The sequence below is a fragment of the Pseudomonas sp. P108 genome, assembly GCF_032613195.1.
In the GTDB taxonomy this organism is placed as follows: Bacteria; Pseudomonadota; Gammaproteobacteria; order Pseudomonadales; family Pseudomonadaceae; genus Aquipseudomonas.
In genome coordinates this window covers 109,649-160,399 of the sequence record NZ_CP126692.1, presented here as the reverse complement: position 1 = coordinate 160,399, position 50,751 = coordinate 109,649, and the positions used below count along the sequence as shown (strand labels likewise).

At 54.7% G+C, this 50,751-nt stretch carries 83 protein-coding genes (2 of these 83 only partly in view); 17 read left to right on the top strand and 66 right to left on the bottom strand.

The window, feature by feature from the left end; translation table 11 throughout:
* Window positions 1-232, bottom strand: the 5' portion of a protein-coding gene (locus QOM10_RS30515; RefSeq protein WP_316918419.1) for a hypothetical protein. 38 nt of this gene lie to the left of the window's left edge; only the first 232 of its 270 coding nucleotides appear in the window; it begins with the start codon at window positions 230-232; its stop codon lies off the left edge, out of view.
* Between the two features lie 115 nt (window positions 233-347).
* Here QOM10_RS30515 and QOM10_RS30510 point away from each other — a divergent pair, with 115 nt between their 5' ends.
* The 12 genes from QOM10_RS30510 (at window position 348) to QOM10_RS30455 (ending at window position 7,831) form a co-directional block, all read left to right on the top strand.
* The gene (locus tag QOM10_RS30510; RefSeq protein ID WP_057451243.1) at window positions 348-656 is read left to right on the top strand and encodes a hypothetical protein; all 309 of its coding nucleotides are present in this window, start codon (window positions 348-350) and stop codon (window positions 654-656) included.
* A gap of 138 nt (window positions 657-794) precedes the next feature.
* A complete protein-coding gene (locus tag QOM10_RS30505; RefSeq protein WP_316918418.1) occupies window positions 795-1,280 on the top strand; it encodes a hypothetical protein in 486 nt (161 codons plus the stop codon).
* Window positions 1,277-1,564, top strand: a complete 288-nt coding sequence (locus QOM10_RS30500; RefSeq protein ID WP_234821193.1) for an adhesin biosynthesis transcription regulatory family protein — start codon at window positions 1,277-1,279, stop codon at window positions 1,562-1,564. The genes QOM10_RS30505 and QOM10_RS30500 overlap by 4 nt, the downstream gene beginning before the upstream one ends.
* Window positions 1,565-1,814: 250 nt before the next feature.
* The gene (locus QOM10_RS30495; protein WP_316918417.1) at window positions 1,815-3,779 is read left to right on the top strand and encodes a hypothetical protein; all 1,965 of its coding nucleotides are present in this window, start codon (window positions 1,815-1,817) and stop codon (window positions 3,777-3,779) included.
* 89 nt (window positions 3,780-3,868) lie between these two features.
* Window positions 3,869-4,054: a hypothetical protein gene (locus QOM10_RS30490; protein WP_057451247.1), complete on the top strand. Its 186-nt coding sequence runs from the start codon at window positions 3,869-3,871 to the stop codon at window positions 4,052-4,054.
* A gap of 398 nt (window positions 4,055-4,452) precedes the next feature.
* Window positions 4,453-4,656, top strand: a complete 204-nt coding sequence (locus QOM10_RS30485; protein WP_057451248.1) for a hypothetical protein — start codon at window positions 4,453-4,455, stop codon at window positions 4,654-4,656.
* Window positions 4,653-5,219, top strand: a complete 567-nt coding sequence (locus tag QOM10_RS30480) for a hypothetical protein (protein ID WP_316918416.1) — start codon at window positions 4,653-4,655, stop codon at window positions 5,217-5,219. The genes QOM10_RS30485 and QOM10_RS30480 overlap by 4 nt, the downstream gene beginning before the upstream one ends.
* A 49-nt stretch (window positions 5,220-5,268) precedes the next feature.
* The gene (locus tag QOM10_RS30475) at window positions 5,269-5,901 is read left to right on the top strand and encodes a hypothetical protein (protein WP_234821194.1); all 633 of its coding nucleotides are present in this window, start codon (window positions 5,269-5,271) and stop codon (window positions 5,899-5,901) included.
* A gap of 17 nt (window positions 5,902-5,918) precedes the next feature.
* Entirely contained in the window at window positions 5,919-6,290 is a 372-nt protein-coding gene (locus QOM10_RS30470; protein WP_205420308.1) for a hypothetical protein, read from the top strand.
* A 383-nt stretch (window positions 6,291-6,673) separates the two neighbouring features.
* Window positions 6,674-6,994 (top strand): hypothetical protein, encoded by a 321-nt coding sequence (locus tag QOM10_RS30465; protein WP_316918415.1) that lies wholly within the window; start codon window positions 6,674-6,676, stop codon window positions 6,992-6,994.
* Between the two features lie 154 nt (window positions 6,995-7,148).
* A complete protein-coding gene (locus QOM10_RS30460; RefSeq protein ID WP_316918414.1) occupies window positions 7,149-7,379 on the top strand; it encodes a hypothetical protein in 231 nt (76 codons plus the stop codon).
* A gap of 116 nt (window positions 7,380-7,495) precedes the next feature.
* Window positions 7,496-7,831 carry a hypothetical protein gene (locus QOM10_RS30455; RefSeq protein WP_316918413.1) on the top strand — a complete coding sequence of 112 codons (336 nt, stop codon included), beginning with the start codon at window positions 7,496-7,498 and terminating at the stop codon, window positions 7,829-7,831.
* 14 nt (window positions 7,832-7,845) lie between these two features.
* Here the strand turns inward: QOM10_RS30455 and QOM10_RS30450 are convergent, their stop codons facing one another.
* The 15 genes from QOM10_RS30450 to QOM10_RS30380 all read right to left on the bottom strand — a co-directional run bounded on the left by QOM10_RS30450 (window position 7,846) and on the right by QOM10_RS30380 (window position 16,589).
* Window positions 7,846-8,112: a hypothetical protein gene (locus QOM10_RS30450; RefSeq protein ID WP_316918412.1), complete on the bottom strand. Its 267-nt coding sequence runs from the start codon at window positions 8,110-8,112 to the stop codon at window positions 7,846-7,848.
* 24 nt (window positions 8,113-8,136) lie between these two features.
* Window positions 8,137-8,436 carry a hypothetical protein gene (locus tag QOM10_RS30445; protein ID WP_316918411.1) on the bottom strand — a complete coding sequence of 100 codons (300 nt, stop codon included), beginning with the start codon at window positions 8,434-8,436 and terminating at the stop codon, window positions 8,137-8,139.
* Between the two features lie 64 nt (window positions 8,437-8,500).
* Complete coding sequence (locus QOM10_RS30440; RefSeq protein ID WP_316918410.1) at window positions 8,501-9,076, bottom strand: hypothetical protein; 576 nt, start codon at window positions 9,074-9,076, stop codon at window positions 8,501-8,503.
* A 434-nt stretch (window positions 9,077-9,510) separates the two neighbouring features.
* Window positions 9,511-9,771, bottom strand: coding sequence for a hypothetical protein (locus tag QOM10_RS30435; protein WP_316918409.1), 261 nt, complete (start codon window positions 9,769-9,771; stop codon window positions 9,511-9,513).
* Window positions 9,772-9,824: 53 nt separating this feature from the next.
* On the bottom strand, window positions 9,825-10,271 hold the full coding sequence (locus QOM10_RS30430; RefSeq protein WP_316918553.1) for a GTP pyrophosphokinase: 447 nt from the start codon (window positions 10,269-10,271) through the stop codon (window positions 9,825-9,827).
* Between the two features lie 2 nt (window positions 10,272-10,273).
* The gene (locus QOM10_RS30425; RefSeq protein ID WP_057451255.1) at window positions 10,274-10,600 is read right to left on the bottom strand and encodes a hypothetical protein; all 327 of its coding nucleotides are present in this window, start codon (window positions 10,598-10,600) and stop codon (window positions 10,274-10,276) included.
* A 292-nt stretch (window positions 10,601-10,892) separates the two neighbouring features.
* The gene (locus QOM10_RS30420) at window positions 10,893-11,876 is read right to left on the bottom strand and encodes a hypothetical protein (RefSeq protein WP_316918552.1); all 984 of its coding nucleotides are present in this window, start codon (window positions 11,874-11,876) and stop codon (window positions 10,893-10,895) included.
* 146 nt (window positions 11,877-12,022) lie between these two features.
* Complete coding sequence (locus tag QOM10_RS30415) at window positions 12,023-12,349, bottom strand: DUF6388 family protein (RefSeq protein WP_057451256.1); 327 nt, start codon at window positions 12,347-12,349, stop codon at window positions 12,023-12,025.
* A 222-nt stretch (window positions 12,350-12,571) separates the two neighbouring features.
* A complete protein-coding gene (locus QOM10_RS30410) occupies window positions 12,572-12,904 on the bottom strand; it encodes a hypothetical protein (protein WP_316918551.1) in 333 nt (110 codons plus the stop codon).
* A 140-nt stretch (window positions 12,905-13,044) separates the two neighbouring features.
* A complete protein-coding gene (locus QOM10_RS30405; RefSeq protein ID WP_316918550.1) occupies window positions 13,045-13,404 on the bottom strand; it encodes a PapB/FocB family fimbrial expression transcriptional regulator in 360 nt (119 codons plus the stop codon).
* Between the two features lie 40 nt (window positions 13,405-13,444).
* On the bottom strand, window positions 13,445-14,632 hold the full coding sequence (locus QOM10_RS30400) for a hypothetical protein (RefSeq protein WP_316918549.1): 1,188 nt from the start codon (window positions 14,630-14,632) through the stop codon (window positions 13,445-13,447).
* 143 nt (window positions 14,633-14,775) lie between these two features.
* The gene (locus QOM10_RS30395) at window positions 14,776-15,036 is read right to left on the bottom strand and encodes a hypothetical protein (RefSeq protein ID WP_234831343.1); all 261 of its coding nucleotides are present in this window, start codon (window positions 15,034-15,036) and stop codon (window positions 14,776-14,778) included.
* 154 nt (window positions 15,037-15,190) lie between these two features.
* Entirely contained in the window at window positions 15,191-15,811 is a 621-nt protein-coding gene (locus QOM10_RS30390) for a hypothetical protein (protein ID WP_316918548.1), read from the bottom strand.
* Between the two features lie 74 nt (window positions 15,812-15,885).
* Complete coding sequence (locus QOM10_RS30385) at window positions 15,886-16,359, bottom strand: hypothetical protein (RefSeq protein WP_316918547.1); 474 nt, start codon at window positions 16,357-16,359, stop codon at window positions 15,886-15,888.
* Window positions 16,356-16,589, bottom strand: a complete 234-nt coding sequence (locus tag QOM10_RS30380) for a hypothetical protein (protein ID WP_057451261.1) — start codon at window positions 16,587-16,589, stop codon at window positions 16,356-16,358. Before QOM10_RS30380 ends, QOM10_RS30385 begins: the two co-directional genes overlap by 4 nt.
* A gap of 665 nt (window positions 16,590-17,254) precedes the next feature.
* On the opposite strand from QOM10_RS30380, the gene QOM10_RS30375 reads away from it, so the two are divergent.
* From QOM10_RS30375 to QOM10_RS30360, 4 genes are all read left to right on the top strand, one after another.
* Complete coding sequence (locus tag QOM10_RS30375; RefSeq protein ID WP_316918546.1) at window positions 17,255-17,632, top strand: hypothetical protein; 378 nt, start codon at window positions 17,255-17,257, stop codon at window positions 17,630-17,632.
* Entirely contained in the window at window positions 17,629-17,826 is a 198-nt protein-coding gene (locus QOM10_RS30370; protein ID WP_057451264.1) for a hypothetical protein, read from the top strand. The genes QOM10_RS30375 and QOM10_RS30370 overlap by 4 nt, the downstream gene beginning before the upstream one ends.
* Before the next feature lie 274 nt (window positions 17,827-18,100).
* The gene (locus QOM10_RS30365; protein WP_082534433.1) at window positions 18,101-18,295 is read left to right on the top strand and encodes a hypothetical protein; all 195 of its coding nucleotides are present in this window, start codon (window positions 18,101-18,103) and stop codon (window positions 18,293-18,295) included.
* A 54-nt stretch (window positions 18,296-18,349) separates the two neighbouring features.
* Complete coding sequence (locus QOM10_RS30360; RefSeq protein ID WP_316918545.1) at window positions 18,350-18,568, top strand: hypothetical protein; 219 nt, start codon at window positions 18,350-18,352, stop codon at window positions 18,566-18,568.
* Window positions 18,569-18,733: 165 nt separating this feature from the next.
* On the opposite strand, the gene QOM10_RS30355 is transcribed toward QOM10_RS30360, so the two are convergent.
* The 16 genes from QOM10_RS30355 to QOM10_RS30280 all read right to left on the bottom strand — a co-directional run bounded on the left by QOM10_RS30355 (window position 18,734) and on the right by QOM10_RS30280 (window position 29,071).
* Entirely contained in the window at window positions 18,734-19,000 is a 267-nt protein-coding gene (locus QOM10_RS30355) for a hypothetical protein (protein ID WP_057451266.1), read from the bottom strand.
* Complete coding sequence (locus tag QOM10_RS30350) at window positions 18,987-19,295, bottom strand: hypothetical protein (RefSeq protein ID WP_057451267.1); 309 nt, start codon at window positions 19,293-19,295, stop codon at window positions 18,987-18,989. Before QOM10_RS30350 ends, QOM10_RS30355 begins: the two co-directional genes overlap by 14 nt.
* 314 nt (window positions 19,296-19,609) lie before the next feature.
* On the bottom strand, window positions 19,610-19,978 hold the full coding sequence (gene mvaT / locus QOM10_RS30345) for a histone-like nucleoid-structuring protein MvaT (protein WP_057451268.1): 369 nt from the start codon (window positions 19,976-19,978) through the stop codon (window positions 19,610-19,612).
* Window positions 19,979-20,316: 338 nt separating this feature from the next.
* The gene (locus QOM10_RS30340) at window positions 20,317-20,739 is read right to left on the bottom strand and encodes a hypothetical protein (RefSeq protein ID WP_316918544.1); all 423 of its coding nucleotides are present in this window, start codon (window positions 20,737-20,739) and stop codon (window positions 20,317-20,319) included.
* A 120-nt stretch (window positions 20,740-20,859) separates the two neighbouring features.
* On the bottom strand, window positions 20,860-21,222 hold the full coding sequence (locus tag QOM10_RS30335) for a hypothetical protein (protein ID WP_101165567.1): 363 nt from the start codon (window positions 21,220-21,222) through the stop codon (window positions 20,860-20,862).
* Between the two features lie 47 nt (window positions 21,223-21,269).
* Window positions 21,270-21,830 (bottom strand): hypothetical protein, encoded by a 561-nt coding sequence (locus QOM10_RS30330; RefSeq protein ID WP_316918543.1) that lies wholly within the window; start codon window positions 21,828-21,830, stop codon window positions 21,270-21,272.
* A gap of 152 nt (window positions 21,831-21,982) precedes the next feature.
* Complete coding sequence (locus QOM10_RS30325) at window positions 21,983-22,588, bottom strand: hypothetical protein (protein ID WP_316918542.1); 606 nt, start codon at window positions 22,586-22,588, stop codon at window positions 21,983-21,985.
* A complete protein-coding gene (locus QOM10_RS30320; RefSeq protein ID WP_316918541.1) occupies window positions 22,581-23,222 on the bottom strand; it encodes a hypothetical protein in 642 nt (213 codons plus the stop codon). The genes QOM10_RS30325 and QOM10_RS30320 overlap by 8 nt, the downstream gene beginning before the upstream one ends.
* Before the next feature lie 16 nt (window positions 23,223-23,238).
* Window positions 23,239-23,598, bottom strand: a complete 360-nt coding sequence (locus QOM10_RS30315) for a hypothetical protein (protein WP_316918540.1) — start codon at window positions 23,596-23,598, stop codon at window positions 23,239-23,241.
* 920 nt (window positions 23,599-24,518) lie between these two features.
* Complete coding sequence (locus tag QOM10_RS30310; protein ID WP_316918539.1) at window positions 24,519-25,001, bottom strand: phage protein NinX family protein; 483 nt, start codon at window positions 24,999-25,001, stop codon at window positions 24,519-24,521.
* Between the two features lie 165 nt (window positions 25,002-25,166).
* Window positions 25,167-25,403, bottom strand: coding sequence for a hypothetical protein (locus tag QOM10_RS30305; RefSeq protein WP_316918538.1), 237 nt, complete (start codon window positions 25,401-25,403; stop codon window positions 25,167-25,169).
* A 47-nt stretch (window positions 25,404-25,450) separates the two neighbouring features.
* Window positions 25,451-25,684 (bottom strand): hypothetical protein, encoded by a 234-nt coding sequence (locus QOM10_RS30300; RefSeq protein WP_101165576.1) that lies wholly within the window; start codon window positions 25,682-25,684, stop codon window positions 25,451-25,453.
* Window positions 25,685-26,215: 531 nt separating this feature from the next.
* Entirely contained in the window at window positions 26,216-27,784 is a 1,569-nt protein-coding gene (locus QOM10_RS30295; protein ID WP_316918537.1) for a hypothetical protein, read from the bottom strand.
* 287 nt (window positions 27,785-28,071) lie between these two features.
* Window positions 28,072-28,446 (bottom strand): hypothetical protein, encoded by a 375-nt coding sequence (locus tag QOM10_RS30290; RefSeq protein ID WP_316918536.1) that lies wholly within the window; start codon window positions 28,444-28,446, stop codon window positions 28,072-28,074.
* 112 nt (window positions 28,447-28,558) lie between these two features.
* On the bottom strand, window positions 28,559-28,819 hold the full coding sequence (locus QOM10_RS30285; RefSeq protein ID WP_316918535.1) for a hypothetical protein: 261 nt from the start codon (window positions 28,817-28,819) through the stop codon (window positions 28,559-28,561).
* Between the two features lie 3 nt (window positions 28,820-28,822).
* Complete coding sequence (locus QOM10_RS30280; protein ID WP_101165594.1) at window positions 28,823-29,071, bottom strand: hypothetical protein; 249 nt, start codon at window positions 29,069-29,071, stop codon at window positions 28,823-28,825.
* 98 nt (window positions 29,072-29,169) lie between these two features.
* Here QOM10_RS30280 and QOM10_RS30275 point away from each other — a divergent pair, with 98 nt between their 5' ends.
* The gene (locus tag QOM10_RS30275; protein WP_057451284.1) at window positions 29,170-29,595 is read left to right on the top strand and encodes a hypothetical protein; all 426 of its coding nucleotides are present in this window, start codon (window positions 29,170-29,172) and stop codon (window positions 29,593-29,595) included.
* 64 nt (window positions 29,596-29,659) lie between these two features.
* Here the strand turns inward: QOM10_RS30275 and QOM10_RS30270 are convergent, their stop codons facing one another.
* From QOM10_RS30270 to QOM10_RS30105, 34 genes are all read right to left on the bottom strand, one after another.
* Window positions 29,660-29,980: a hypothetical protein gene (locus QOM10_RS30270; RefSeq protein ID WP_101165596.1), complete on the bottom strand. Its 321-nt coding sequence runs from the start codon at window positions 29,978-29,980 to the stop codon at window positions 29,660-29,662.
* A 115-nt stretch (window positions 29,981-30,095) separates the two neighbouring features.
* Complete coding sequence (locus QOM10_RS30265) at window positions 30,096-30,275, bottom strand: hypothetical protein (protein WP_101165597.1); 180 nt, start codon at window positions 30,273-30,275, stop codon at window positions 30,096-30,098.
* A 76-nt stretch (window positions 30,276-30,351) separates the two neighbouring features.
* Window positions 30,352-30,699, bottom strand: a complete 348-nt coding sequence (locus QOM10_RS30260) for a hypothetical protein (protein ID WP_316918534.1) — start codon at window positions 30,697-30,699, stop codon at window positions 30,352-30,354.
* 258 nt (window positions 30,700-30,957) lie between these two features.
* Window positions 30,958-31,329, bottom strand: coding sequence for a hypothetical protein (locus QOM10_RS30255; RefSeq protein ID WP_116892976.1), 372 nt, complete (start codon window positions 31,327-31,329; stop codon window positions 30,958-30,960).
* Between the two features lie 752 nt (window positions 31,330-32,081).
* Complete coding sequence (locus QOM10_RS30250; protein ID WP_316918533.1) at window positions 32,082-32,387, bottom strand: hypothetical protein; 306 nt, start codon at window positions 32,385-32,387, stop codon at window positions 32,082-32,084.
* Window positions 32,388-32,410: 23 nt separating this feature from the next.
* Window positions 32,411-32,656, bottom strand: coding sequence for a hypothetical protein (locus tag QOM10_RS30245; protein ID WP_156395677.1), 246 nt, complete (start codon window positions 32,654-32,656; stop codon window positions 32,411-32,413).
* A gap of 13 nt (window positions 32,657-32,669) precedes the next feature.
* The gene (locus QOM10_RS30240; RefSeq protein WP_316918532.1) at window positions 32,670-33,389 is read right to left on the bottom strand and encodes a hypothetical protein; all 720 of its coding nucleotides are present in this window, start codon (window positions 33,387-33,389) and stop codon (window positions 32,670-32,672) included.
* A 752-nt stretch (window positions 33,390-34,141) separates the two neighbouring features.
* Window positions 34,142-34,327 carry a hypothetical protein gene (locus QOM10_RS30235; RefSeq protein ID WP_316918531.1) on the bottom strand — a complete coding sequence of 62 codons (186 nt, stop codon included), beginning with the start codon at window positions 34,325-34,327 and terminating at the stop codon, window positions 34,142-34,144.
* On the bottom strand, window positions 34,324-34,653 hold the full coding sequence (locus tag QOM10_RS30230) for a hypothetical protein (protein ID WP_316918530.1): 330 nt from the start codon (window positions 34,651-34,653) through the stop codon (window positions 34,324-34,326). The genes QOM10_RS30235 and QOM10_RS30230 overlap by 4 nt, the downstream gene beginning before the upstream one ends.
* A 240-nt stretch (window positions 34,654-34,893) precedes the next feature.
* Window positions 34,894-35,214, bottom strand: a complete 321-nt coding sequence (locus QOM10_RS30225) for a hypothetical protein (protein ID WP_316918529.1) — start codon at window positions 35,212-35,214, stop codon at window positions 34,894-34,896.
* A gap of 80 nt (window positions 35,215-35,294) precedes the next feature.
* Window positions 35,295-35,789, bottom strand: coding sequence for an N-acetyltransferase (locus QOM10_RS30220; RefSeq protein ID WP_316918528.1), 495 nt, complete (start codon window positions 35,787-35,789; stop codon window positions 35,295-35,297).
* The gene (locus QOM10_RS30215) at window positions 35,786-36,034 is read right to left on the bottom strand and encodes a hypothetical protein (protein WP_316918527.1); all 249 of its coding nucleotides are present in this window, start codon (window positions 36,032-36,034) and stop codon (window positions 35,786-35,788) included. Before QOM10_RS30215 ends, QOM10_RS30220 begins: the two co-directional genes overlap by 4 nt.
* Window positions 36,035-36,079: 45 nt before the next feature.
* The gene (locus tag QOM10_RS30210; RefSeq protein WP_316918526.1) at window positions 36,080-38,236 is read right to left on the bottom strand and encodes a hypothetical protein; all 2,157 of its coding nucleotides are present in this window, start codon (window positions 38,234-38,236) and stop codon (window positions 36,080-36,082) included.
* Between the two features lie 55 nt (window positions 38,237-38,291).
* Complete coding sequence (locus QOM10_RS30205) at window positions 38,292-38,642, bottom strand: hypothetical protein (RefSeq protein ID WP_316918525.1); 351 nt, start codon at window positions 38,640-38,642, stop codon at window positions 38,292-38,294.
* 113 nt (window positions 38,643-38,755) lie between these two features.
* Entirely contained in the window at window positions 38,756-39,232 is a 477-nt protein-coding gene (locus QOM10_RS30200) for a hypothetical protein (RefSeq protein ID WP_316918524.1), read from the bottom strand.
* Window positions 39,233-39,545: 313 nt separating this feature from the next.
* Window positions 39,546-39,929, bottom strand: coding sequence for a hypothetical protein (locus tag QOM10_RS30195; protein ID WP_316918523.1), 384 nt, complete (start codon window positions 39,927-39,929; stop codon window positions 39,546-39,548).
* A 13-nt stretch (window positions 39,930-39,942) separates the two neighbouring features.
* Complete coding sequence (locus QOM10_RS30190) at window positions 39,943-40,392, bottom strand: hypothetical protein (protein ID WP_101165620.1); 450 nt, start codon at window positions 40,390-40,392, stop codon at window positions 39,943-39,945.
* Window positions 40,393-40,490: 98 nt separating this feature from the next.
* Window positions 40,491-40,718, bottom strand: coding sequence for a hypothetical protein (locus QOM10_RS30185; protein WP_101165621.1), 228 nt, complete (start codon window positions 40,716-40,718; stop codon window positions 40,491-40,493).
* Window positions 40,719-40,784: 66 nt separating this feature from the next.
* The gene (locus QOM10_RS30180) at window positions 40,785-41,288 is read right to left on the bottom strand and encodes a hypothetical protein (protein WP_316918522.1); all 504 of its coding nucleotides are present in this window, start codon (window positions 41,286-41,288) and stop codon (window positions 40,785-40,787) included.
* Window positions 41,282-42,016, bottom strand: a complete 735-nt coding sequence (locus QOM10_RS30175) for a hypothetical protein (protein WP_101165625.1) — start codon at window positions 42,014-42,016, stop codon at window positions 41,282-41,284. The genes QOM10_RS30180 and QOM10_RS30175 overlap by 7 nt, the downstream gene beginning before the upstream one ends.
* A gap of 8 nt (window positions 42,017-42,024) precedes the next feature.
* On the bottom strand, window positions 42,025-42,612 hold the full coding sequence (locus QOM10_RS30170) for a DUF262 domain-containing protein (RefSeq protein WP_057451301.1): 588 nt from the start codon (window positions 42,610-42,612) through the stop codon (window positions 42,025-42,027).
* A gap of 522 nt (window positions 42,613-43,134) precedes the next feature.
* The gene (locus QOM10_RS30165) at window positions 43,135-43,377 is read right to left on the bottom strand and encodes a hypothetical protein (RefSeq protein ID WP_057451302.1); all 243 of its coding nucleotides are present in this window, start codon (window positions 43,375-43,377) and stop codon (window positions 43,135-43,137) included.
* Between the two features lie 50 nt (window positions 43,378-43,427).
* Window positions 43,428-43,913: a hypothetical protein gene (locus tag QOM10_RS30160; RefSeq protein WP_205885629.1), complete on the bottom strand. Its 486-nt coding sequence runs from the start codon at window positions 43,911-43,913 to the stop codon at window positions 43,428-43,430.
* Between the two features lie 333 nt (window positions 43,914-44,246).
* Window positions 44,247-44,606 carry a hypothetical protein gene (locus QOM10_RS30155; protein WP_057451303.1) on the bottom strand — a complete coding sequence of 120 codons (360 nt, stop codon included), beginning with the start codon at window positions 44,604-44,606 and terminating at the stop codon, window positions 44,247-44,249.
* A gap of 103 nt (window positions 44,607-44,709) precedes the next feature.
* On the bottom strand, window positions 44,710-45,744 hold the full coding sequence (locus tag QOM10_RS30150; protein WP_057451304.1) for a hypothetical protein: 1,035 nt from the start codon (window positions 45,742-45,744) through the stop codon (window positions 44,710-44,712).
* 144 nt (window positions 45,745-45,888) lie between these two features.
* The gene (locus tag QOM10_RS30145; RefSeq protein WP_057451305.1) at window positions 45,889-46,233 is read right to left on the bottom strand and encodes a hypothetical protein; all 345 of its coding nucleotides are present in this window, start codon (window positions 46,231-46,233) and stop codon (window positions 45,889-45,891) included.
* A 15-nt stretch (window positions 46,234-46,248) separates the two neighbouring features.
* On the bottom strand, window positions 46,249-46,443 hold the full coding sequence (locus tag QOM10_RS30140; RefSeq protein WP_057451306.1) for a hypothetical protein: 195 nt from the start codon (window positions 46,441-46,443) through the stop codon (window positions 46,249-46,251).
* Window positions 46,444-46,464: 21 nt separating this feature from the next.
* Window positions 46,465-46,854 (bottom strand): hypothetical protein, encoded by a 390-nt coding sequence (locus QOM10_RS30135; RefSeq protein ID WP_316918521.1) that lies wholly within the window; start codon window positions 46,852-46,854, stop codon window positions 46,465-46,467.
* A gap of 331 nt (window positions 46,855-47,185) precedes the next feature.
* Window positions 47,186-47,875 (bottom strand): hypothetical protein, encoded by a 690-nt coding sequence (locus tag QOM10_RS30130; protein WP_316918520.1) that lies wholly within the window; start codon window positions 47,873-47,875, stop codon window positions 47,186-47,188.
* 216 nt (window positions 47,876-48,091) lie between these two features.
* Window positions 48,092-48,352, bottom strand: a complete 261-nt coding sequence (locus QOM10_RS30125; RefSeq protein ID WP_316918519.1) for a hypothetical protein — start codon at window positions 48,350-48,352, stop codon at window positions 48,092-48,094.
* Between the two features lie 12 nt (window positions 48,353-48,364).
* On the bottom strand, window positions 48,365-48,655 hold the full coding sequence (locus QOM10_RS30120) for a hypothetical protein (RefSeq protein ID WP_101165636.1): 291 nt from the start codon (window positions 48,653-48,655) through the stop codon (window positions 48,365-48,367).
* Window positions 48,640-48,957, bottom strand: a complete 318-nt coding sequence (locus tag QOM10_RS30115) for a hypothetical protein (RefSeq protein ID WP_101165638.1) — start codon at window positions 48,955-48,957, stop codon at window positions 48,640-48,642. The genes QOM10_RS30120 and QOM10_RS30115 overlap by 16 nt, the downstream gene beginning before the upstream one ends.
* On the bottom strand, window positions 48,948-49,289 hold the full coding sequence (locus QOM10_RS30110; protein WP_316918518.1) for a hypothetical protein: 342 nt from the start codon (window positions 49,287-49,289) through the stop codon (window positions 48,948-48,950). The genes QOM10_RS30115 and QOM10_RS30110 overlap by 10 nt, the downstream gene beginning before the upstream one ends.
* A gap of 53 nt (window positions 49,290-49,342) precedes the next feature.
* On the bottom strand, window positions 49,343-50,751 hold the 3' portion of the coding sequence (locus QOM10_RS30105) for a phosphoadenosine phosphosulfate reductase family protein (protein ID WP_316918517.1). It continues 784 nt past the right edge of the window; 1,409 of the gene's 2,193 nt are visible here — the last part of the coding sequence; the start codon falls outside the window, past its right edge; its stop codon occupies window positions 49,343-49,345.

Genomic DNA, 50,751 nt, shown 5'->3' with positions numbered 1-50,751 from the left:
GGTCTGAGGCAACCAACTCAGCAACTTCTGGTGCAAGGGTGCGCAGCACCTCCCAAGCGTGGGCGATGGCCTTACTGGACTGGTCGAAATACAGGATCGAGACCAGCTGTGCGACGGCCTGGGTTAGGCGCTCATCGTCCAGTGGATGTATTTCTGCCTTGGGCACGTATTCGACACCATCAATCATGACTACAGGCATGAAGTGTTCTTCTAGATTGGGAGCGTCAATCATACCTTTTGCTGGCGCTTGGAGCGCAGGCGCAAACAAACTGCATGGGGTTCGGTTGAGCGCGAATGCGTTTACCGCCACGGTGGTCAAAGTAGGAGACTGATCGCAAGGACAAACCGTGCTTACCAACAGCAACCATCTATCAGCACAACAGGATCTAGACCAGCGTCTAAACCTCGCCCTGGCCAAGCTTCAATTACCTTACGAGGACATTGTGGAACTAGCTGGCGAAATGCTTCGCACGGGGATTCCCATGCTCAAATTGGTATGCAGCCGCCCTGAGTCCGTATACCGGCTCGCTGACGCTGTTCACGCAATCCCAAAAAGCATGAGTGAATCTTCTGTAGACCAGCTTCGGTTACGGGTCGCGGAAGCTATGGTGGCCATCGACGAATTGAACGACGCCGATGTGCAAGCTCACCTGTGACCACACAGGCTGTTCCCCCGGCGCCCCTTAATGCCCAAAGTGGGGTTTGACGAGTTCGCTGGAAATCGAAGACTTCGCTTGAGCGGTATGCGGTTTTCCCTACACTGAGCGCATTACGTTCCCATCATGGATTGCCCAATGGTTCCTGTTGAACTTCTTAAAGCCGCTATCGATCAGCTCCCTAAATGGAACCTCAAGGTCACATCCAGCCTCACCTGGGTCAACTGGCGACAAGGCTTCCAAATCAAGATGGGCTGGTATGACGGAGCTTCGCTGCTCTGCTACCTCGACTTCAAAGATAATCAAACCGCCCGAGATAGCGTTCTTCGCCGCGTTTTCGAGATTCACGCCGACGCCGGCCAGAAACCTCGCCTTGTGAATGGTCACGGCTGGTCGCGGTATGAGTACGAACTGCGCACCACCAAGTTCATCAGCGTGAACGAGGTGGCGGAAATCGCGCAAAGCATGGGATACGAATTCACCGTTCTCTACGTGCAGGAGTGCATCGGTGCTCGGCCTGTTTTTGAGACGATGGAAATACCCCTGATCCCTGGAGAAATGGGCAAGGAATGGGTTGGTGGTGGCTTCATCCCATACTCGTGCCCTATGGGTATGAATCTGTGATTGAGTTGCCGCCCGGCGAAGTGCCCGAAGAGCATTTTGAATTGCTTTTGGGGGACACCTCGATCCACAGTAAAACCGTCATAGCCGCTTTGCATGACCATCTGGTTATGGGTATTCCTACACCGGAAGCCTATGTGCGTAGAGGCGCAAACAAGGGGCTATTCCACCTCAATCTCAGGCGGCTGCGTGCCAAGAGCGGGGTTGCTCGTAGTCTGTCCCGGTTTTATCCGAGCGCCGCCGAAAGCCCGAAGGCCGTGGACACCAACATAGTGAACGAACTATGAGCCGCACCCTTGAGTTGACCCCTATTGTCGAAGCAGCAGTCCTGGCCGAAAGGCACTGATGCGCATGCCGACAAACGTTGGACGTGCTTCATTGCACGGTTGCATGGCAAGAGAGCAATCCTGATCAGCGCTCGCCAATTCCTCGCGAATCCCCGGCTTTGGCCGTGAGGAATTTTTGGCTGCTGCGATGACACATAAATTACTGGGGCAGTCTGCACTGACCACCCACCGTTTAAGAACTGGAGCTGTTATGTCGAAGGGTTTTGAGCCAGTCGTTATCCCTATCGTCGAAGTGGAGCGTGTCATCACTGAATTCCAAAAAGCCGATTTGGGCCAGTGGTACTGGTACGGCGAGGAAGGTGATGAGCCTGTGCTCATGTGCGTAATGGATCGAGGCACCAATTACTTGAAGCTGCATGCGCCAGAAGGACGTAGTTATCACACTGCGCGCGTGCATCGAGATAAATTCGACAAGGAATTGCGATTCGAGCCAAACGCAGATCAGATTATCCAGCAGATGATCGCTAAGCATCAGCAGGCTCTTATCGACAACATGGCCGAAATCCAGAGCCTCACCGAAAGCCTCGGCATTGCTCCCCAGTTGGCTCAGCACACCAGTACCGAAGCAGATGGCAAAGCTTTGGCTGTTCTTTCTGGACAGGTGGATGTGGCTGCCTTCGAAAAGGCCCTGATCCTGGCGAAGAAGGAAACGCTGCCGGCGCTGTTCAAGAAGACCGAGAAAATTTCCGAGGAACTGGCCCGGTGGATGTGCGCCACCTCAATGCCTATGAAGGCCAAGCTCGGCCCCATGAAAGAGTCGGTCGAAAAGATCGAGGATCGGATTTTCAGCATCAAACTCTATTCGGGCCTGCTGGAAACGATCTTCACCTTGTCCGAAGGCCAGCCAGCAGCGCGGGATGAAAAGCTCCGCATTATGCAGCGTCGCCTCTACTGCGATGAAGAATGCCTTCTGGACTATGAGTCCGGTGGCATGGAATTCGACGGTATGGGCGCCTTCGACAAGTGGCTAGCGAAGCCTGTTAATCGCAATCGCATTCTGCCCTTCCCCCGCTGCATGGTGTCCATGCGTGTACGTCGCACTGAGAAGGATCGATCTGGTCAAGGACTGAGCGCATTTGTGGAAATAACGGAGCGTGATGCTGACAAGTTCACCTACCTCATCATACGCAATGGGGAGAACTTGTATCGGGTTTGCACTGATCAGGATTTCGGCGAGCACATGTTCCCGGAGCGCACTGTCTACGATCCTTCCGAGCCGATGATGATGAAGTTGTGGGGGCAGCGCGAAGTTAAGGCATTTATGCCAAAGCGCGAATACGACACCGTTGTTGCGGAGCAAGAGCGAGTTCACAAGCTGAAAGTGCAATGGGAGAAAGACAACCCCCAAGAGCAGTGGGAAGCTGCGAACCCGAAGCGAAGCTGGTGGGGCTCAAACCCTCACCGCTACAGTGGAAGCTTTGACAAAAGTGATTGGTATCCTTTTGATGATTCAAGTACCTTTTTCGATCTGGGTATGGAGAAAATTCAGAGCGAGATTAAGGAATACAACCGAATCGCTCTCGTTGTTCAGGGCCTTTTTGACCGTACCGAGACTCTGCTGCCACACCTTCCGGTTCAAATGTGGAACCCGGTTTCTTTTGCTGCGTCAGTCGAGTTGATCTACGACAACTCGATGGTGCTGCACTGGGGCGAGGCTCCCGATATCGCCGCCTACATCGAAAAGTGCAATGCGCAAGCGACAGCCGATTCTGTGTTCTTCGGTCAAGATTACGAGTGGACAGTGCGCGAGGCTGAACGCGAGAACGAGAGAACTAGAAATGCGTGGCGCATTCCCGAAGACAGAAAGTATTACTACAAAACCCTCCGCCCTCATGGTGACCCCGGCCCAGGTCGTCTCGCCATCCCTGCTGCTTGGGCGCCTCGAAGTAAAACAGCAACCTTCGGCTGGTTGAAAGAGTCTCGCACCCAAGACTATATGCTGAGGGCAACGATCAAATTGCCGCTCGACAAGCTGTTCAACGTGAGCGCTTACAAGCTCGGGGATTTCCGCCAGTTCTTCATCGATCCAAGAACACGGGCCAAGTACCTGGAGTGGGCGCCAATGCTGCTCAGCGCCGAGGAATACCACCTTGGGAAATTGGAAGCGAAACAGCCTGTCCACGAAGCGCCACCGAAACCACGGTTCAGGCGGTAATTGCTTGGCTGCTTGATCACGGTAGGGGCGTCTGGATCTGGCGCCCCTTTTTTTGCACAGCCGAAATGCGGAGCGGGAGAATAGGGGTCATGAGCATTGAAGTAGGTCAGACCTGGCGCGAGGTTGATCCGCGCTTTGAACGTCGCGTGACGGTTGTGGGGTTCTGTGAGGAATCTGGCAAGGTCAAGATTGAGTGCGCTGGCAAGGTCACGAAAGCCAAGCGCGAGCGCTTCAATGGAAAGCGCGGTGGCTACGAGTTGGTCACAGCCAGTTGATAGCAGGGCGCTTCAAATCCTAGCCTTGGTCTTGACGACTTTTACCCACCCCAAAGTGACACAAGGCTTCCTCGGGCACTCTGATCGCATCAATATGAGACTGAGGCGATTCCTTATGAAACACTCTTGCGCTCTGCTGCTTGCCGCAGCTTCAACCATTGCTGTGCTCACCGGTTGCGCCGGGCAGGTAGTCCAGCTTCCTGATCCAGTAACCACCAGCGTACAGCCTATCCGCTATGAGCCTGTGTACATCGTTCCCAACTGCCAGAATGTAGGCGGCAAGCCCTACTGCCAGTGGTTGGAGCCTCGGGGGCACCAACAGATGAATCCTGCACCAGCAGCCGTACAATCACCTCGTGTACCGGGCATTGCCCTCTGATTTCCAAAGGTAGCGCCTCATGAAAGAACGACTCTGGACTGTAGCTCGGTTCCCCAACGGCAGTTGGTCTACAGGCGGGAAGCCGGATTGCACTGATTACGAACTGTGTTCGGTCTACAGCGTGCTCGCTGACAGTGAGAAAGAAGCCAAGAGCAAGGGCCAGTCAATGCACCGTAAGGCAATGCGGCAGAAGGCAAAGGCGCTGCTGGTGCCGGGCAAATGAGCATGCCTATTCAGCAATTTCCCCGATTGGCCCATTTAGAGTGGCCTGGGCTATCCGACCTGAGTATCCCTGCTGATGTACTGGCGGGGACTCAGCGCGGCGTTGAGATATGCTCTTCCGGTCTCAGCGATTTGCCGGCGCCTCTAAACAAGGCATCGTGCTGGATTTACTGCCGTGAGGCATGGCCTCACGCAGATCCTGATTTTGAAGGTTTGGTCTTTGTCACGCTTGCGGTGAAAGCCGATCACCGTTACGCCCAACTACTGCCGAATCACAAGCATACCGAGCATGGGGTTTTCCCAGGTTCAGTGTTCACGACTGATCCTCTGTCGCTTCACTGGCTGGCGCCTAACGCTGACAATGGGGTGGACTTCATCGGCCTCCAATTTGAGGTTCCCTATCACGAAGCGGATGCCTTCTACGACGACCTTCTGCACCAGCTAGGTGAGTTAGGTGCTATACGAGATAGCAAGCCTGGGGTGGCTGACGCATTGCTGGTTGCAACGGGCGATTATGTTGGTGTGCCACCAGGGCCACTCGAAGCTGGTATGGCTCATGAATAACAAACTACCGGGGGCTATCCCGGTCATCATCACACACGGGGATTGAAGCATGGCGCTGATAACCGGTATTGCTATCGATGAAGCCAGCCAGTATGAGCTGACAGAGGGCGGCCAGTTTGGTGAGGACTTCTACGGAAAGCAGGTCATCGAGGCTGCACGTGAGCTGCTGGCTCAGCAGTCTGGCGGTAAAGCTGCTGCACTGCCGCTCGGTGAGTTTTTTGAACGCCCGGATGATATGGGCCAAGGCCGATTGCGCCTGATCCTAGATGGCGACTCTGACGTTTCTCTTGCAGTCATCACCCATGAGGGCGAAATGGCAGACGTGGAGTTCTGCACGCCTTTCAGCGGGGGAGGACGGTCACCTAAAGTCCGCGAAGCTTTGCTGGACTTGTGTCGTGCCATTCAAACTGAGAATGCCTCAAACCCGATCCTCGACTTCCGGGCTGACAGGAAGGTGGCAGCAAGTCTTGCTCCCGCTTTCGCTGTAATCATGAAATCCGCAGATGATGCCCAATGGCTGTTCTGTCCAGGCGAGCTTTATTTCGATCAGGATGTAGCGTGCCAGCGTGCATATGTTCTGGCTGGGGCCGGGGACAGTGAAACCCAGTACAGCGCTGCGAAGATTGATCGCGCAGGGGTCGTGCCCGTGGGGGAGACGCATACCGGAGTACGTGAGGTTTGAGTAGAAAAGAGAAGCCTTTGAGCGACGGTCAGTACCTAGCTACGTGCCGCGATAAATCCGTGCTTGCAGCGATGAGTAACGGCCATTCCTCAGTGTGGCCTCGCGCCAGGGTGGTGATCAAGGGAAGCGACGCCGAGTTCTTCAAGGACGGCAAATCAGTTTGGTCTTGCAACTCTGCTTATGCTGGAGCCCATTTCGACTTGGCCGCTCTACCAACAGGCTGGTTCACTGATCGATTGAATAGAGCGGGCACCGCACACTTCTTCCGCGTTGAAGAAGCTGTGGCAACCAGCCTCTGCGGGAGAGTCCTTGATGCCGATTCGTTGCAGCCGATGAGCGAAGCGCTCAAACAGTGCTCACGGTGCGTCAAAGCCAAAGATCGGGCGTGATTGGGCAACTGCGCTGCATTCGGTTGCGACTACTTGCTGTCGTTAGGCAATCTGGAGCAAATCTTCAGGAGAGCCTGCCTTGAGTGAGCCAATCATCATCCGAGCATTCATCACGCACATCGACTGCCCTCATTGTACGAGCCCAGTCACGGGATTCTTGAATGATCCGCGTGGGGGCACTTTTAATTGCGACGGCTGCGGGCAGACCTTCGAGGTGCCCGCCGATGCCGAAATCGACTTTGGTTGATATCTGCAAGCCAGTGGATACAGAGGGCGATGCCGTTATTCTGAATACCACTCCTGCCGCAATTGCAGCAGGTCTCGGCCTTGCAGCCGAAGCTTATTCACTGGGCAGATAAAAGTGCCAACACCGAACAAGGGAAATGACTTTGAAATTAAACCTCGTCGCGAGTTTCTGCCTCGCATCAGCATTCGCCTTGCCTGCTATCGCCCAGGATGAAGAGCCGCCGAGCCCGGAGAAAACGGCAGCGCACTTCATCGCCGCGTTCTACCGGGTGAAGCCTGAGCAGGTTAATGTAACCCTGATCAAGCGTGAGGCTCTGAGTGCAACAGCCGTTACTCATGTGAAGGGGCTGCCTAACTGCACAATTGACATGGCACCGACGCCGGCAGCCGATCCGAAGTTCGGCTGGCTCATTGGCGGTCTGGGCTGTGATACTTCGTTCAGCAAGGATAACGGCTGAATGGCTGACACTCTTGGCGAGGTGTATGGAATCTTGTGCTTCATGATTGCACTCACCTTGGTTCAATGCTTACGGCTTCGAGTAGCAAAAAACCGCGCATGCGCGGGTAAGTCATGGTCACGGTTTTTCATCGCAAGCTACGCGTGGAGGTCTCGTGATCGAGTCCGATCTAGAGCCAGTTTCTAATATGGCTGCCCGGCAAATGGTTGCAACTGCCGGCCCCCTACGATTGCCAATTCCTAATCACTGTTCTGACCTTTTTGCTACAGGCTGGGCTTTAGCTGACACGCTTGTTGCAAAAGGGATCGACCCATTATCTGTAATCAGTGAAAGCTGGCACCACGAAAAAGTGGCCGGTTTTGATGCGCGGCTTGCCGCCGATTGAGAGCTGCTATGCACTATGGCGGCGGTAATCTGCGCATGTCTCGGCAGCACTGCCTGAATCGGCGGGCGCTTTGGCCGCAGGCGCAACGTTAGATGCTGTGATCTGAGGAAACAGTAGTGAACAAGCTTTTTGCAGGCACTCAGGCAATTGCAGATGCGCTAGTAGCGCATGGTATCCCTGTTGTCGAAGTAGAACCGCACGATGCCGAAGAGCCAGAACATTCTGATCGAATTTGGTTAAAGCGCTTTTCGGATGGGGGAATGTGTGAGGGGGAATACATCTTTGTCGGGGAGTCACGTTACAAGGACTCCGACCGGGTAGACCTGTGGGTTGGTCATAACAGCGCTGATCTTTGCGGTGGTCACCCAACGTACTGGTCAACCCTTATCCCGGTAGGCAATACGAAAGCCATTCAGGGGCTCGTACTCAAACACTGGCCGAAAGGCGAGTAGATCGAGGAAACGAATCAAACCTGGATAGTGCGGCGTGCATTTCGTCTCAGGCGCATGTGTGGCAGCCAGACTCGGTAAAGACCAATTGCATTGGTCAACACAAAGCACATGTGCAAGCAAGCTATGCCGTATGCCTCAACCAGTACCCCATAGCAGGTCAGCGTCAGGCTTGAGACCAAAAACAACCACCAACCCCATGGGGAAAGCCTGACATTGCTTGCGATCAGAGCTGCGCCAGCGATGCCGCAAGCTGTTCCTGTCCACTCCAAGATTTCATTCATAGCGCATTCTCCACGAGCTATGGCTCAAGAGCCATTAGATGAGTTGCCAAGCGATGCCAGAACCTCATCGAGTGCGTCGATGGCGGCGGAGAGCCCATCTTCAAGCTGATCAGCAGCTTCTTCCAGGGCTTCGACTGCTTGCTCCATGGCTTGGCCTTTATCGCCTTGCTGCAAGCTCTCTGGGAGGTTGTCGAAGCTTTCCTGTTCCTCACCCTGGAGTTCTTCAATCTCGTCTTTGAGAGAGTGGGCGTTTTCGAGTTGTGCCTTGAGGGTTTCGATCTGAGCACAAATTTCAGCGATGCGCTTTCTACGTTTGTTGTTCATGCGTGATGCCGTCCATTGTGTGTCAAAGCGCTGCGATTGAAGGCAGCGCTGGGCCTTGTGTGAGTTAGAGCTTTGCAGCGGACAGCAACGCGGATATGCGTGCGACGATCTTCTCGCGACGATTCAGAACATCGGTGCTTTCAAAGATCAATACCTCCAACTCTTTGCCCAGAGCCTCGGCAGTGTAAAGGTCGCTTACCATGAAAGGCAGCGCCATTTCACGGTGCGCAGAGTACCCTTCAATTTTCACACCTACAGCGCTCACTGTGATGGCGCCGTAGGCGTAGGGATCAGGCCGGTAGAACACAACATCATTGATACTGAACCCTCCTGTAAGCCACGCAGGCAGCTCTGACACAGAAGCAAGTCCGTAATCGGTAGGGTTGTCGAATAACTCTCCATTTGCGTTGAGCAGTGAGTCTTCTACGTCAGCAGCCTCGGCGCGGCTCCCCTCACGATACGAATCTTCGACTGCACGGTTTGCAAGGACACTTAAGTGGATCAGCTTTTGGCTGTGCGCATCGAGCACGATGCGGGTCATGCGCTCAGACTTCTCGCCTGCGAACAGGTGGCCCCAGCTTCCAACGATATAGTGAGGGGGAGTGTGTGTGCTGGCTGGTAGGATTGATGCTTGCTGCATGGTGCGTCTCCTGTCAGTAACTGGGCCGAGGCAATCTCGGTTGATGCATCCAGTATCTGCCCGGTTAGCCTGTGTCATTGCAGTCAAGGTGTGTGCGGGGTCGAATCGTCAAACCGGCCCGTGGGTTTCGGGCCGGCACATGGCTTGTTTATCGGTTATTCAGTGGGTCGTTATCCCACTTATCTTGCAGCTTCTTCATCTGCAATTTGTTTCGATATTTTAATGCCCAGGAGATTGCGAATGCGAAAGCGAAACCTCCGGCCAAGACGACAGAGAATGCGATAAGAAGGTTGATAGCGAATGTAGCATTAGTCATTTTTTATACTCTTATTGGTTGACTTCCACTCATTATGCAACATGATTGCAGAGAGGTTCAATAAGAGTCTTTTAGGTTTGACTAAATATATATTCGGGGTATATAAAAATACTGCGCGTTACTTTGATATATCCTGTTTGGCTGGTGCTTCTGGAAGGTCGGCCTCCAGAGCTAGTAGACTTTCGCGCAAGCTTTTGTAGCAAGAAACGCCCAGATAACCAGCGCCGATAATAATAACTGCGTTCACAAGGGAGAGTAGTCCCATTTCTTTATTGGCGAAAATGTACCCTGCTGCGGCCAGTGCGAATGATCCTGTAGCCATGCCCAAGAAGAATATATAAATGACAGTAGCTTCTAAGGTCTTAACGTGGGAATTCATGAGTGTCATCCTAAGTGGAAGTAAATACCAAGATGGGGATTTGTAGCTGGTGGTTATGATGATACAAGCCGCTCGGGTGAGTCCAATCGCATCCAGGCGCGGTGGTACTTCTCTACACGACGTAAATCGTTTTCGGTGACGCTACTCAGCCGTAGCAAATTGAGGTTGTCCTCAATGTCCAGCAGCTTCACCTTTCGAGCCAGTGGATGCACGCGCACCCTGTCAATGAAGGCTTCGTAGCTTTCACCCCGGCGCCGAGTTAGAACCTCAACTGCGGTGACTACCGATTCTGGGAATCCATCCGCCCGAAGATCATCTGCCGTGGTGTCGCTGTCCTCGATTACGTCATGCAGGAGTGCTACGCATTGCCCAATAGGGTCATTCAGCTTTGCCATCAGCCGCAGTGGGTGGAGGATGTAGGGCTTTCCACCTTTATCCACTTTGCCGCCGTAGGCCGTGAGGGCGCGCTTCAAAGCGACCTCGATCATCTGTGCATCCATGGTTACTCCAATATTTCTTGAACTGCACTGTCCTGGGCGGCAATTACAGCGCGACCGGCAGTGGTGATCTGAAAGCCGTAGGTGGCCACGATCAAAAGCTTTTCGTCTTCGAGTCCACGCACTGTACGGGACACTGCTAATGCCGCGCCCTGCGGGGTTCGAAATTCGTAGTTGGGGAACGCGGCATAGGCGAGCGCCGACATGGGGAGCGATCCCCTTGCTGCACGAGTGAGCGCGGTAAGGATTCGCAAGCGCTGTTCCGCTACTGGAGCTACTGGTTTCCCGGCTTGCCTTTCGCTACGGCTGGTTTTCTGTGCGGTATTGTTCATGCGCAAGACTCAAGCATTGAAGGCCCCTTCGTTCGTCGGAGCCGTGGTGACAGCCAATCAAGCTTCTCCTGTAGCGCCGCTGCGTGCAATCCAAGGAGGTGCAGTTGGCGATGTGTCCAGTCTGCGGATGCGAACGCGTGTGTCATCAACCTACGGTAGGAATCGAAGGGAAGTGTTCAACTCCTGTATTAGGTATTCACTTTCCAGTCATTGCTACGGCTGTACAGGGGGGAAGGCTTGGGTCTATGCGGGCGTGAAGTTTCGGTCGAATACATGCACGCCCTATCGAGGGTCATCCCAGGGATCGACGCGTTTTTTCATGCGCTGCCTTGGGTGCCAGTGAGAGGGGTAAAAACGAACCCTTCGCCAATGCGCCACGCTTGGTGGTCATGAATGGCACCATGTAGGGCGTGACGCCTACAGCCAGAGCAGAGCCGAGTGCAATCCCGGCAATCACCCGCGCATTCGTCCATTGGGACGGCAACGCGACGAGCAGCACACATGCGATCAGCGCAGCAGCGAGTGAAAACAACCAAACGCGGTGATCGATCTTCACATGACGCAACTCAATTGGTGCTATTCGCACAGGCTGGGACTTGAAGTTTTGAATCGCCATGATGGTATGCAGATCAGCAACTGGCACCTCACCAAAGTCTGGGTTCCCAAGCGGGGAGGTCGTACCGGGTCTTTGGAAGAATGCGAGTTGCACCTGTTCGGGTTCTGGAAAACTAGCAGGCCAACGCTCTGCCGTCTTCGCCCCATAGGCTCGCAATAGGGGTAGCGTCCAGGTTGGGTTTGGAACAGGTTCTACCCAGCGGCCATCCAGCACCGCCCAAACCCCTGAGAAACCGCCCTTTTTCACATCATAGATTTCGATCCGGCTGGCTTCGGGGTACGTCCATTCGAAGACCCGCGCCGGAATGGATTCAATGCCTTCCTCACGGAAAAAATCCACTCGGTTCTTTCCCTCGCACGGCGCAAAGATGCCCAGCGGCTTCACCCACGCGTAGGTCGCATCATCGACCTTGCCGTCGGCCATCGCGACGAAATCGGTCAGTTTGTCGCGACAACTTTCCAGATCGCTCTCACTGAGGCTTGTGCGGCGCCAGCGCCAACTACAGCCGAGAGTGTTGCTGGTCGGAACTAGAGCGAACTCATACGTCGGCGTGCCATCGTCAACGCGCTCACAGGCCCGGTAGAACGGGAGGATATGGCAGAGGAAGGGCAAAGGCTCATGCGGGCCAAGGGCGCCATCGTGAAGATCACGCGCCAGCATGCTTGCACCATGGTCTGCGACCGCAACATCCATCAGGTATTTGTTTCGGACAACTGCTTGGACGGCTCGGTTTAGGTCGTCCGTGACACCCGTATCGAGTGGTTGTACTCCAGGTTTCAAGCTGGGGAGGGGTGAAGTTTCCATTCCTAATCAGCAATCCTGTTCAGAGTCCGATATTCATCCCAGTCCATGCCAAGTGCCTCAGCCAATTTGCGCTGGTGATCAAGTCGCCACTCTTGGGCTTGCTCTGGCGACGTGGCGACCAATCGAATCACCAACTCTGTTACGTCCAGCCCCTGACGGCGAGCTGCCTCAAAGAAGACTACAGAGCGCTGTTGTTCGCGGTACTCAGAAACGGTCAAGCCGCAGGCCTCGATTACTGCTGGTTTGACTGATTGGATTTCAGCGAGCAGATGGGGATGCTCTGCGAAAAATTTTTCCATTGCAGCGTTGTGCCGCTGTTCAACTGTCATTCAAATTCTCCTTTGACTCGGTGGCCGGTGAGTCCGCTTCCTGTGGTACTGAAAGCTCGACTATATCGGCCATGAAATGCGACAAAGCTGATCCAGCCATTCGCGTGAGTATTGTTGATTGTAAGTCTTGTTGCTGCCCTGTCACGCAGCAAGGTGGGGAGACTTTTGCCTCGCCCACCTCGCTCTCTTTTACGGGATTTGGGGATTTAGTGCGCTCATTTATCAGGCAGCGGCACGTTTGTTCCGCAGGCTGCTCCCACGGCGCTGGCTGCGGATCTGCTTCCCACGTGGCGGGCGTTCGTTTTCGTTCAGGCCTGCCCGCCATTCAGTGAAGGCCACTCCTTTCTTGCGCTCAGCTGGCGCTGGGGCGCGCTTGGCCCCACGGTGATCGACCACCTTTTCACTTTCGACTACCGGGGTATTGCACTGACTGGCGGCAGTAGCTTTAAGGCAGGTCTTGCAGGTAACGCCTTGGGTGTCAGACGTGGTGTTCGAGCTAGTCGCAGCGCGACCGCAGGCAGTTTTCGAAAGGTCGTTCGAGTAGTGCAGAGCCATAATTCTCTCCAATTGGCTGGTGCCTCCCAAGCGGGGGCGGACTGTAGTGGGGTGTTTATGCGCCAAATCCCTTCATGCGAATTGGCGGTGGCTGGCGGCTCGGTTTGCGGAGCCTTTGGTGCCAGCATGTTTCTTGTTTCTTACTTAGCCACACTTGCCACTGGTGTGGTGAGAGGCTTATTTGACCGCACAGCCTCTACGGCCAGGGCCAGATCGCGGGCCAGGACGAGCAACCGTTCCATGCGCTCAGCATCGACGATCAGCATGCCTGTGATCCGTCCCACCCGCTGTATCTCGGCGTTCAGTTTGTCGAGTCGCATCTTGAATTTCTGGGCTGTGACACCGTGTTTTTTGATAGCGGCCTTGGTGTCGAGCCCATTAACAAGATGGTCGCGCAGTGCCTCGACCATTTCCGGGCTATGAGAGCTGTCAGCCAGGAATTCATCAAACACTTCATTGGGCAGGTCGCCTGGGGCGACCTTGAGTAAATCGATCAGCATGTTGCGGTTCCAATCATCGAGGCAGAAGGGTGGGTGACAGTCAGGCTGCCGCCTTCATGTCATCCTCACTTTGAGCATTCAAGTTTACTGGAGGAAGTGCGTCAGCTTTCTCGGCCTCGTCCAGCAGAGCAATGAACTTTTCGAGCTGCAACCGTGTTGCCTCGGAAAGATTGGCGTAAGCCGGATCTTCTTTCAGCAGGCGGTTGACTTTGAACAGTTCCAAGCCGTGCTTGCGAACTGCTTTCTTGACGTGTGCGTCTGACGCATGACGGGCGGTAATTCGTGGCCGGGCGGGAGTTGTGGTGCCCGCTTCTTGTTCTGCTGTATCGCCCGTCTTCGCTGGGTTTTCTTGCCCAGCCGGGGCCTTTGCCTGCATTTCAGCAAGGGCGCGAGCACGTCGGTTCTCAAGTTCCTGCACTACCGCACCATTGCCATGTGCGCGGAGCATGGTAATGGCTTCGGACGCGGCAATCTCTGTGCTCAGAACTGCATCCACCAGTGCCTTCGGCGAGTTCACCAGTCGCAGCAGGCCATCTACATAGCCCGGCTTGATGCCCATGCGCTTGGCGATCACTTTGTCGTCGTGTCCATTACGCGACAAGCGCTTGCAGAGCACACCGAGTTCAAATGGAGCCAACTCCTTGCCTTTGTTGGCGCGGTACATGGTCACGTAGAGGTCATCGAGATTGGTATTACGACCGTCCTGCACCACTACAGGCAGAAGATCAATCTCGGCGCCTTTGGCGATTGCCTTGATGGTGGATTCGAGTCGGCAGTGACCATCGAAAACGTACAAGCCCAACACGCCGTCGATTTCCAACACCAGAGCCGCGAGCGGCTTGTGCTGCATGAAACCTTCTTCAAGGATGGAGTCGGTCAACTCCGCGATGTGCTGATCAAGGTCTGGGCCTGGGAGGCGGACGTTGAAGCCTTTCAAGACCTTCAATTCCTTGACCGGCACTTTCCACAGGTCGGAGCTACCGCCCGCACCCTTGATTTGCGGAATGCCGGTAGCGCTCTCGTCCGACTTGCCTTCGTAGATGGCTTGGATACCCGACATAACCTTTTGAACGCCATCGGAAAGGGCCTTGTCGGCACCTTTCTTCTCGTCCTTGGGCTCATAGGCAGCCTTGATGCCTGCCATGATGGTTTTGACGCTACCCGGATTCAGGGTCAGATCGAAGTTATCGATTGCAAGCTGGATTTGGTTGGTGGCCATGGCAGTCATTGGGGTATCCCTCTGCGGTTGAAGTTGATGTGTGAATAATACCCCCTGGGGGGTATTAAATCCACAAAACAAACCCCATGAGGGTAAACTCGTCAACTCCGGCTTTGGGATTCCAGGGCGGTATCGCGCCCAAGGTATCGCTTCTATCCGACAGCCAAATATTGGCAGCGCAGCGCAAGCTTTTCAGCGTAATCCGCTCCGGTACATGTGCCTTCGAGTTTGAGCACTTGGGACAACTGGACGGGAGAGGTGGCGACCTGACTTACAGCCAAGGCTAGGGAATCACAGAGCTTCACCACGTATTGTGGAACCCGATGCTCTGGGTGACTAAGCATGTCATCAGGTGAACTACCGCGACTGTTCAGTGCTTCTTTGATAATGCTGGTGTAGGGCTCATAACTCATATGCATGTCCTTCGCGTAGGTTTGGATGGTGAGCTTGGTGTCACACCCATCATTTGACTCAAACGCTGGTTGAGTTGCATTGATGGTGCGCCACTTGGATATCACCTAGGTCGGCGTCCTTTCTCTTGGCAGCCGACCCATTTGCTTGCTTGTGTCACCCGGCATTCGTGCCGTAACCGACCGTCTCCGGGTGCAAGGTGTCAGCGCCAATGTAAACAGCATCAGGAGCTTCCGGCCATTCCAGCCGGCATGAATCGAAGCTTCCTTCGTTCCAGGCGCGAAGGAACTCCAATGGGCATTCTGTCTGATATGCGAGAACAAAATCGATGACGGCTTTGCTTGCTTCCTGTCCCTGGCTCAGCAGCGCGATATGAGTCCGCAGGTCTTTGGCGAAATGCAGAAGCTGAGGGCCGCTGAGACCTACATCGGGCCGGATAATGCCTGCCTCTACTATGCATTCGCCGAGTGCCTGCCCCAGCAGCTCGACATGTTCAGCTTCGTTGCCGTCGAGCACCACGCGTGAAGCTGTCCAGCCTGCTTGCCAGACACTTAGGTCATGACCGTTGGCCGGGTCGAGCACGTCAACCTTATAGTGATCGGCGAAGGCTTCATCGCAGTCACCCGATGCGCCCGGAACGCCATTCTTGGAAGCGGCATCGAGCAGGCGTCGAAGGTCTTCGGCTTTGACACTTACGGTAGTCGCAGTATCACGGTGTGCTATCTCATGCAGTCGAGCTGCAACGTCTTTGATGCTGGTCTTATCGGAAGTGGCCATCTTCTTGAATCTCACATTGGGAAGGGAAGGGTAGGGTAAGTGGGTTGAGTCTGTTCAATTGATGCCGGTTTCGATCATCCAACGCCAGGATCTGCCGCAGAGTTTCGCTCACTCGCTACTGCCGCCTTGAAGTTGGCCAGTACCTCGCCGAAGGCCGCTGAATGGCTGAGTACCCAGTCGAACAACTCGTCTTCCTCGCGCCCCTCCAGAACGAGGCGGGCGTGAAGCTTCACAGATTCCTCACGACGCATGCTTAGCCACTGACTGAAAGTGTCCAGATCGCGCACGCCGGCATGGCGCATGAACACATCCAAAGGGCTGCCAGCCATCATTTCAGCTGCGGTCATCATGCCGGCAGCTTTCATCCGCTCAGTGAGCGCTGCGTCGTTGTCGAAGACGGTGCTCAGCGCACGCAACTGCTCCACTTCCCGTGCTAGGGGCTCGGCTGCCTCCAGCTGCTTGCGCAGCAACTCATAGTCGCTGGCAAGAATCACGGGCCTGCCCATCAGCTCGGGGTCGTCAGGCGCGTATTGTTTTGCCTTGATCACGCATTACCCTCGACGATTGCCCGGCCTTTGATTCCGTTGGCCAGGGTGATGGGGTAGCTGTAATGCTCACCCGTTTTTTTGCAACGCCCGCAGTCCGATACTTCCGAGCCGGCGTGCTGAGCAATCGTGCGGGTCATGGCTTCGTGCAGCGACTCGTTCTCGCTGGGGGCTGCAATGAGGGGCGTACCGTTGAAGTTTAGGCGGAACGCCAGCGAGCTTTGTAAGACCATACGTCATACCTGAACTGTTTGGTGGTGCATCCATGATCGCCGGCTGCCGGTGGTGTCATCGCAGCATGCCCGGTGTGTGTGGGAATGCTCGAAACCAAACCTGGGTTCCGGGGCGCTATGGGCGATCCTACCTCGCAGCTTTCTTGGGCTCAGCTCAACCCAATGCAGTTACTACTTGGGACTGTCGGTTGCTGACAAAAATCGGCATTCGAGCAAGGCCTCATCAGTAACTCCAGATTTTCGAAATACAGGCGATGGCCGATGGTAATGAATGCGACTGCCTGTGGAATTCTCATATAATCCGACAGCGGGCTCGATGGGCCGAGGCCGTAGAGAGGTGCGGTGTACGTGCCTATAAAACATCAGGGGTCGTTATGAGTTTCAATGCAGGGAATGTGGAGATAACGCTCACTTACGGCAAGCCGGGTGAGTTGGGCAGAACGTCAGAGCCTCAAAAATATTCAGTCGCGATGCAGCGCATGCATAGCTGTTACTCGTTCACAGTAGTCCCTTTGGAAATAGGGGTCGCTCTACTCAAGGCACCAGGTCTTTCCCGCGCTCGTATCAGGCTGACCGATGGCACTGTGGTAGAGGGTTCCGTGCGTAATGTCCAACACAACTATTTCGAGTTGGTCGAAGACAAGCAGCCAGCGTAGGAAAAAGCCATGTTCTACGAGAGCGTCAAAGCCGCATGGGAGGAACGGAAGGTTCATATTGGGCTGCCTGCTTTTGCATTTCGCGAACCTACAATTACGGGGCGAGGGTGGCTATACGCGTTCAAGGTTTTCTTGCTCAACGGTAAAGAGCGTCAGGCTTTGATTGACATGGCCGAGCACGAAGTAGCTTGCGTGGCTCAGATTTTCGGCGAAGTAGAGGACTGGACACCGGAGCAACGTGAAACGGTTCGACGTTCGTTGCGAAAGTTCGGTTTCCCAGTCTTCCCACCCTCCCAGCGGGAGCTGGAGGCCAGCACTCCACAGCGCCGCCTTTTGATTTGGGAAGGTCGCCAGAGGGCCAAACAGGTTTTGGAAAGAACGTTATGAAAAACAGCTATCAGAAAGACTACTTTGACGAATTTAAAGACCAACTGACAGGTCACGGCTGCTTCATCAGTGTTAATCAGTTCCAGGCGCGTGAGGCATTTGAACGACTAACCCAACTCCAGAAGATCCGCGAAAAGCGTGGCTATTCCAAGCCGAAAGCTTGGCCGGCGAATCGCGCAGCAGCGCGCTCGTAAGGATAAAAACCATGCAACTCGAACTTGTTTTGAGGCTCATCGCTCTCGTATCAATCATCGGTGCCACGGTTGTAAATTACTCGCAGTATGGATTCATGCGATCGCTATTAACCCTGGCGTTGGGCTGTCTACTCTGGGGAGTTTTTTTTTGGTCGATCTCGGCGCGATCAAAGACCTGAATAACGCTCGACTGCATCCTACGGCTTCGGCTTAACCAATCGGGGCAAAATCAGTGAAGAGGCGTGATTGTGCGCCACAACAGAACAGGTGATTTATGAGCAACCCCCTAAAAGAACAACTCGAACAGCAGTTGGCTTCGGCACAGCAGGAACTGGAAAGTTGGGTGCATCAGGGCCTAACGCGGGAAGACGGTAGTTCTGCGCAGGATCGACGGTTTGAAGAGCGAGGTGAAAGTCTTCGCGAGCAGGTAGCTGATTTGTCTAATCAGCTTGATCAGCTGAAAAAATGATGGGAAGGGCGGCTACCGCGCCCATGGGCAGCTTCACCGACACCGGAAATGAGCATGCAAAACAAATCGCTTGCAGAACAGTTGAAGGCCCATTGGGTGAAAGTGAACAGCCCTGAATCCCTTGCCATTGCCAAAGGGGTGCGAGCGTCATCCGGCGTGCCCAAAGTGACCATCCGACCTGCCATGCCACCAAGTGGCCGGGTGATGGTTCTAGAGGAATCATTCGACGTGCCGGCACCTGAAAACAAAGCCGCCGACGACCAACCGAAGTAGCATGGTAATCCCGGCTGCACACTACCGGCCCGCATCTGCTCGTTTGCTCGGTCTCGGTAGCGGCAGCTATTTCGGGATTTCGCATTAATTTCGGAAACAGACAACAGCTGTGGTTCCCGATAATGAAAAAGCCGCCAGCAGGCGGCTCTGTGAAAGCACCATTGTCTATTTTCGCAGCGTGCGGCCAGATGCTGCGAAGGCCTCCAACTCCGCAGTAGGGATGCCTTTGGCCATCGTCCAGAGTGCAGCGATGCGACGTGCCACTTCGTGTTTGGTCTCATCGGTCTGGCAGTAGTTGTACGTACTGGTAGAGAGTGGGTAGTGGTGCTTACCGTCCACCAAACGGACGGTGAACGGTTTGTACCCGCCTTCGACCGTTGCCGTGAGGTTGATCAGTCTGGTGGCATCTTGTGCCTCATCAATGCTTGCCATTCGTTGCTCCTTGAACCCCACCTGGGTTGGGGTGCGCTCGCTTATGCGCAGTGAATACGACGAAGGCCTCGTCAAAGGTCAGTAACCCGAGCGCTACCCGATCCAGCCGCTGACCACACTCTGGACAGTAGTTGAACTCACTGACATAGCCTGGGTGCTCGATCTGTACGCTTTGGCCGCACTCATTGAACTCATCAATCGTTTTGGCAAACTCGATGAGGCGCTTGTTCCAGTCGTTTGCTTTGATCAGCTCATCAGGGATGTACCCTACTGGGTGGTCGCATACAGCCGGCATTGGGGAGTTCCTTTGAGGGCTTCGTGATCTGGTGATGCAGGTTCATCATCACCTCGTACCCGTGGTGTCATCGCAGCAATAGAGCCGGCAGAGCACATCCTAAGACCCCAACATAGGGATTCAGGGACTCACCTCGGCGCAATGCGTGAGAGGGCTTATGGTCGGATTGTATCGAGGGGCAGCCAGCGCCTCACTTCAACTGGATGCAGTTACTCACGCCAGAGCCGCTGCAAGGGACAAATAGAGGGCGCATTGCTGGTTTGCAGTGCGAAAGAAAAAGGGAGCCGAAGCTCCCTTTGTTGACCTGGATACGATTACTTGACCGATGCCCAACTCTCGACGGTTTCAGCGCCGTGTTTGGCTTTCCACTCTTTAAGGGTCTTGTGATTACCGCCCTTGGTCTCGATGATTTCCCCGTTCTCAGGGTTTTTGTAAACCTTGATCTGCCGTGCCTTACGGGTAGCAGGGGAGGCGGCATTGACAGCGCGCTTAGTCGTCGCCTGGGGATCGAGCAGCGCAATAATGTCACGCAGACTTTTGCTGTACTCACCCATCAATTCGCGGAGTTTGTCTTCGAACTCCAACTCTTTCTTGAGCCGATCATCGGTGGACAGGGCGGTCAGACGGGCTTGCAGTTCTTCAACTGCTTGTTGGGTTTGGCGGTATTCGGCAATCAGGGACATGGCATTCTCACGTTAGAAGTTCAGCTGCAAAAAACATGTCAACAGACACGGTGGCAAAAGGCAACTCAATGCGGTGCATTTAGCTAGACTGACGTGCCTTGAGATTGTTGCGATTATCAGAAGCATAGCCTTGATAGTCAGTCTCATAAAGCTTCCGCCACAGTTGGCGTAAGCAATGTTTTATCTCTCTTCCGGTACTGCCGAGTATATGGGTTGGGCGGCAGTGCCCAAACGCGGCGCCATTGGCCTGAACGTGCCAAGCGGAACAGGTTTGCGACTATTTCTCGTCATGACGTGTTCATCTGGGATGAAATGGGCCACGCAGTCATAAAGTTAGATTATTCAGGCTGATCAGATGGAACGGGCTGTGGCCCCAGCAGGTACTCACCATCAGCCAGCCAAGACTGTTCAGAGCCGTTGAATGATTTGAACTTGTTAACCCATCGAGTTGGATCAACCATGACCGGGCGGGGCTCGGATTTGCCTTTCTCGAAGTACCAATACAGGCCTCGTTCGACCGGGATGGATTTGTGTTTGTCCAAGCCGTGGCCACCATCCTCATGGGCAATATTGAATCCGTCCCATGCTCCGCGAACCCAGCTAGCTGCATAGTCACCTTTAGGCAAACGCAACACCGCCTGTTCGACCATATGCTTTTCGTCTGGGTAGCCGTAACGCTCCACCGCGATGCGTTTGATAGAGGCTTCGAAACCATCGCGTTTGTGATCCAGCAGCTCAGCTGGGTATTTGGCCTTTACCACTTCAATCTCCTATGGTGTCTGTGCTCGGGATGCTGCCTATTGTAGGGTGAGCCGCTGTGTGTCCCTGGCGCCTACAGTGTTGGCTTGGGAAACTCCCCACATCCCAACAAAGGAATTTATCTACAACTCGGTGGCGGTAAACGTTAGACGGCCTTTTCCGCCACCGAGGTGGCCATCATTGCAGGCAAGACGGCGAGCGATGATGTTTGCATGTGACTTGGAATCCGCTCGAATGTCGGGATAGCGGATGCCGTTGACTTCATCCCAAGCAGGATACTGGAAGGTGAGAGTCACGGTGTAGGACTTCGCTGGCGCCGGATCAACCTGCTCAGCTGGGGCAAAGCTCGGCGTGGTCACAATCGGCTCACGCAGCCCCATGGCCACCTCTACTTCCTCAAGCGTGCCGAAGAACGGTTCTTCGCTATGGCCATTGATGTAGCTGTAGAACTGGCCATTGGATAGCTGGCCGATTGCTGGATGCATGCCTTTTCTCCAGAGTGAGGTGCCCCAGCGTGCCGGGGACGATTGTGTCAGATAGTCGGATGTTCTTTTGCCGTTACAAGCTCTTGACCTTGCTCCCAGGCGCCAGCGAGCTTCGGGTGAGAGGCGATAATGGCCGGTGCCTTACCCTGTCCGGCATACGCCCCGAGGTACAGCACCTTCTGCATTACCCGCCATACCGGATCGAGCTGAACAATCGAACTCGGCAAGAAGGGTTTTACGCTGGCGATGATCTTTGCGACCAGTTCAGCTTTCGCCATTTCAATACGGATATTCACCATGTCCCGGAATGCCAGATCAGCTGGCGCTGGTGGCATAGGATGCTGCGGAGTGTTCCAGGCCGGCCCAGTACCTTTGTGCTTGCTGAATTCTTCCCAGAGCCATTCGTGGACAGGCCCCGAGTCGCGGGCGAGTTTTCGCAGGCGCTGCTCAGACACTTCGCCGGCGCGGTAGGCTGCACGGTCTTCGGAAAAGCAGTAGTACCAGTCATGGTTTTGCAGGTGAGCATAGAATGCTGCCAGCGGGAAGACGGTTGACTTGGCTTGAGGTTGGACTTTGCTGCGAAGAAGGGTGATGTTTCCGATATTCATCGCTGGGCTCCTGCGCGTTGCGCGCTTTGTTGATGGAGCCATCATCACCCTTGAGCAGTTGTGTCATCGAAGCGACCAATGATTTTGTCGAAGATGCTCGCCTCCGAAAATGGGATCTGCTACTCCCCGAACCTGTTTCTGTTTGGTCGCGCTTACGATCTGGGGCGACTTCCTTCTCGATCCATTCTTCTCTGTCGCTCTCTGCGCTCCAGCCTCATTTTCTTCCCAGCCTTGGGGTCAGCTGAGGCGGTTATGGTGACTGTCGCATCGCGCTTCTGGTTGAAATGAATTCGGTCTTTAAGCAATGCCAGAAGCTCGGGATTAACGTGTGGCCCATCCACGGCATCGCTCAAGGACACGAGACTCATCGCCGCGCCCTTGGGCCAGATGTTTTCTATGAACTCATCCACGGTGCGGCACTGCATGGCCATCTGTGGCGAGGAATACCCCAGTGCGTGGGCGAGCATGTACTTTGCCCCGGTAAGCGTTAGGTCGGCGCCGTGAGCCTGACCAAGTTTTTTGAGCTTTTTTGCTATCCGTCGAAAACGATCAACTGACAGGCCAGTGCTTTGGCTGACCAAGAGGATTTGGTCACTGAGTCTGTCATCCCGAAGCACGTAGTCTTCTTTTGCGACCCAACCACTCATGTTGTTTGCCGCCAGGAACCCCGTAAGGTGTTCACCGAGGTGATGGGCCACATGCCGCGCAGTGATCTGCTTCGGCGGCTCTTGGGGCAAGATTTTTACTGGCTCAACCAAAGTACGCGCTCCTTTTCAGTCCCTGGCCACGCAACTCGCGGCGGAAGTCTTCCCGCCCGCCCAGAAAAATCACTACAAGGCGATCCTCGAAGAGGGATTGCAATTCTAGATCGCTCACTACAGACATGGATTGTGCTGTGAACAGCACTCTGCGTCCGCGAAGCACTCCAAATAATTCGGAATGGTTATCCCAGGCAAAGCGGTTTGGCTCTTCAATCGCCAAATTCCCATCAGGGAGCCGGCAAACATCGAGTTCAGGGCGCTGACCCTGCAAAACCAAATTGATATCAGGTTTGAGAACGATGAGATTTCGGATTTTGCTGAGCAGGTAGGATTTGCCAGATCCTGCTCGCCCTATGACTATGACCCCGTAACCAAGGTGCATCAGGCACAGAATGTAGCGCCCATAGAAGAACGCTCGCGCACGGTGAAGAACGGGATGCGAGCCGGGCTTGAAAGGATCTATACGCTTGGGGCGGCCTAGAACCTCGACCACCCTGGTGCGTTTAAATGCTTGTATCAATGATGCTTTAAGATGATGAAGCAAAATACCACCCTGCAAATCGGATTCAGAAAGCGCTATCTCAAGTCTACTGCCTATGTCTATGCACGCAAACTGTTGCAACGACCCCATTTAACTACAACTGGGTTCAATGCTTGCTGAAAGATTTCCAGCGTGAAAGGCTCTCGCTGGTTGTGTTTATCTTATCCAACTCCGGCGCAACCAACTCGTTCAAGAACGGGTTTGCGATCACGAACAATCGCTGCGTTTCTGCTTGAAGAATGGTCGCTGTTAATTGGCAGGCACCAATGCAATCGCGCTCGGTGGTTGTGACTGCCTCGGTCAATTGTTCCTCGCCGACGTTCTGGCCTGCCATTTCGCGGGCGGAAATTTCGAGCTTCTTTCGAGACTCTTGTACGGCGATAATCTGGAGTTTGAGGTTTGCAACACGCTCATCGGCGTCCTCGATTTTCTCCGCGATTGCCAGCGCGGTGCTGTGTTCAGCCATAACCTTTCGTAACCAGTGTTGGGGTCTGGTGTTCATATAGGGCTCTACTGTTGGTGATGAGTTTTAGATGCTGACGGTGTACTGGTATAGGTCGCGTCTGGCAGTGCAAACGTGATTTCGGTGAGGTCTTCGACAGCAACCGATTTCGGGGCCTTCATATCCCGAAGCTTTCGATCACGGGAGCGAATGATCAAGTTCTTCAAAGGCCACAGTTGCTTCCAGCATTGACTGGCCCTGCCGTGCCTTTCCTGGAGCTGGTCTGTGCGGCACTCTGTGAAACCTTTTTTGAAACCATTGCACCAGTACCAAGCGTTATCGAGCGCAGTGGGTGGTGCATCACCGCATCCGACATGCACCTGTGGTGCCACGAACACATCGTGTTCCGCCCTATCCAGGCCACTTGCCAAGGCTTTGATTAATCCGCGCATGTCGTCCTCGGTTGGATAACTTGATTGAAAGCCAATTCTGCCATTTTCCTGCCTGTGTCATCTGCTGACACCCCATGTTCTCGAATCCTAGTCAGGGAAGCGGGGCGGTAGTGGCAAGGCTTTGTCGATCACCGTTGGGTTGCTGAACTGCATGCCTCTCTTACTTCGACTGCTCTTGCGCGATGTGTAAGCGACCGGCCTCGGTGAGGTCACCGCGACCGTCCAGAAATCCGCGCTTCGCGAGACCGGCAATGGTGCCTGTGCGCCCGCCATGCTCGCTTCGTCCATAGCAGCCATAAAATGCTCCGCGCCCTTCTGCAATGTCGCTGAGTACCCGTTTCATCAGGGGCGACATGGCGCGGGGTTTGGCCGGCGCCCTCATGGCTTGTCTTCCTCATGTTCGGGCATACACCAATCCAGCACAGTAGTCAGCCCGAGCAGTTGGACTTCTTGCTTGCTCAGGTGCATAGGCATTTCAAAGTCTCCATCGGGTTACACAAGGTCGGCAGGTACGCGGAGCATCGGTTTCTTCGTTTTGCCGGCAATGGCTTTGGTGACATAGAACCGCAGGGCAGCAATCAGCATGGTCGGGCCAGTCAGGTAGCCATAGTCGAGTTCGGCGTAAGAGTGGCCATAACGCCGTGTCCACTCAACCGAACCTGAAGTTGGCCGGAACCGACAGTCCTTTGCCATCCACAGTTGATGGAAGGAATGGCCTTCTTCCTCCACGTAGCGCAATTGGATCTTTTCCCGCTCAAGGATGGGGTGGCCGGTAGCTGGGTCGGTCGAAGGGGCGTAGATGCCCTCCGGGCCAAACTGGGACGGGTTATGCCAGAGGTCACCATCTTTCAGGTGGACTGGAACGTCTTCGAGGCCGGCTACCAGCCAATTGATCATGAGGGGGGTGAGGTCTCCAGCAGCGACATTGATCATCTTAACGCCAGCGCTGCGGGCTTTAGCTTTGGGTTGGTTCACGGGATTGGCCTCGGTATCTAGTTGATGAGCCAATCATGAGGGCGGGAGAGTTGTGTCACCGTGGCCCGACGAAGATGCTGAGCCACGATGATGAGATTTCAGTCCAGGGGGGGCGCGATCATTGATATGGCCATCGCTTAAGAGATCGCCCAGGTGCTAGGGCTGTTAAGTCCGCACTGTTTTTTCGAACATGTCGAGCATCCGGGGCATAGCCATAGGGTCGGAGGGTAGGTTCGAGTCTACGTTGCAGGTGATTTTTGTACCATTTGGGGTGGTTCCTTCGCAGCCTTTAAAACCGAAGGACAAAAGATCGAAAGCAGTTTTCACCGCCATTCCGAATTGATCAGGCGAATGGCCTTCGATTTCAACGGTGATCACAGCTTTGTAGTTAGGGCTTTCCATAAATTGCATCCGAAGTTTGTGAATGTTTGTCTTGGAACAGAGTGAGGCTAGTGGCTGATACGCGAGATTACGGCATCCCAGCCCGGCCAGTCACTGGTGCCAAAATTTCCGTTGCCGGTTACGTTTTCCTTCTCCCACTTTTCCAAAGCGAGCTTTTCATCTGGAGTCAATGTGGTGGCTGCCTTGATGATGCGCTCGTACTTGGCGATATGGGATTCGCTGAACCTCGACTCATTTTCCTGCTGCTGCTTCTCTGCGTGGGAAAGCTCAGTCTGGGACATGACAGTCTCCTTTGTTGAGGTGGGCTTCGGTTGGGCCATAACCCGATAAGGATAGCCCACTGATTGAGGTGGTGGCAGCTGGACAGAAATCAGGGGGCAGGTCAGCCCGCCATCTGTATCAGAGCCCCACCGTAAAACTTCAATTCGCGTTGGTGGAAGTTGCCTGCGTCAATGCCGGAGCCGCCAAACTTGCAACGGCAAAAGCCAGTCCGGGAGTTGACTGAGGTGACGGTCATCCAGAAAGGGTGACGTTCACCTTTGGTCACAACCTCATCACCCTGGGCGAACAACAATTCCGAAAGAGCGGCTATCGGGGGTAGGTCAAAGATAGTAGTTGGCAAAGTAGCCATGGCTTTTGATCCGACTGGTTGGGAGTTGGATCAATTTTCGCGTAAAACACACTGTGTCATTTGCAAGCCCTGGATTTCCCAGAACCAAGACTACGAACTGAGGCCAGCCCGACCAGCACGGAAGCGACTCTGTATGTTGGCAGCTTTGCTGCTTTGTGCCCCAACAAAAGCAGCAGTAGAGTCACTTATCAGGCGTAGAGAAAGCCTTGATATTGAGTTTTAGGCGGAGAGAGCGCACATAATGCACAGGGAGCTTGAAACGCTTTGCAATCTCGGTGTCAGATTTCTTTCCTAACATCGGAAATAGCGACTGCGGCGGTTTTATTTTTACATTGAGCGATTGAACGCCTAGAAACTCCCTGACTTGTTTAGCCTTGAACGTAGAGATTCCAAGTTTTTCAGAAGCTTCCTTGTTACCGGCCCAACGCAAAAGTTCGACTACCTTTTTTTGGCTTAGGGTTAATGATGAAATAAGTTCAGGGATTGAACCGCAGTATCTTGAGAAGCAGGGAATGCCGCGTTTGCCTCTTTCCTTAAGTATAATTTTTTCGGTTAATCCGGTTAGCTGGGCCAACTCGTTATCAAACATGGTGCCAAGTCTTTCTATGACGGCATCATCCAGCAACGGATTCGATTTTCTGAAAGCGGTAATACCGAGGTTTCTCCTGATCGTTCGAATCGAGCCAATGCCTAGACCGTGCTGAGCTGCCAGGGTGTGGTCTGGTTTTTTGCCCAAGTCTTCAAACAACTCAAGCGGCGGGGACTTCCTCATGCAAAGCTTTACCATTCCGTGCTGTTTCCGCAGCTCGATAGCATGAGACTTGTCAATGCTTAGGTGATCAGCCAAATGCTTGTCTGAGCACCAAGCCATCAGGCGCATCGTGACTTCATCTAGTGCAGGCAGCAGTTTATTATCATTCAAGCATGACTTGGGCGAGTCGAGGTAAGTCTGGTTTAAATCTTCTCCAGTGAACGCAGGAATGTTTCGGCTATTCCTTGCCTTCCGTATGCTCGTTCGAGATAGGCCAGAGGTTTTAGCCAACTCATTGTCAGAAACCTTCCCCAGATGCGAAATAACGTCGTCAGTGAGCATCGAGTCCAATTTGCAAAAATTCGGAATCCCAAGGTTGGCCCTGATACGTCTGATCGTGCTAACACTCAGAGAATATTTCTCAGCAATAGGCAGGTCTGGCTGCGCCCCAAGGGAAATGAAGAAGGCGGGCGGAAGTGTTTGTGTGACCTTAAGCTCGGTCATTCCCAGTTCGCTTCGAAGCGTTTTCACTGCACTCAAAGAAATACAGAGTCGTTCGGCGACCAAAGCGTCTGGTGCGCATGATATGAGCCATAACCATTCGTTGGGGAGCTTCCCTAAATTTTTCTGAGCGCCAGCTTCTGCCTGCGAATACCGTGATATGCCTCTACGAACTCTGGCGCTTCGAATGGTGCTCTCGCTTCGTCCAGTTGTTCTTGCAAGAACTGCATCTGGCATGTTCCCCAGTTGGCTGAGTATTCTGTCTGGGAGAAAGTCTTTGTCGGACTTGGCGCGCTCAATCCCTCTTGCAGTACGAGCGGTTCGGATGGTGCTCTCGGCTCTACCTGTTTCTCGTGCAAGTCGCCTATCAGGGACAATTCCTAAAAGTGCAATGATTTCTTGCGGTAGCCGTCTAGTCTTTTTTTGTGAGCGCGAACTTGAAGCATCAGCGGGTGCAACATGCCCGCCTAGTTTAAAAGGATCATGTATTTTATCCATGTGTTCACCTTTCATCCTCGGCCCTTCGCTAAGCGCGCTTGTTCTCTAGATGATTTGTTTTTTCATCCAGCATGTGAAGGTAGCTCTGATGCTTGAACGTAGCGAAGGGCCACAGGTATTGCGAGGGGTATTTTGTTTTGCATGGCCATGACTAACAGGATAATGAGCTGCCAATGCTATTAACAAAAGCATGAGGGTGCCACCCAACGCAAAGCAGATTCTCCGCGCAAAAACCGCGCATGCGCGGAAAAGTCTCACCTTGGCCCAGGCCAACCTGGGTCAATATGTTAGGCGGCTTGTTGGTGATCGCGCCAAGCACGGATGTTGGTCTGTACATGTTGCGCTGCCGAGACAATGGCAGCACAGATGCTGGGCTGGCTGCCCAGGCACGCGAGCGCTCTTTCGTTGGTGTACTCGCAATGGAAGATGAACCAGAAGCGCAGCTGGCCAGCTCTGGTGCTGACCGCCATGCCCGTCCAGTCGGAGGGGTACTCAATGAACACGGCAGCGTTGTCCGGCGCCGGCCCGCAGATTTTGCCACTGTCGAGCATGAAAGGCAGCGAAGTGTATGTCAGCTGCTCCATTAAATTGCGTGGGTAGGGCAGGTTATCGAGCACAATTTGAATTGCAGCTTCGGCAATCTGTAGATCGGTCATCGGCATCGGGCGTGTCCTCAACTCGCAATTTGTATGCGCCAATTCTCGGTTCTATTGCAGTGTGTCATCGGGCACAGCCTTGAAATGCTCGCGCCCGAATAAGGGAACCGACACCTGATCAGGTGAGGTGGCCAATGTGGCAGACGTGGAAGAAATCAAAGTCTTCCACTGTTGCAGGCCGCAGTTTCTCGCTGGGCAAAACGCTTATCGAGCCATTGACTGGGTTGTGGCCACCACGGATTACGCTGCCGGCCAGCACGCCGAGCGTCAATGGAGTCTGGGGGATGCGATAGCAAAGGGTGTGCTCACCCAAAACAACATATTTCGTATGAGCATCATCTGAGTTAGAAGCGGAAGCGCTGACTGGGTTAGTAGACATGGATCAGAACTCCAGGACGCCCAGCTCGACAAGATTGGTTTTGATTTCGGCGAGGGCAGCTGTGGCCTGCTCGTCAATATCGGTGGACGCTTTCAGGGCAGCCTTTTCGATGCGTGCGTGATCGATTTCGCCGAGCAGTTCAACCGAGAGGTCGATGATGGAGAGTCCCTGCGTATTGATCAGGCGTGCGGTATGGCTGTGGAGAACGCTTTCTACGTCGTCAGCGGTTACTTGAAATGCAGTGTGGGCCATGATGTTTCTCCAATGGGTTGTTCGATGGTGCCCATTGTCATCTTGGTCAAACGGTGTCATCGCAGGCGCATGGAAGTTCTCATCCCGGATAATCGGAAATGAGTCGCCAGGCTTGTGCAAATGCCACGGGTTCGATTGAAGGGAAGCGAGGCTTTCGCCAGATTGTTGAAAACCATCTTGCGGAGAGAACTATGGAAGCTGATCAGAATGACCCTACAAAACCGTTAAATGCTCTGGGTTCTGTCGGACGTGTAAGCGCGGTTTTACTCGGCGGCGCCTTGCTCACCCTGACCCTGATCTTGGGTGCGGTGGGTTTGCGATCCATTACCAGCGTGCAGCACGCGATTTTACAGGCGGTGCTCAAGGCACCTGAGTCGCCGTATCTGGACAAGCTCATCACGTCATGGTCTGACTTAGCAGTGCCTTTGTCATTCTGTCTGGCAGCGCCTGCTGGCCTATTTCTGATCGCGAGCATCATGGCCTTTAGGGGGGAGTTGACTGTGACTTACAAAAAGCGGGCATAAAGCCCGCGAGTTGAACTGTTAAGCCGGCAGGTTTGCGTGAATAGAACGCGGCGGCGGCTAGTAGTCAGGACAGTTCGGCGAGCCAACCCAGTACGGCGCTCTCCACGTTTACATCGTCTGCGTAGAGTTTCTGGGCCAAGCTTCCTTCGGCAATGTCTTCCAGCAGTTCCGCCCACACTACACCGTCCCAATCGTCACCCGTGTCACTGTGGTGATGGGCGAGCCAACTAGCTGCCTGCTCAGCGTTGTCCAGCAGCGTGCTATAACCGATGGACACAATGGAGCAATCCAGACGTTCCGCATTTTCTTCGCCGTAGCGAAGGATGGAGTGGAACAGCAAGCCAACGTCTTCTTGATCTTGAATGCGGGCGTTTGTGAGGATCATGGTCGCTTCCTGTACGTGGGTTGAGGTGGACATGCTGACCCGTTGTCGGGTGTGTCATTTCTCATTGACCAAAGTCGTCAATACCCACTCTTGGAAGCGAAGCAGAACAGCAGATTCAAGCCCTGTCGCGGTTCATAAAGTCCATAAAGAACTCACCCCACAACCCTGCATTGGATTCCGGGAGTTCCATGGGGAATCGATCAGGGTCAGCGGCATGGTTTGCACGCCACTCGGCAGCAAACGCCTTAATATCCGCCTCAACCTCAGTAACGAATTCATCTAAGTTCAAAGCCATACAACCTCTCCGATGGCGCGGTCTTTCAGCCTCAGTTCTCTGTCTTGGTAAACTCGCCTTACGCGGGAGCCTGATACTAGCTTCGTAGCGCGGCACCCATTTCACCCAGCAGGGGGTGGCCAACCAAAGTCGCCTCAAGGTCTTTTACTGTGGCCTCAACCGGCAAATCACGAATCGTAGCCACCAGAGCCTGCATCAACTCGGAACTCAATTCTACGCCGCTAGCTTTCACCAGCAGTTCAGCGAGATAAGCCTGCTGTGTCTCTGTCATCAGGCCGGGCCTGATCGGCGAGGCGGCAATGGGGAGCGTCCCCACGTCGATACTTCCGTTTTCAATGTTCGCGATTACATTGTTGATCGCTGCATCGAGGCGTTTATCGTCCTGGGCGAATTCGAGAAGTTCCCGAACAGTCTTGCGCTCCATAATCACTGCTCCAGTGTGTAGGCCGGCACCTGCCGTAGGCTGAGGATTGATCATAGCCTGCCGGCCAGCAATCCTCCTAAGCGCCGCTGTCATCACACTTGAGTGGGTGGAGCCTTGGTGGTCATTCCCGAGCCCGGCCTTGGGATATAGGGAAGTCAGTCGTCCTGACTGTTGTGGAAGATGAAAGCTCTCTTGCCATTTTTTCGATGGTCAGCCCCATGCGGGCGAGCCCTGATGCGCATGGGGCCGCCGCTGTTTCTACACCAAGCCTTTGGAAGCGAAGGTCTTAGTTTTCATCAGCCGTTCGCCAGGGAACAAAAACAGCATGAACAGCAAATTGGTGATCAGAAAAACTGCGACGACTGACCAGACGAAAACATCTTTTGCTTGGCTGTCTGAAACCGCAGCTTTCACCATGCCGCTCAAGGTTTTCTCAGCAACCTTTTCGCCAGTGGCAACGGACTGTACGAGCTGTAATGTGGCAGCCATGGCGTCGGTGTTTGTCGTCAAGAACCAACACATTGGTAGTACCAACAACCCTGGTAGCAGCGCTAAAACTACAAAGGTAGCTTTAACTTTTTTGGTCATCGCCGCATAGCAGCTGCCGAGTTCATGCAAATAGGTATTCACGGTAATTCCTTAAATTCAAAGAGGCGGATGTGCCATAGGCATCGTAATTACCGGGGGTATCGGTCTCAACACAACTTGCTGCACTTGCTCTAGGTGATGAGCCGCTTCATGTCGCATGGCGCTGCTTTGAAGGCTTGCACGCTTGCTAGGGCTGCGATTGATCATGGCTACGCCGGATACCGGCGCTTCGCGAGGCCGCAGCCGCTAGACCGGAACTCCAAGCACGCATCAATGCCGTCTTAACTCGCTGCAAGATCGACAGCGAGCATGCGCCTTAACGTTTCACGACAGAAAGGTCTACGCCGCCATCCCACTCAGCCGTGACGCTTGCGCCGCAGCTGCTGCAATTCGTGTCCTGGTAGGGAGTAAGCACGGTCATCTGTGCCTGTCCGCGAGAGTTGCACTCTCCGCATTTGTACGAATACAGGGCAGTTGGCCGGGTGTCTCCAGCCATTGGAATCTCACGATCCCGTCCAAGCGCGTCCCGGCCACAAGAAGGGCACGCGCCGCTCCAACGAAAGCCGTCTTCTTCGGAGTCGTATCGTTCGGTATAGATCGCGTGAGCGCAGTGAAAGCAGTGTTGGATTTCGTCACACTCGTTCACTTTCACATAGGGGATGCGGGCCATCGTCTCACCTCAATCTGGGTTGTGCCGGCGCCGTTGCCCCGGCCTTCACGCAGAGATAGTAGCCCCACTCCTAATGATTGGGGCTCAGGATACGATCAGCGAATGGTGCGTGGATGGATTGCCGTTACGCTTGCTCGCGAAGTCGTGCAAAGGCTGCCAAAAGCTTCGGGCAGACCACGCGCCAAATCGGAGCCTCAACATACCCGGCTGGGGCAGTTTTGCCGGTATCCACAAATTGGCCACTTTCCAGAAAGGCCGAGACTCTTGCTTCTGGAAGATTCCACACGGGGATGCCCATTTCATCATCCGCGATTTCGGCATCCACTAGATTCACCGACAGGGTGCCCCAGGACTCGCCGTTCTCGCACATCAATTGCAGGGCAATCCTCCTGTTGGCGTAAAGCCGGGGGATCATAGTCAGTTCTTCCACTGGGTTTGCTCCTTCGCTTCCAATTACTCTGATTGAGTCCGGGTTTCTGTTTGCAGTATCACTGCCGCACCAGATCGCATACGCGCTACAGTCGTAACCTGCACTTCGATTGCGGAGACTGTTTCTTCCATGCCGATGATTGGGCGCTGGCAGTTATGGCAAGCCTCACCGTTGCTGACTGGCTCAGTTGTGACGGCGCTATCTAAAGCGCAGCAGTAATAGCTCACGCCCTGTGCGGTGAAGAACTGTCCATGGCAGTTGTGGTTCATTTGTGTCCTCCGTTTACTCGTTGCTGGTGCTTGTTGTCTGCTCGATCAACTGCGGAGACTGTTCGCGTAGAGCTTCAAAACCCTTGCGCATTGCCATATCGTTCACGAACGCTTCAAGCTCGATCTTGCCGGCAGTTACATTCCGCTCCATGGTTTCCCGCATCTGTTTCTGGATAAAGCCCATGGAGTTAGGAAGGCCGACGCTCAAAGTCTGGGCCATGCCTAGCACTTCCTTGAGCGCTGCCTTGCTCATCTTTCCTTCTTCTGCGCACTGCGCGAGTCGTTCAACAAGCTCGGTTGCGGTGGCCACATAGCCATCACATTTTTCGCGGACTTCACGCTCGAACGTCTCGGTCATGGTTTCAACCTTTTCGATCCGAGGAATCAGCTGCAACGGAGCTTCTTCGATGGGACGAAACTCGTAAGTAATGGGAACGCCGGCACCACCAACCGAGCTGACAAATGTTGCCCATTGGGCTTCGCTCATTTGGAACTGAATCACTTCGTCATCAGAGTGATACCAGTCGCGGCTCAGGTGTCGATCCTGGATGGCAGTGTGAAGCGTGACCGTCAGAACGCTACGATGGTTGAGGTCGGAACCGAACAGGTGAACACCACCTGGATTTACAGAGGTCTTGGCAACGCTGATTAAGCCGTAGGCAGGGTGGGAGTGGCGTTCACCATCATGTGGCGCTTCCAGGGGGGTTACAACGGGCTTCATGGTCTCGAACATTATTGATCCTGCATGGCGCTGGCGCCCCTGCGCAAGGGACGCGGATTATCCAGTCACGAACATAGGTAGCTCTGAGTAGAGAGCATCACCAATGGCATTCGCGGGCTTTTGTGCTGAGAAAGTATGTCCTCGCCATAGCCGTGTCATTGGAGAGCAGTATAAATCGTGCGCACCCAGATTCGGGTTTGAGGCGGCGAAGGATCTAGAAGCCCACGACCAACCAAAAAAAAACAGCCCCCGAGTTTGAGGCTATGGCCTGATCTTGTTTTGCGGGGACTCAGATGGATGCGAGGGATGAGCTGCACGAACCATGCGGGGATACCGGGCGGGACTCTACTCGCCTGTCCTTGAGCAACAAGGCCGATGATGAGGATGATCGCCTCCATCCTTTAGCCTGGGGCCAGCACCAAAAAGCATCGTAAGGGCCTTCAATCCTGATCCAAACAACCCGATCACATCCCGGTGTACGCATCACATGGGTAGCGTCGTGGGGCGCTTCTGACCAGTTTGCCGTGGGCTTGGGATAACGGCGGTATTCGGTACGCGCAGTAGCATGGCTTGCGAGTGCTCTCAGGTCTACCACGCGTCGTTCTAAGTAGCCGGCAGCCTCCAAGCGCCCGCAGCGGTAAGAAGGCCTTGTAACCTGCGCGTGTGCTACGTCGAACCATCCAGAGTCAGGTAGATCGTCCAGGGCGGCTCGATCTGCATCGGTGAGGGGTTTGGTCTTCACTGTCGTCATAGCAGGCCTTGACTCACTCGGTTTCGCAGAGCGAGCCAACCTCTTTCACATCGTAGAGGTCAAAATTGCCGTCATGCTCGATGTTTAATGAGTGGCAGGCAGCGGCTACATCGGCACCTGTCACGCGGTCGGGAAGCATGTGACGCTCGCGGCACCAATCAGCAACGTCATGGAGCTGTTTTGACGTTAGACGTGTCATGGAGCGCTACCGTTGAGCTGCTGGCGGAGGGCAGCGGAAAATATCGCGAGCGGTTCTTCCTTCTCTAGGGCGACAAACAAATCTTCCACTGAGGTTTGTTCTGGAAGGCCTGCGACTGTCTTCTGCAAGGCTTCACGCTGCCTTTCGTCGATTGTGACACCGGACGCCTGCTCCAAGAATTGCGCCACAAAAGCCCGATCCGGTTTCAACCCAACAGCGCTGTGACCAGCGACTTTAACGAAATCGTTTGCTCTGATTCGCGCCGTTTCACTCCCTGAGTTGTGGTTCTCGAAAACCGCGCTGAGGCGTCCGTCATTTTTGCTCATGTGCTTGCTCCTAAAGAGAGTCGGTGTGGGCGCTCAGACTAGCTGGCTGTAGCTCTTCTCAGCATTGTTTCCCAGCCGCTGGGCGTTGGGCATTCCTCGGCGGTTTGGGTTGACTGCAAGCAAGCGGTGCGAGCCCGAGACCGATCAGTGGCAATCACGGTAGCGACGATCAGCACGAGAATCAGCGCTGTCGCGACCGTGATAGTCCCGAGGCCGAACTTCACTACTTTCCTGGAAATATCAGAGGCCAAGGTCTGCTAACGCCATGCCCTTCATTTCGGCCCATTTGCGGCCTATGACTTCGACCTTGGCCGCGTCCTCATTACTCAGCAACTCCACCGACTCAACAGGATAGTTGAGGGTGGTGATTTTGCCGCTTACTGGCGCTCGCATGTGAACGACACTGCCTTCTTTCAGCGGGCCTGCGGGATACTCCAAGCGTGTACCGACCCAGACCTTCCCTTGATGGGGCTGGCAATCGATCACGATGCCATCGCGCACAAACCATTCGGTGAAGTCCTGGCCACGGTCGGCGAGGGTGATTTTTTGAACAGTTGCCATGATGATGCCTCTAGGGTGTGACTGGATTGATTACCTATCATGCACCCGGTTTTTATGTGTCATCGCCGAGGCGAAGTGTTTTACCGCTTTACGAGCCGGGTATAGGTGAATACTGGCTGCCCAGATTCGGAATCGATACCCTCGGTGGGTTCACTCGCTAGCACGGCGCTGGCCACTCGTTGCGATGCGATGTTCTCTTTTCCTACCACGGCCTCAATGTAGAACTGAGTAATGCCGTGGCGCCCCAAGCCTGCACTCAACTCCTGAATACCGGCCTCAAGAATTTGCTTGGCCCAACCTCGTTGCCGGTACGCTTCGGGCACCGCGTAGCCGATGTTAAAACAAGCGATGCCGTCGATAGGCTCATGATGCACAAACAGCGCGATAGCCTTGACCCGGCCATGCTGAATCCGAGCAAAGGTGTAGCGGGTGACTCCGTTTGGCTGGTCGAGCACCACCCTCACTTCCGAACCTAGGCCCGTAGGATGTGTCGGCATGCCTCGGCGAACCTCTCGTTGAAGGCTCACAAGTGCATCCATAGGGTCAGCAATCTGCTGGGAGGCTACTTGAGTCATTGGCTAACCACGCGCAAGCCGAGCGCGGCGGCGCTGGAAGATGCCAACTCAGGGGTGTCCCAGCAGCCAATCCAGAACTCCTGTTTGTCCGTGGGAGCGACCGCAAAGGGAGGTACATCTGCGCCACATTCATTCTGTTTGTAGATCACTACCTCAACCCCCTGTAACAGGTACTCAGTCATTTCAGCCCGGCACTCTGGGAATGCAGCTTTAACATGTTCACTTTGTGCTGTAGTGAGTTTCATAAAACCTCTCGATATCCCATTCTACGTTGGGCGGGTGCTTGTCTGTTATTCCAGGCCGGGGATCGTGGCAGGCGAACGTCCATCGCGACGGCGATGTAGCAACTCATCCGCCAGCTGCTGTGCGTACTTCTCAACTTCCATGGCCCTTGGGATGTGCAGCCCTCGACTTCGGCGTAACGCTTTGAAGGCCTTAAGGCTGACCGGTACGGTGTAGTAGAGCGAGAGCTGATCCCATGGATTACGGATATCACCGAGTGGGTCAATACGGTCGAGGATTGAGTTGCCCCTGTAGGTGTCTACGCCCAAGTGGCGAAGCTCTGCTGGAATGCCATCCAGTGGCAGGCCTGTCACTGTCATCACATCGAAGACCGACGAAACCTCCAGGCTGATGAACAGCTGAGCTTCTTCTTCTCGGTTCACTGCGCAGCAATAAAAACCATACGTGTAGTCGATCAGGCGAAGCGTGTCCGCCAGCGATTTGCCAGCCCTGGCGCGGCTTCCGACGCGCTGGTTGCGTACAGGCTCGTAACGAATCTTGATCGATCGGTGACTGTTAATCACCTGAACACCACTGCCTTTACCGTTGATCAGCTTGCCCTGACCCAACGCCAGCAACGCATCCTGATGCGCCGGGGTGTCTACGCTGACGCGTTCATGGTTCAGCGCCATCAAATCATCAACGAGTTTGGGGAGATACTTGGCGGCAGCTTTGTAGAACCAATCCTGTACAGCCTCCTTGCGATTCTTGAAATCCTCTTTCACAAGTTGCGCAATGGCCTGCACTTGATTGTGCCGAGCCAAGAAATGGCAGTCTCGTATGACACGCTCAGGTGTGGACAGGGCGGTCGAGGACAGGCCTTGCAGACTCAGGCGAGGCAACTTTTCCTGCTCATAGAACGGCAAGCTGTCTATGTCGCGACGGATAAGTTCGAGTTGGCCATCCCTGCCCAGTGCGAGAAGGGGTGTCTCATGGTTGAGCGCGGTAGACGGCACGTACAGACTGTCGTCTGGGACACTCGCGGCAAAACGTTCTTCCATCCAGAGGTTCGGATTGTAGCGTTCCGCCCATTTAGGCTCGATGGAATGCAGAAACCGGCTATTCAACTCGGAGCTGGTTCGGGTTTCCAGCTTGAGTTCGTATTCAATGGGCACGGGTAGCTGGTCGCAACTGCCGGCCCACTTGTGGGGGAGACGCACCATGGAGCCAGTCGCCAGCTGGGGTTCGGCTACCTTGCGCGTGAAGTAGCGTTCGCGGCACTGGTCGATAAAAAGGGTGAGCCACAGCAAATCCCAATCTTGCAGATCGGACAGGTTGCCGAGCACACGCAGACCTGTGTCAGAAACCATTAAAGCATTGCCGGCGTCCCCTTCGCTTGCTCGCCGTCCATTGTCCCCCCACTTGATGCCCAGCAGGTCGTAGGGAAAGTGGCTGCCTTCGATTCGGTTGAGGTTGTACCTGTCATTGCGAGCCCGCATCCGGGCCTCTTGCAGCGGATGTTCGTAATTACCCTTGTCGGTGAGAACAATGATGCGCCCACCCGCATTGATCACCATCACGAAAAAGCTGTCGCTGATGTTCGGGGCAACGATCACGCACAGTGAAAACCCGACTGGGATGCGCCGAGCATGGGAAATGAGTTCTTCAATTGAGTCGAAGGCGAATACCAAGCGACTGACTTTCGCCTTGGCCACGTCGTCCACTGGCCCATCGCAAATCATCAGCCGTGTGAGGCGTGAAACCCCATGGTAGGCATCGAGCCCGACAAAGCAGCCGCTATCGCGGACAAATTGACGACTTTTCTCATCCAAGGTCTGTGGCGTGAGTTCGCGGTAGTGGGCGAGGGCGCCTTCGCAATAGGCGTAGAAATCGTCGAACAGGGTCACCGAGGCGTTGTCGCTGAATAGGGCGTTCATACGGCCAACAAGATCGACTCGGGCTTTCAGGCGCTCGTTGCCGGCGAGAATGTCAGCCAGCGTAAACGACTCGGCGGCAGCGAATTGCTCGGCCAGCGTCTTTACCACCAGCGCAACGGTCAAGTCATCCTCAACTGCCTGGGCTTGCTGTACCCGCTTGTTGGCCTGATAGAGGTCGAAAGACTCACCGCCCACCGTGAATGAGTAGGAGCTGCTGCTGACGGATTTTCCCGTCAGTTCTTCCCAAAGGGATACAGCCTGGGCGCGAATGCTTTTGTCTGTGCTCACGGCGCGGGTTCCTGTCGCTGGTTACGGCATCGTTTCAAAGTTGGATTGGGGATAGTCAGGCTGCGGGCTCAATTTCTTCCCATTCCCAAAACTCGATGCTGGGCACCTCGTCTTCATCCCCGTCACGGTCACAATAGAAGTCCAGGCTAACGCCTTTGTCGTTTGGCTCAGCAATGACCTCTCCGACCTCACCGCCACGCGTCAAGCCGAATTCTTGCTTGATGGTCAGCGAATCGCCAATTTTAACGTGCTTGGCCCAATCAGGTTTTCCCTGATTGACACCATTGTGTTCTAAGGAAATATCCGACAGTGCCTCGGGCTCCTTCTTACCGCAGTCGGAGCACCAGTTGATTCCAGGGCCTTCCTTGTGCTGGTTTGGATGACGGCAGTTCGTTGTTTCGTTCATCGAAATGTCCATTGCTTAAATAGAGAGCGCGAAACCCACGCCCCGATACCGCCAACCCCCCAATGAAGGGGGAGTGAGCCAAGCGGGCTACCAGTTCAGGGACGATCCCCGTATCAACGGTGGGTATCAGTGCCGTTTTCAATGAGCATCAATTCCGCAGCGATGAGTTCATCTTTCTCATCCTGACCCAAGGCATCCCACTGGTTATATTCATCAGCATTTGCGTTCCAGCGATCCGCAGCGCGTTTCGCAAGGTTGTCGTACAGTGCTACACAAACGGTGCTGTCAGCACGTCGCAAAATTTCGTCCTTTTGCTGCCGCGTTCCTGCTTTTGCCAATTCCACTGGATCTGCGTCACTGGTGACCGTGGCGACCACACCGTATTTTCGACCTTGCATGCGGAAGAACTCGAAAGCTTCAACTTCAGTGGGGCTCAGCGATGCAAAGGGACGGCCATTCAGCTGAAATGCCTTCACAAGATCGGCCATCACAGAATCTGTGATTGAACCCAGCATGGCGACAAGTTCGGTCGCCAAGGCACCTTGATTTGGGGATGACGCGAGGGTGCGATTGCTTTTATCTATGCTCATGCTACGGGTTCCGGTAAATGGTCACTGCATCGTTCAATGACAGGTTTCTTGGCGCAATTACCGCGCCTCTCTACTGACCCGGCCCCGGCAATGCCGAGGCTTGGTGCGCTGGTTTAAGAGTTCAACCACTCATCGTAGGTTTTAATCTCCCAACCCAATTGAGTGGCTTGTTCAACGTAGATTTCGTAACGGTCTCGAAGGGTGCTCATCGCTCAATTTCCTAGTTGGTGGCGCATTGGCGAAACAATCACTGAGGTTACTCAACCCAAGTTGATCAGGAGGTCATCATCGCCCTAGAAAACCTGTGTCATCGTCACTGGGATACTTTTTTTGTGTTCCGAGTCTTCAACGCCGAAAGAAAGATTTCGCGTGGCAGTGATGGTGCGAAAGCCGGGTTGGCCTGAGTCCAACTCTCATAGTCGGCGCAGCTACCCACCTGCAAGCAGCCTGTAGCGTTCATTTCATGCACGTACTGACATTGGTGCAGAACTTCATTACTGGCGTCAGGACGCTCCATCTGAGCGGTATCAGCCAATGTGGTGGCGTGAGTTCGGGTGATTACGTCGCAGTAGCCCGCTGCTACTGAGACTGCGTACTCCTTGAGGTACTTTGCGGGTAGTGGCTGCTCCGGCGCGTCAGGCGCTGCGTATGCGGTGCCTGCTAGGATGCCGAGTATTGCCAAGCAGAAAATCTTCATGTCATTTCCGTGATCAGTTTGCTTGTGCTGTAGGGCAAGGAACCAGCTTGGCTACAACCTTCACTTCTGGTTCGCCGGGGACTGTTGGAACACCTTCGATAGAACTGGTCGATTCTGTGCATTCACCATTCGCCAAAGTAACGACGGTGCCAACCCAAACCTTCCCCTGTTCTACAGCAACGCTTTGTTGAAAATCCTCGTATGTGCCAAATTGCTTTGACCATGCGATCTGTTGCGGAGTCATGTCTTCAGTGCCAGGGTAAACACGTCTGATATACATAACCTCATGCCCATTTTTTGAAAGCACAACTGTTGACTCGGACTTCGTCGCTTGGATCTGAGAGGGTGAGACGTTGATTGCCGAACGCTGCTTATTCTGCTCGTCGATCTGCGCTTGGGTGACGCAACCGGTTAGCGAAAGGATGGCCAAAACTGTCGCGCCTAAAGTTATACGTGCATTCATCGACTTGCTCCTTCAATCAGCGTCGGTCTTTCCGGTGCTTTTACGACCTCGGCCCCGGTTTTTGAGGCCGGGGCTTGGGGTGTACCTGGTGCGATTTCTTACAACGATTCGAGCTGTTGAGGCTGAGCCAAATTGAAGCCTTCCCAAGCGCCGCGCACCCACTCCACTGCATACCGTCCGTTACGGTTGCGCTCAAGAATGGTTTTGAGCATCGCATCGCTAGCGGAATATCCAAACCGCTCAACTGCAACACGCTTAACGCCTGCCTCAAATTCCGGGCGCTTATCATCCAGAGGCTCTGCTGGGTAGATCTGCTCTTCGGTCATGGTTCAATTCCTAGGACGGGTAATGTCATATTTAGAATTCTTCAAAATGATTAACTGAATTGCACATCATCCAGCCACCATTTGTTCTTTCTGCGCTGGCAGCAGCTGTGTATCGGTACACCCTGAACCAGCATTTTGAGACTTGGGAAATGCCTTGTCGTGTTTGCCATCGCAAGAATGGCATAGGCGACGTTTAGTGAGGTCTGCGCTGGCAGGCACCAAAAACCACCTTCCACGAGCCTTCATTTTCCAGTTGTTGTTTTTTGGCTTGTGGCCGCAAAGCGCTACGCCTGTCTGGGGCACCACCCAGTGCAGAACGTGGCCACCATTTGCCCTGGCCAGCACGGGATTGGGGCTATCACCGAAGCCGCTGCTGCGCATGTCCTGCATGCCGAAAATCAGCGGTGAGAGGTTCCCAATAGGGGAGGCCGGTCTCCCATCTGGGAACTGACACTCATAGTGAGCCCCATTGATTGTATAGACGGCATCGTGTCCCCAGTGGATGGACTTACCGCAGAGGCAGCACACACCTTCGTCGATACAGAATTCGATAAACTCGCGACTCAGCATTGATGATCACCATGAGCCGAACATTCCGGTTCAACCCACTCCTGGGGCTCACCGATGATGCGCGTGGCCGTAGCCTTGCACGATGCGATGCTCTTACCGCCACGCGGAAACTCCATCCATTGCTTCCCTCGCAGCCCATACACGTTGTCAATCTCGTAAGTGCCGTCAGCCAGTGCAGTGATCGTCAGCTCATTGCGAGTGCCCTGATTGGCGATAAGAACGGTCTTGCCCGGCGTGAATTCCTGCTGGCGCCGGGCAAGTCGCGGACTGGTTGCCTTTGGCTGGCTTGGACTTGGCAACAATTCCATATGACCAGCAACGCCCAGCGCACCTGTTCGATCCCCATTCTGGCGAGCGAGGATCAACGCGTTGCGAATCTCTGTGGCCAGGGGAGGCGGCACACACGCCAGAACGAAGTCTTTCCAGAACAGGTTGATGTAGCCCTGCCACTCGTCGCCGAGTAAGTCAAAGAAGCCAAAGCCATCGGGATTGATGCCTTGATCCTCTGGCTCTGCATCTACAGGACGCAACCGCTGCGACTGAGCAGCCAGCTGCCCGTGTGGGTAGCCATTCGGCTTGAAGGTGCCTCCCGGCTTGCACACGACCATTCCCGCGTCCGTTCGCCTGACGACCTTTGCCTCGAACAGCCGCTTAATGCCGTCGTAGACGGCCACGGCATCACCGGCATTCAGCGTTGCAATCCACGCTGTCACAGCTAGCTGATCCATATGGAGCCTCAGTTCTTATCGGCTTTGGCTTGTGCTTCGGCCAGCAGCCCACGCACGCGCTCGATTTCCGCCGCACTGTGAGGCGTTCCTCCAGCGTTCAAGTCGAGGTACTGGGTGAGAAGCTGCTCGCGGCTGGTGAAGTCATAGACGGCGACCTTCACATAGAACTTGCGTGGGCTGTAGGCAGTGCTCAGCAACTCTTTGGCTGAGTAGCCGAATGGCTTAACGTTGCCTTTGACGAATTCAGTAATGGCAGTGAAGCGTTGCAGACCGTCAACGCATTGCAGGCCGGGCGGAAGGTCGGTATCTGCTTTGGTAACATCGCTCCAGCTGGGACTGTTGAACTGGATCAGCAAGCCGCTGACCGGGACGACGCCGCGCAGGCAATTTTCGATGTAGTGGGCTTGCTGTTCCGGCGTCCAAACGTGCCCGCGCTGAAAGTCTGGGATCAGCTCCAAGCCACCGTAATCTTCGCCAAGCCCAATCAAGGCGCGTTCCAGGCCATCCCAGCGATAGTCCGCAGACCAGCGTGCAGTGCGCAGGGGCTTAACAAGGGTGTCGAGATGTTGTTCGAACTCGCTGATCTGGCGTGCCATGGTTGAATTCCGTATCCGAGGGACAACAGTGTCCGTTCTTTGAGGTGCCCAGTATGTCCGAGGAACACTCGTGTCACGACCTACTGCTCGTAACACAGCAAATTCCTCGGGGGCCAAACTAGGATCTGAGGCATTCAATGCCGGGACGCGTCGCTGTCCCACTTTCCGGCTTAGCGCGCTATAAGGTCGCATTGGGCTGGCTCAATGCTCACAGTGTTGGACGTTGATCGTGCCGTCAGCGGTAGCAGAAGGGGACAGCCGCTGATCTGAACCGCACCAGCTGATCTTTCTGCCGCTTGGTTGGCCCTGCACGAGGATATCCTGGCAGCATTGCGTCACCGGAGCATGGTGAGCTTCGACAAATTGAAAGGCTTGGCTGTCGAAGCATCACTCTCCTAGCCTAAGCGTCCAGCTTTAGGATTCAACCCAATTCATCCCAGTTGCTCATCGTCGGCTCCCAAAATGGGTGGCGGAAATCCGCGCATGCGCGGACTTATCGAATGAACCTGCGGTGGGTCGGCTTTACCCGTACTCGCGAACTGTTGCGGCAAATGCCTTGAGGCCATCGGCCAGGGTGTCTAGCTGATCAAGCGGAAAAGACTTGGGCACTTCAATGGTGATGGTAGGTGCTTCGCCCACAAGCAGATAGGCATGGGCAATACGCTTGTGCTTGCCTTTGACGTTCATCCCTGCGGTAACAGTTCCCCGGACACTACCGCTAGGCTGTTCGAACAGGTCTGCCTCAATTTTCACTTCGCCGGTCATTCTTCGTCGCTCTGGTTTGACGTTCAGTTGTTTTCAGGCTGGTGGGACTTTCAGTCAGCTAGGCCAGCTACACCGTCCCCGATCCACAAACGGGTTGCCACGCGTTGGATGATTGCAATGTCTTCGTTGCTGGTCGGGACTTTCAGCAACTGGCCAATGAACGCGTCCTGGGCAATCTCTCGGCAAAAGTCTGGGCGGTTATAGCCTGAGCGAAGCAAGTTCGAATATCTCTCTGCACCAAGCAGGCGCTCAACAGCGCTGTCGAACTGATCCTTGGTGATTGGCGTCGATTCCGAGGCTGGGGAGTCGGCAGTCGCGACTTGCTGCCATTGCCCATTGATACCTTTTTTTCGGAATAGCTGGCCGGGCTTCGACAATGCGATCAGTTCGCCGTGGTCGTTCACGCCAGCGTCCCACTCACGCATCATGTCGACGGTAATGCCGATCAGCTTGGCGGCTTCCTTCTGGCTGGGTGCAGCAACCATAACCTCATGGATGCCGTCCAGGTTTGCGCAATAGGCTTTGTTCTTGGCCATGAATGTCACGTTCCCTAAATTCAGTTGTTGTGGTCTCAGCGAAGAAAATTGCCGAAGCCTGTTATGTGAGGTGGCGATTAGTAAACCTTGGTTTTAACCAGCGGACTGGATGGGCTCTTCTGGCGAGTATTGTTGCTTCCATGTCGGCTGAATTGCACCGTGTGACGGATGCCGTCGAACGGGATGTTCAAGTGCCCACCATTCGCTGCACTGCGTATGGGGCCGAACTCCTGGTGACCGCAGCTGGTGTACAAAACGCGCAAACCGCGCTGAGCTGTCACGCCGTAGCTTTTGCGATTCCAACCCATAGCTGCCATCGCTGCCTTTTCCCGATCAAGAGTAATGGAACTTGAGGTACTTGCCTTTGGGCAGCGGAATCCACACCCAACCGGCAAAGTCGTCGCCGGACATGCCCCCATTGCTGTATTGGTCGAGGTAGATATAGCGGAACGCAGTGCCCGGTTCATCCTGTCGATTGCCGGCATGGGAATCGGCAATTTCGAACTCGCAGGTGTAGTCACAGTCATCGATGAATTCGTTGATGTGTTTGAGCTTCCGCGCCCCGACAATCGTTGCGACATACGCCAAGGCTTCCTCGCGTTTTTGTCGCTGCTGGCGGTCATGTTCCAGCGCTGACGCGTTGGCTTCTTCCATGATCCGTGCGTAGTCGGCATCTGTCATTCCCAAGTCCATGGTTCGCTCCTGTTCGAGGTTGTGTGTTCAGGGCCGCTGCGGCTCACGATTACGTCATATCAACGTGAACCATGGCCGCATTGAGCGAAGTGCTGTGAAATGATCAGCCGGCCAGCAGGCTCAGTTGCTCGGTGGGGGCATTGTCGCTGATAACCCACTTGGTGCAAGCCGGTGGAAGGCTGGTAACGGTGTAAAGCCGGTTGTAATCGTTTGGCACCTCGATGTGAATCTCACTGCCCTTGGTGCTGGCGCCCAACTCTTTGACCGCTTGCTGGATTTTGCTTTGCTCCCAGCTTTCCACCGAGACAGCCGTGTCGATAACGACTTTGACGCCTTGGCTCGGAATGAAGGGCGCGCTATTGATCGCCTCCCGATATGCTTTGATACGGGTGCGGTAGCTGCCTGGGGCTTGCAGTTCCGATTCCCATAGGTTGGTCACGTAATTGGCCACGTAGCTGTAAGCCCAGCCGTCACAGCGCCAGCAGCCGTCGTCGCCCTTGACCAGAATGCAGTCGGAATCAGCGTTGATTTTGTGGAAGCGAGGCGACTCCACGGCGAAAGCCTTGGCTTTTGCTGGCGCGTAGCCCAGTGCGGGGTTGCGCATGCCATAAACCGGGGTGCTGCGGTTTTTGAGGATTCGCCAAGCGCCGAGGTGGATGCCGTTGAAGATTACTCCGAGGGCTTCGGAGTCGCCGTAGAGAGAGGCGCCAACGGTCTGACCGTCTTCCAGTGCCTTGGCGAGTGCGGCACCACCGGCAACTGTTTCGAGCTGGGGCTTCACCTTGACGAATTCGTCTTCGCCGATAACAGCAGACCAGCCTTTTGAAACAGAAAGCTCGAACTGAAAGTCATCCAATTCTACAGGGTTCTCCAGTTCCTTGAGCCAGCCGGCGATGTAGCCCTCTGGGGTGATGTTGCGTCCGCCAGTGCCTTGCAGCATGCCACCCTCGCAAGAGGATGCAGACCAGAAGATGATGCGCATGACGGCAGCCAGGTCGCCGATAGCGCGTGCGCCCCAGCGAGGTGTACGTGGGGTCACGTTCTTCTCGTAGGTCTCTTCGTAAAGGACGTAGAAGGTTTTCCCGTCGGCGTTATTGAATGCTGCGACCAGTTTGCCGGTGGTGACGGTAGCGCCCATGTTCTTGCTCCAATCAGAGGGGCGTTGAGCCCCGCGTTTTCGATGGAGTAAGTGTCCATGGGAAATAGGAGTGTCATCGGCATGCTTAGCCAAATAACGAAACTCGTCGGAAGCCAGGATGGGAAGTCGAAACCCGGAATGAGTTTAGGGCTGTCGAACCTCGATATAAGCGAACACCTCGGTTCTCGGATGAGTGTTTGCTTTATCAAAGCGCTGGCCTTCGCGAACAGTGAACCAGTGGTCGGCGACACTGATTATGTAAGTTTTGGTCACGTCCAGAGTAGGCAGAAAACGCTTCAAGGTCACACGGTTTTCCGGTCGTGTCATGGGCGTTATTTGGAACCCCATATCATCACGCAGCATGCACCAAGCTGCTACGACATTCATGCCATTCACGCTATCCCAGCCTCGTCGCTGCGCAATGGACAGGACGGCTTGAAGATCCTCGCCGGTGGCAATGTGAATGGCGTATGGCACACAGTCGCTCATGACTACTTTTCCCGTTTATTCCAGAGCTTCGCCGGTTAGGTCGAAATACTGACTCGACAAGACCGCCATTTCAGTTCGCAGCTCGGCAACGTCTTCGTCACTGAGGTTGTTGCCATAGCCCGCCGCGACAGCCCGGTCACGCAACGTCGCATGCGCGCCTGCAAGGCGGTCAGCCTCGGCTTCCTGTTCCTGAGTCAATAAGTTGGTCATGGCGTTATTCCTTTTGGCCCTTCACCGTGCAACCTGCGAGAACACAATCGTAGACACAGCCAGAACCGCCAGGGCGGCAAGAAACTCGTACTGCGAGACCTTGCGGCGAATTGCTCGAACGCCAACCTGCTCGTGTTCTAACGGGGCCACTCTCCGCACATTTCTCATGTAGAGATAAGCGTGTCCATGGATCATGGCTATCCCAATCGCCACACAAAAGGGCAGAGCCCAAAGCAGTCTTTTATAAAAGTATGCCGTGGCCACCTCATCGCTTGCGTTCGCAGCAGAATCAAGGCCAAAGCCCAAGATTAGACTTGAGAGAAAGACTCCACCGCCTGCTATTGCGCAAGCGATGAATGTCATTACGCTGAACTCGATCAGGGTGACCCTTGGGAAATCGGAAAACTTCATGCAGTACGAGACCTTTTTCGTGTCAGTTCCGGGTGGGCACAAACCCGTCGCCGTTGCAGGTTTTACAAGCTGGTTCATTGCGCCACGGTGCGCGACCGTAGCAGGTAGGGCAACCGTGAAAGGGCGAGCAATCTACCCATGCTCGCAGCACCTGAGCAAGCTGGTACTGGTCGCTGGCTTCCGCCTGCACGCAAGCCTCAAGCGTTGCTCGGTATACGTTGATTTCGGTGATAGGTACTGTCTGCATGGTTTTATTCCCCTAGGCTCGGTTCTGCGAGGCAATTGGCACAACGTCGGAGCTGGTAATTTCGGCGAGAGCTAGTGTTTAGGCTCACGCCTTTCCGGTTGCCGCATTTTCAGTGAAGAACCCTTCGGCCACCAGTTGTGCGTAGGCGACTTTGAGCATTTCCTTGTGACCTTCGATGCTTTCTTCCTCATCCATCTGGTCGTAGCCAGTCAGCACGTCATACCAGTTGAAGAAAGCATCGAAGTTGGAGAACTCCCGGCAGTTTTCATCGGCATCGCGGCGAATTGCCGTTTTCACCCCTTCGAGCGCAGTTTGAGCGTGCCAGCTGCTGATCAGGGGCTCTGCCTCAAAATGCGACTCGTCCTGCTTTGTCGCTGTATGGAACGCTGTGAGGTCTACGAGGCCAGCATCAACAGACTGGTAGGAGTCGGGGACTTCCGCGCCGAAAAAGCTCCACACGATGGCGTACAGGTAACCGATCTGGGGATTCGTGCAGTAGTAAGGCGGGAACGGTACGGCTTGACTGTCCGTCGGCGCCGGCAATGTCACAACCCAGAGCCCATCACCGACGTCCTGAGCGCTGATGCGCAGCTTCAACACTAGCGGCCAGACCTGGGCGATATTCTTCTCGGGCTCAAAATATTGGCCCTTGTACGTCACCCCCGCGTGCTCCCAGTCGTCGAACGGGAAGAACAGGTCTTCACCTTCCGTAGCGCCAAGAGTCAGCGACACGTACAGGTTCAGCAGTTGGCCGTTCAGCTCCATGGTTTTCATTCTGGGGTTCCTTTCTGGGCATCTGTTTGGGATGTGCCCAGTATCAAGGAGCCCTTGCTGTGTCATCGCTGTGCAGCGGGCAATCGAGAAGATCCTCAATCCCCAAGATGGGTGCCCATAATTCCGTGGCGCGTTGGGGCTGACGCACGCAGGGCTGCTGGATGGGAAACCCGCCTATCCCGCGCTCAGCGCCTACCCTGGGTAGCGAGAATTTTGCTATTGAAACTCAACGCCCAACTCATCGCAGCACTGCTCGCATAGCCCGCCACCTTCCTGCTCGCTGTACTGCAACTCACTAACCTCATGCCACCAACCGCACTGGACACACAACTCGGTATCTACTTCCAGTAGGTCAGCTTCGAGTCGAGTTTCGTCAACATCATCGCCCATTTCGAGTTCTTCGACAGCGGCACCGATCTGCTTGCAGGTGCCCCGTAGGTGTTCACCCAATTGCGCAAGCTGTTCGCGGGTAAGCATGGTTGAACCTCGTCAGTCTGGTTTTCGGACAATGATCATTCCGTCATCCAGGCGCATTGCATTTACCGGCGTTGCTTCACTGGGCTGGATGAACTTCATGCGTGGGAGGCCGTAGGGGTGCGTATTCAGCTGGATCGTAGCAAAGCCCCCGCGTTGCAAAAGCTCGGTCGCGAGCCGATCACTCTCTGCTCGGCTGCCTTCTTCGCGAGCGACTTTGCAGGCCAACTCTATCTGCCGGTCTACCTCGGCTTGAGTGAATAGACCCAGCGCAGAACGTATCTTGCTGGCTATGTGTTGGAGCATTGCTCGGTTCCTTGATCAGCAGCGGGGGCATAGGTTTGTAGTTCGCGCCAAGCTTCGAACGCGCTGTAGGCCAGGGCGCGGTCGTCGTTCAGCGTGTCGGTGTAGCCGTATTCGGTTTCACGGACGATAGGCACGATTTTGTACTCGGTGCGCAGGATAACGCCACCGAAACCACGTGGCTGTATGACGCGCACAGCCTCGACCGGCTTCCCAATCTCGGGTTTGGCATCATCCATGATCGTGAAACCATCGGCCTTGTACCGTGCCTCGCGCTCCAGCTGATATTCGGTTTTCATACGCATGGTTGCTCTCCTTCTACGGCTTTGCTGGTGACTGCCGGCGCCAACATGGTTGTGATTCGGTGTGCCAGGGCGTGGCGAATACGTTGAGGGGATTGCTCGGGGCGCTGGAGTACGCGGCGAGCGTGCAGCAGATGCTCAACGTTCTCCCGGCTAATCGACACGCTGCCTTGGGTTGCAGATACGGTGGTGCTGTCATGCACCTCAATCAGCGCAGCCAGCAGCTCGATTGAAATGCTCGTTTGGCTTGCGCCTACTGACGCTGCGTGCGGAATCACTTCGCGCAGCCCTTGAAGTTCGGCGGCAAAGTTTTGGATCGATGCGGTTGCGGTCACAGTCTTCTCCTGCGGCTTACGGGGATGGTGTTTGGTGCTGGCGCTCGCCAGTTTCAAATGTTGGGTTTGAGGATCAGGCCGCTGCCCAGCAGTACGCCATACGCCACCAGAACGGCTGGCTCGTATGCGGTAATGTCGGGGCCGTCATCATCGATATGGCCGGCGCATCCAGCGGCCCAAACCGCCATGAAGCTTTCGAACGTGTGCGAGGTCAGTGGCTGCTGAGCCAGCAACTCGCACGAACGGGCGAGCATCTGGGAAAGGGATGGGGCATCAAACTCTTTGCCATGCACCAGACACATGTGCGTGATCACTGCCTTGTAGCTTGCCTCGTAGTCGGTGCCAGCCTGATTCTGCTCATGAACCTTACCTGCTTTTGTTTCGGCGGCTGGCGCTTGATCGTCGCCGGCATCCTCGAATCCAAAGAGCGAACCTTGGATTTCCCCCGCTGGTGCGGACACCGCGATGGCCAAAGCATCGGCTTGCTCGCCGTGAATACCTGCAAGCTTGGTGTTCAGGTGCGCGATGATGGCATGTGGATCGTTGAGGATCGGCTGCAACCCGTGGCGTGTCAGTTGGGTGCTGACTCGAAGCATGCGATCCCAGTCGCTGTGCGACCCCTTGAACAACTGCACCGTGCCCAACCCAAGCAAATAGTGGATGGCAGCGTTCGGAGTGTCGTTCAGCCGCTGGCTGTCCAGCACGCGGTCGAACTCGAACTCCATGAACAGGGCAAGGCCCTCGTCGTCAATGTCGTACTCGTTGCCCACCTGGACGTTCGTTAGGTACTGGCCATCGCGATTGACGATCAGGTCTTCGCAATCTGCCGCAGCAGCGTCAACGTCACGCAGACCGCTGAATGTGCCGTTGAACTGTGCGTCGGTGAATGGAACTCGACCACGGAAAGCCACGTCCTTTTCGGTGTAATCGGGTATCGAATCCAAGTCTGGGATTCGGAAGCGCTTGCCTTCGCTGTAAACCGAGCGATAGAGCTTCATCGCAGTCCACGCGGGCTGATAGCCATACCGCCCCCAATTCAATTCGATAGCCATGATCTGTTTGAGACTCAACAGTTTGAAGCGCGGTGCGATGCCGAGACGGCGGGCCTCGATCTGCTCGTCAGCCTGGATGCTGAGGACGATCCCCAGCAGCTGCCGGGTGTACTCCGGGCCGTAGGCATTAGGGGTAACTGTAATCCAACCATCTTCGCCCACGTCACGCGCCAGCCAAGCCCGCGCCGATGGGTTGAAGTGCATCTTGATCATAAACGAGCGCAGGTCATTCAGTGGCTTCATCCACGCATACTCGCCGCTCTCAGCAGCGATGAGCGATTCAGCCGAGGTGTCGCGGGATACGCGGGCGCACGTCCAGCAACCTGTCCTCGCATTGCACGGAGCCTTGCTCTGCTCTTTACCGGCGATGTAGGCATTGACCATGCAGTCCCCGCCGTTGAGGTCGCGGT

Coding starts and splice junctions, on each gene's coding strand:
- QOM10_RS30415 (WP_057451256.1), bottom strand. CDS start 12,349: ATGACAGTTGAACAGCGGCACAACGCTGCAATGGAAAAATTTTTCGCA.
- QOM10_RS30425 (WP_057451255.1), bottom strand. CDS start 10,600: ATGAACAATACCGCACAGAAAACCAGCCGTAGCGAAAGGCAAGCCGGG.
- QOM10_RS30160 (WP_205885629.1), bottom strand. CDS start 43,913: ATGGCCAAGAACAAAGCCTATTGCGCAAACCTGGACGGCATCCATGAG.
- QOM10_RS30215 (WP_316918527.1), bottom strand. CDS start 36,034: ATGAAACTCACTACAGCACAAAGTGAACATGTTAAAGCTGCATTCCCA.
- QOM10_RS30245 (WP_156395677.1), bottom strand. CDS start 32,656: ATGAACCACAACTGCCATGGACAGTTCTTCACCGCACAGGGCGTGAGC.
- QOM10_RS30365 (WP_082534433.1), top strand. CDS start 18,101: ATGAGCAACCCCCTAAAAGAACAACTCGAACAGCAGTTGGCTTCGGCA.
- QOM10_RS30240 (WP_316918532.1), bottom strand. CDS start 33,389: ATGTTCGAGACCATGAAGCCCGTTGTAACCCCCCTGGAAGCGCCACAT.
- QOM10_RS30485 (WP_057451248.1), top strand. CDS start 4,453: ATGAAAGAACGACTCTGGACTGTAGCTCGGTTCCCCAACGGCAGTTGG.
- QOM10_RS30175 (WP_101165625.1), bottom strand. CDS start 42,016: ATGGATCAGCTAGCTGTGACAGCGTGGATTGCAACGCTGAATGCCGGT.
- QOM10_RS30330 (WP_316918543.1), bottom strand. CDS start 21,830: ATGAATATCGGAAACATCACCCTTCTTCGCAGCAAAGTCCAACCTCAA.
- QOM10_RS30290 (WP_316918536.1), bottom strand. CDS start 28,446: ATGCCGATGACCGATCTACAGATTGCCGAAGCTGCAATTCAAATTGTG.
- QOM10_RS30275 (WP_057451284.1), top strand. CDS start 29,170: ATGAGTCGCCAGGCTTGTGCAAATGCCACGGGTTCGATTGAAGGGAAG.
- QOM10_RS30270 (WP_101165596.1), bottom strand. CDS start 29,980: ATGATCCTCACAAACGCCCGCATTCAAGATCAAGAAGACGTTGGCTTG.
- QOM10_RS30335 (WP_101165567.1), bottom strand. CDS start 21,222: ATGCATCCAGCAATCGGCCAGCTATCCAATGGCCAGTTCTACAGCTAC.
- QOM10_RS30390 (WP_316918548.1), bottom strand. CDS start 15,811: ATGGCCACTTCCGATAAGACCAGCATCAAAGACGTTGCAGCTCGACTG.
- QOM10_RS30185 (WP_101165621.1), bottom strand. CDS start 40,718: ATGACCGAAGAGCAGATCTACCCAGCAGAGCCTCTGGATGATAAGCGC.
- QOM10_RS30505 (WP_316918418.1), top strand. CDS start 795: ATGGTTCCTGTTGAACTTCTTAAAGCCGCTATCGATCAGCTCCCTAAA.
- QOM10_RS30360 (WP_316918545.1), top strand. CDS start 18,350: ATGCAAAACAAATCGCTTGCAGAACAGTTGAAGGCCCATTGGGTGAAA.
- QOM10_RS30395 (WP_234831343.1), bottom strand. CDS start 15,036: ATGAGTTATGAGCCCTACACCAGCATTATCAAAGAAGCACTGAACAGT.
- QOM10_RS30495 (WP_316918417.1), top strand. CDS start 1,815: ATGTCGAAGGGTTTTGAGCCAGTCGTTATCCCTATCGTCGAAGTGGAG.
- QOM10_RS30410 (WP_316918551.1), bottom strand. CDS start 12,904: ATGGCTCTGCACTACTCGAACGACCTTTCGAAAACTGCCTGCGGTCGC.
- QOM10_RS30200 (WP_316918524.1), bottom strand. CDS start 39,232: ATGAGCATAGATAAAAGCAATCGCACCCTCGCGTCATCCCCAAATCAA.
- QOM10_RS30165 (WP_057451302.1), bottom strand. CDS start 43,377: ATGACCGGCGAAGTGAAAATTGAGGCAGACCTGTTCGAACAGCCTAGC.
- QOM10_RS30150 (WP_057451304.1), bottom strand. CDS start 45,744: ATGGGCGCTACCGTCACCACCGGCAAACTGGTCGCAGCATTCAATAAC.
- QOM10_RS30190 (WP_101165620.1), bottom strand. CDS start 40,392: ATGAATGCACGTATAACTTTAGGCGCGACAGTTTTGGCCATCCTTTCG.
- QOM10_RS30300 (WP_101165576.1), bottom strand. CDS start 25,684: ATGTCCCAGACTGAGCTTTCCCACGCAGAGAAGCAGCAGCAGGAAAAT.
- QOM10_RS30280 (WP_101165594.1), bottom strand. CDS start 29,071: ATGGCCCACACTGCATTTCAAGTAACCGCTGACGACGTAGAAAGCGTT.
- QOM10_RS30375 (WP_316918546.1), top strand. CDS start 17,255: ATGTTCTACGAGAGCGTCAAAGCCGCATGGGAGGAACGGAAGGTTCAT.
- QOM10_RS30420 (WP_316918552.1), bottom strand. CDS start 11,876: ATGCTGGCGCGTGATCTTCACGATGGCGCCCTTGGCCCGCATGAGCCT.
- QOM10_RS30320 (WP_316918541.1), bottom strand. CDS start 23,222: ATGGGGTCGTTGCAACAGTTTGCGTGCATAGACATAGGCAGTAGACTT.
- QOM10_RS30130 (WP_316918520.1), bottom strand. CDS start 47,875: ATGAAAACCATGGAGCTGAACGGCCAACTGCTGAACCTGTACGTGTCG.
- QOM10_RS30430 (WP_316918553.1), bottom strand. CDS start 10,271: ATGGATGCACAGATGATCGAGGTCGCTTTGAAGCGCGCCCTCACGGCC.
- QOM10_RS30435 (WP_316918409.1), bottom strand. CDS start 9,771: ATGAATTCCCACGTTAAGACCTTAGAAGCTACTGTCATTTATATATTC.
- QOM10_RS30315 (WP_316918540.1), bottom strand. CDS start 23,598: ATGGCTGAACACAGCACCGCGCTGGCAATCGCGGAGAAAATCGAGGAC.
- QOM10_RS30155 (WP_057451303.1), bottom strand. CDS start 44,606: ATGGACTTGGGAATGACAGATGCCGACTACGCACGGATCATGGAAGAA.
- QOM10_RS30225 (WP_316918529.1), bottom strand. CDS start 35,214: ATGGCAACTGTTCAAAAAATCACCCTCGCCGACCGTGGCCAGGACTTC.
- QOM10_RS30490 (WP_057451247.1), top strand. CDS start 3,869: ATGAGCATTGAAGTAGGTCAGACCTGGCGCGAGGTTGATCCGCGCTTT.
- QOM10_RS30295 (WP_316918537.1), bottom strand. CDS start 27,784: ATGGATAAAATACATGATCCTTTTAAACTAGGCGGGCATGTTGCACCC.
- QOM10_RS30140 (WP_057451306.1), bottom strand. CDS start 46,443: ATGACCAACTTATTGACTCAGGAACAGGAAGCCGAGGCTGACCGCCTT.
- QOM10_RS30440 (WP_316918410.1), bottom strand. CDS start 9,076: ATGCAGCAAGCATCAATCCTACCAGCCAGCACACACACTCCCCCTCAC.
- QOM10_RS30235 (WP_316918531.1), bottom strand. CDS start 34,327: ATGACACGTCTAACGTCAAAACAGCTCCATGACGTTGCTGATTGGTGC.
- QOM10_RS30135 (WP_316918521.1), bottom strand. CDS start 46,854: ATGAAGTTTTCCGATTTCCCAAGGGTCACCCTGATCGAGTTCAGCGTA.
- QOM10_RS30480 (WP_316918416.1), top strand. CDS start 4,653: ATGAGCATGCCTATTCAGCAATTTCCCCGATTGGCCCATTTAGAGTGG.
- QOM10_RS30380 (WP_057451261.1), bottom strand. CDS start 16,589: ATGGTCTTACAAAGCTCGCTGGCGTTCCGCCTAAACTTCAACGGTACG.
- QOM10_RS30260 (WP_316918534.1), bottom strand. CDS start 30,699: ATGGAGCGCAAGACTGTTCGGGAACTTCTCGAATTCGCCCAGGACGAT.
- QOM10_RS30265 (WP_101165597.1), bottom strand. CDS start 30,275: ATGGCTTTGAACTTAGATGAATTCGTTACTGAGGTTGAGGCGGATATT.
- QOM10_RS30450 (WP_316918412.1), bottom strand. CDS start 8,112: ATGAATGAAATCTTGGAGTGGACAGGAACAGCTTGCGGCATCGCTGGC.
- QOM10_RS30120 (WP_101165636.1), bottom strand. CDS start 48,655: ATGCTCCAACACATAGCCAGCAAGATACGTTCTGCGCTGGGTCTATTC.
- QOM10_RS30115 (WP_101165638.1), bottom strand. CDS start 48,957: ATGCGTATGAAAACCGAATATCAGCTGGAGCGCGAGGCACGGTACAAG.
- QOM10_RS30145 (WP_057451305.1), bottom strand. CDS start 46,233: ATGAGCGACTGTGTGCCATACGCCATTCACATTGCCACCGGCGAGGAT.
- QOM10_RS30475 (WP_234821194.1), top strand. CDS start 5,269: ATGGCGCTGATAACCGGTATTGCTATCGATGAAGCCAGCCAGTATGAG.
- QOM10_RS30220 (WP_316918528.1), bottom strand. CDS start 35,789: ATGACTCAAGTAGCCTCCCAGCAGATTGCTGACCCTATGGATGCACTT.
- QOM10_RS30465 (WP_316918415.1), top strand. CDS start 6,674: ATGACTTTGAAATTAAACCTCGTCGCGAGTTTCTGCCTCGCATCAGCA.
- QOM10_RS30405 (WP_316918550.1), bottom strand. CDS start 13,404: ATGCTGATCGATTTACTCAAGGTCGCCCCAGGCGACCTGCCCAATGAA.
- QOM10_RS30285 (WP_316918535.1), bottom strand. CDS start 28,819: ATGTCTACTAACCCAGTCAGCGCTTCCGCTTCTAACTCAGATGATGCT.
- QOM10_RS30230 (WP_316918530.1), bottom strand. CDS start 34,653: ATGAGCAAAAATGACGGACGCCTCAGCGCGGTTTTCGAGAACCACAAC.
- QOM10_RS30305 (WP_316918538.1), bottom strand. CDS start 25,403: ATGGAAAGCCCTAACTACAAAGCTGTGATCACCGTTGAAATCGAAGGC.
- QOM10_RS30180 (WP_316918522.1), bottom strand. CDS start 41,288: ATGCTGAGTCGCGAGTTTATCGAATTCTGTATCGACGAAGGTGTGTGC.
- QOM10_RS30350 (WP_057451267.1), bottom strand. CDS start 19,295: ATGCCGGCTGTATGCGACCACCCAGTAGGGTACATCCCTGATGAGCTG.
- mvaT (WP_057451268.1), bottom strand. CDS start 19,978: ATGTCCCTGATTGCCGAATACCGCCAAACCCAACAAGCAGTTGAAGAA.
- QOM10_RS30125 (WP_316918519.1), bottom strand. CDS start 48,352: ATGCTTACCCGCGAACAGCTTGCGCAATTGGGTGAACACCTACGGGGC.
- QOM10_RS30170 (WP_057451301.1), bottom strand. CDS start 42,612: ATGGCACGCCAGATCAGCGAGTTCGAACAACATCTCGACACCCTTGTT.
- QOM10_RS30370 (WP_057451264.1), top strand. CDS start 17,629: ATGAAAAACAGCTATCAGAAAGACTACTTTGACGAATTTAAAGACCAA.
- QOM10_RS30195 (WP_316918523.1), bottom strand. CDS start 39,929: ATGAAGATTTTCTGCTTGGCAATACTCGGCATCCTAGCAGGCACCGCA.
- QOM10_RS30400 (WP_316918549.1), bottom strand. CDS start 14,632: ATGACTGCCATGGCCACCAACCAAATCCAGCTTGCAATCGATAACTTC.
- QOM10_RS30445 (WP_316918411.1), bottom strand. CDS start 8,436: ATGAACAACAAACGTAGAAAGCGCATCGCTGAAATTTGTGCTCAGATC.
- QOM10_RS30355 (WP_057451266.1), bottom strand. CDS start 19,000: ATGGCAAGCATTGATGAGGCACAAGATGCCACCAGACTGATCAACCTC.
- QOM10_RS30205 (WP_316918525.1), bottom strand. CDS start 38,642: ATGAACGAAACAACGAACTGCCGTCATCCAAACCAGCACAAGGAAGGC.